Origin of the sequence: Pseudomonas sp. Xaverov 83, from assembly GCF_019352905.1 — a bacterium.
GTDB classification, from domain to species: domain Bacteria; phylum Pseudomonadota; class Gammaproteobacteria; order Pseudomonadales; family Pseudomonadaceae; genus Aquipseudomonas; species Aquipseudomonas yamanorum.
This window is the reverse complement of record NZ_JAAAFU010000029.1, coordinates 57,245-114,055: the sequence shown is the minus strand read 5'-3', so window position 1 is coordinate 114,055 and position 56,811 is coordinate 57,245. Positions and strand designations below refer to the sequence as shown.

Sequence of the window (56,811 nt, the reverse complement as noted above, 5' to 3'; positions counted from 1 at the left end):
CACCTGGCCGAAGTCATTCGCCCGGCGCTGGCCCGTGGCGCGGTGGTGATTTGTGACCGGTTTACCGATTCCACCTATGCCTATCAGGGCGGCGGTCGTGGCTTGTCCCTTGAGCGCATTGCGACGCTGGAAACCTTCGTCCAGGGCGATTTGCGGCCCGACCTGACCCTGGTGTTCGACCTCCCGGTGGAAGTCGGCATGGCCCGCGCCACCGCCCGGGGTCGCCTCGATCGTTTCGAACTGGAAACCCGAGTGTTTTTTGAAGCTGTGCGCAGCGAGTTTCTCAAGCGAGCCGAAGCCGACCCCGCCCGTTATTACCTGCTGGACGCCGCGCAACCGCTGACTCAGGTTCAGCAGTGCATCGACGCCCTGTTGCCGAAGCTTGTGGAGCGTGTCCGTGGCTGAAACCTATCCGTGGCAGGACAGCCTCTGGCAGCAACTGGCTGGCCGTGCCCAGCACGCCCACGCCTACTTGCTCCACGGCCCGGTGGGCATCGGCAAGCGCGCCCTGGCCGAGCGGCTGATGGCCAGCTTGTTGTGCCAGCGGCCCAACGGCCTTGAGGCGTGCGGAGAATGTAAATCCTGCATGCTGCTCAAGGCTGGCAGCCATCCGGATAACTACCTGCTGGAGCCTGAAGAAGCCGATAAGGCGATCAAGGTCGACCAGGTGCGTGATCTGGTCAGCTTCGTGGTGCAGACGGCGCAGATGGGCGGGCGCAAAGTGGTGCTGATCGAGCCAGTGGAATCGATGAACATCAACGCGGCCAACGCCTTGCTCAAGAGCCTGGAAGAACCGTCCGGCGATACCGTGCTACTGCTGGTGAGCCACCAGTCCAGCCGCCTGCTGCCGACCATCCGCAGCCGCTGTGTGCAACAGGCCTGCCCGTTGCCGAGCGAAGCCATGAGCCTGCAATGGCTGGCCCAGGCACTGCCGGAGTGTGGCGAGGCCGAGCGCGTCGAGTTGCTGACCCTGGCGGCCGGCTCGCCCCTGGCGGCGGTCAAACTCCAGGCCCAAGGCGTACGTGAACAGCGTGCGTTGGTGGTGGATGGCGTGAAGAAGTTGCTCAAGCAGGAACTGTCTGCAACGCAACTGGCCGAAAGCGCATGGAAAGACATTCCCTTGCTGCTGTTGTTCGACTGGTTCTGCGACTGGTCGAGCCTGATCCTGCGCTACCAGCTGACCCAGGACGAAAACGGCCTGGGCCTGGCGGACATGCGCAAGGTGGTGCAATACCTCGCGCAGAAGAGTGCCCAGGACAAGGTCTTGAACATTCAGGACTGGATCCTCGCCCAGCGCCAGAAGGTCCTGGGCAAGGCCAACCTCAACCGCGTGCTGTTGCTTGAGGCCTTGCTGGTGCAATGGGTCGGCTTGCTCGGCCGCCGTTAATTTCAGTGGCCGACGGGTGTATCGTTGGCCAGACACTTTCCGTGACTCAAGTTGTAGATCCCTATGCTCGTAGATTCCCATTGCCACCTTGATCGCCTCGACCTGGCCCAGCACGATGGCTCCCTCGACGCAGCTCTCGAAGCCGCGCGCCAGCGCGGGGTAGGGCACTTCCTGTGCATCGGCGTCAGTGCGGAAAACGCCGCCGACGTCAAAGCCCTGGCCGATCGTTATGTCGACGTCGATTGCTCGGTGGGCATTCACCCGCTGGACCTGAAGCCCGGCGAAGCCCCGGCCCTCGACTGGCTGCTCGGCGAACTCAATCACCCACGCGTGGTGGCTATCGGCGAGACCGGCCTGGATTACCACTATGAACCGGAAGCCGCCGAGTTGCAGCAGGCGTCGTTCCGTCTGCACCTGCAAGCCGCTCAGCAGACTGGCAAACCCGTGATCGTCCACACCCGTGGCGCCCGTGCCGACACCCTGACCCTGCTGCGCGAGGCCGCGCTGCCCCAGGCCGGTGTGCTGCATTGCTTCACGGAGGACTGGGACATGGCCAAGGCCGCCCTCGACCTCGGTTTCTACATTTCCTTGTCGGGCATCGTGACCTTCCGCAATGCCGATGCCCTGCGGGATGTCGCGCGTCAGGTCCCGGCAGACCGTCTGCTGGTGGAAACCGATTCGCCGTACCTGGCGCCAATTCCTCATCGCGGCAAGCCCAACCTGCCGGAATACGTACGTGATGTGGCGGATTACCTGGCGATGCTGCGGGGCGAATCCTACGAGCGCTTCGCCGAACAGACCACCGAGAACTTCAAGCGTCTGTTCCCGCTGGCCCACGTCGGCCACTAAATCGCAGGCAAAAAAAACCCGGGTTCTGGGGGGTGAATCCGGGCTAAGACCATTAGGAGTAAAACAAGGGCACGCAGTCCGTCGGTACCCAGGTCGACGCGTCACTTGGGGGAGATGCCACGCCGACATTTCAAGTATTGATCAGTATCCGATTCAGTCCAGCCGCATCTGATCGTTTTTTAAACAGATTTGGAATACGCGCGCTTCGGTTGAGTTCTCATGGGGTGCGATGCACAGGTGGCAATCCCCCGTTTTATTTCTGACTCAAATCGGCTGATTCGTTGGCGCACTGTAAGTTAAGTGCAAAGGTTGTTCATATAGGCGTTGCCCAACGACCGTTCAGTCGGGATAATCCCGCGCACCGGGTAAAACGTTCCGACAAGCACCGCTTGGGGCACGCCACCCTCCCAATATCCATCTCTGCAGACCTTTTTCTTATGCACAAAGAACCCCGCAAGGTCCGTGAGTTTCGCCGCCGCGAGCAGGAAATTCTCGACACCGCACTCAAGCTGTTCCTCGACCAGGGTGAAGACAGCGTCACCGTCGAGATGATTGCGGATGCCGTGGGTATCGGCAAAGGCACCATCTACAAGCACTTCAAGTCCAAGGCCGAGATCTACCTGCGCCTGATGCTCGACTACGAGCGCGACCTGAACGAGCTGCTGCACTCGGCCGATGTCGACAAGGACAAGGAAGCGCTGTCCCGCGCCTACTTTGAGTTCCGCATGCGTGACCCGCAGCGCTACCGCCTGTTTGATCGCCTGGAAGAGAAAGTGGTGAAAGGCCATCAGGTGCCGGAAATGGTCGAGGAGTTGCACAAGATCCGCGCCTCGAACTTCGAGCGCCTGACCCTGCTGATCAAGGGCCGCATCAGCGAAGGCAAGCTCGAAGACGTGCCGCCGTATTTCCACTACTGCGCCGCCTGGGCGTTGGTGCACGGCGCCGTGGCGCTGTACCACTCGCCGTTCTGGAGCAATGTGCTGGAAGATCAGGAAGGTTTTTTCCAATTCCTGATGGACATCGGCGTGCGCATGGGCAACAAGCGCAAGCACAGCACCGATTTGCCGAACGCTGAAACGCCGGCCACTTGAATCATTCGCCAGCGTGATGGCGATATGATTTCCTGCCCAGCGCAGTAACCCAGGAATATACTCAGGCAAGGACCTTGCTAAAACTTGATTTTTCAGTCAGGTTTTGGCGTGCCCGAATTATCCTCTGCCGGAGTGATCCATGATCGTTGATCGTCAAGGCAGGCGATTCCGCAATTTGCGGATCAGCCTGACCTCAGCCTGCAATTACGCCTGTACCTACTGCGTGCCCAACGGTAAGCGGCTGGTGGCTGCGCAGGACGAATTGTCGGCCGAGGCGATGGCTCGCGGCGTTGAGTACCTGATTGAGGCCGCCGGCATCGAGCGCCTGCGCATTACCGGCGGTGAACCGTTGGTCAGCCCCAAGCTGGAGGCCTTCATGGGCGCCGTGGGGCAGATGGGGCTGAGTGATATCAGCCTGACCACCAACGGCCAACTGCTGGCGCGCAAACTGCCGCTGCTGGTGGATGCAGGCATTCGCCGGATCAACGTCTCCCTCGATACCCTGGACGCCGACGCCTTCCGCAGCATCGCTCGCGGTGGCGACCTGGCGACTGTGCTTGATGGCATGGACCAGGCCAGCGCCGCCGGAATCAAGATCAAGGTCAACATGGTGCCGTTGCGCGGCCAGAACCTCGACCAGGTGATGCCGCTGCTCGACTACTGCCTGGAGCGTGGCTACGAGCTGCGCTTTATCGAATTGATGCGCATGGGCCACTTGGCCACCGACTCCAACGCGTTCCTGCAGCAATTCGTCAGCCTCCAGCAACTGCTCAGTCTGATCGGCGAACAGCACGAATACCTGCAAGCCAACGCTCCGGTGGACGCCACTGCCGTGCGTTACGAAGTGCCCGGCAAAGGCTTCTTCGGTGTCATCGCCAATGAAAGCGTGCCGTTCTGCCGGACCTGCTCGCGTTTGCGCCTGTCGTCCACCGGCTGGCTGCATGGCTGCCTGTCGTCGAGCAACCGCCACTACGTCGGCGACCTGCTGGACAAACCCCGCCACCAGGCTCTACCGGCCTTGCAGCGCTTGTTGGTCAAGGCCTTGGGCGACAAGCAGGAGGTGGCATTCTCCGGCGGCGCCACCATCATGAAGATCATCGGCGGCTAGTCCCGCAAGCTGGCGCAAAATCTGCATCTCGTGCCCATTCGCCGGTTTTCCGTCACCGGCCTTTGGAGAATTAGGATGCGTAGTCTGGTTTTGGTGCTGGCGTCACTCGCGCTGGGTGGCTGCATGACCGTCAGTGATATGGCCGAAGGCACGCGCTATCAGATGAGCGACGCCGGGCTGCTGGACCACAGCGATACTCGCCGCGTCAATTCGGTCCGCATACAGCCGGACTCCTTCGTTTTCATCGCCCAGGGCGCCTTCACCCCGCCGGGCAGCGCTTATCCACGGCCTAACGTAGTGGCCGAGGAAGCCTTCAACGGCTTTGTCGAATACTTCCCGATGGTCCGCCGCGCCCGCAAACCCGAAGGCCTGGAACAGGCAATGTCTGAAGCACGCGCGGCCGGCGCGCATTACCTGTTGTACTGCCGCTTTGCCCAGGCGGATGACCGGATCGGCAACGCCGATGAATGGTCTGACCAGGAGGCGGTGGATCGCCTGGGTATCGACACCGGCACCATTCAGGTCATGTTGATTGAGACCAGCACCCAGTATTTGATTGATACTGTGCGGATTCACAGCCGTGGCGGTTTACTGACGTTCCACGACAACAAGCCTGATGATCTGATCGGCAAGCCCCTGGCGCACTACGCGCGCAGCCTGTTGGGCATGAGCGATCAGTAAGACACAAGGAGTACAGCATGAGCGATTCGGCCAAGGCCAATGACCTGTTGGCGCAATTGCCCAAGGGCAAGGGGCCCGCACCGGTGCATCTGTGGAACCCGGATTTTTGCGGCGATATCGACATGCGCATTGCCCGCGATGGCACCTGGTTCTATATGGGCACGCCGATTGGCCGCAAGCCGATGGTCAAGCTGTTCTCCAACATCATCCGCCGCGATGGCGATGATTACTTCCTGATCACCCCGGTGGAAAAGGTCGGGATCAAGGTCGATGACGCGCCCTTCGTCGCCGTGACCCTGGAAGTCGAAGGGCAGGGCGGAAGCCAGGTCCTGCGCTTTACCACCAACGTGGATGAGCAGGTCGAGGCCGGTATCGAGCATCCGCTGCGGGTGGTGATCGACCCGGACACCCAGGAACCCTCGCCATACCTGCGGGTGCGCACCAACCTCGAAGCCTTGGTCCATCGCAATGCGTTCTATCAGTTGGTGGAGTTGGCGGTGACCCGTCCGATCAACGGTAAGAACTGGCTTGGCGTCTGGAGCGGCGGGGTATTTTTCCCTATCGGCCTGGAGCCCTGAGGCTGATTTCTCCCTTCCTCTGAAATAATTCGCTTGCTGTAGCCGGGCGCTTTCGGTTATCAATTTGTACATGATTAGACATGTCCGATTTGATAAGAAAAAACGCGTCGTCGACGAGCTGATCCGCCGTATCGAGGGTGGAGTGATGGCTGACGGTGTCCTGCTGCCAGGCGAGCATCAGTTGGCCGAAGAGTTTTCCGTCAGCCGCGGCACCCTGCGTGAGGCCCTGGCCGAGCTCAAGCGCCGCAGCTACATCGCCACCCAAAGCGGTGTGGGCTCCATCGTCACCTTCGACGGCATGGTGCTCGACCAACGCAGCGGTTGGGCCCAGGCCCTCGCCGACACCGGCGCAGTGGTCACCTCCGAAATCCTGCGCCTGGAAGCAGTCACCCGCCCGGACCTGCTCAGCAGTCACGGCAGTGACCAATTCATCGCCCTCGATCGCCGCCGTCGCGCCGCCGACGGCACGTTCGTGTCCCTGGAGCGCTCGCTGATGCCGGCCTCCGGTGGTCTCGAGAGCCTGCCGCAAGTCGGCCTGATCGATAACTCCCTGACCATCACCCTGGCAGCCTACGGCTACGTCGGCGCCACCGGCAGCCAATGGATCGGTGCCGAGCCGTTGAACGAAGAAGACGCCCAATTGCTGGGGCGGCCGGTGGGCACGGTGTTCCTCAAGGCCCTGCGCACCACGTACGACCGGCAGGACCGGTTCATGGAATCCGTCGAAAGCCTGCTCGACCCTCTGCACTTCCGCCTGCACCTTCAATTTGGAACACCGACATGACCGCCACCACCCGCGCCCTCGGCGCCTTCTACGGCCTGGCCCTGGGCGATGCGTTGGGCATGCCCACCCAGTCCCTGAGCCGCGAGCAGGTCAAGGCGCGTTTCGGCGCGATCACCGCCCTGGAAGATGCCGACGCCGATCAGCCGATCGCACCGAACATGCCCAAGGGGTCGATCACCGATGACACCGAACAGGCGATTCTCGTCGGCCAGTTGCTGGTAGACGGCCAAGGCAAGATCGAACCCACCGAACTGGCCCAGCGCCTGATCGACTGGGAAGCGGTGATGCGCGCCAAGGGGTCCCAGGATTTGCTGGGCCCGTCCACCAAACGGGCGATCGACATGATCCTGGCGGGCCATACCCCGGAAGAATCCGGGCGCTACGGCACTACCAATGGCGCCGCCATGCGCATCACCCCGGTGGGCATCGCGGCGGACGTCAATGACCCTGCGCAGTTTATCCAGGCGGTGATCCAGGCGTGCCAGGTCACACACAACACCAACCTGGGCATCTCCAGCGCCGCAGCCGTGGCCGCGGTAGTTTCCGCCGGGATCAACGGTGTCGACCTGGGCGAAGCGCTGAACATCGGCACCCAGATCGCCCAGCAGGCGGAAAACCATGGCCACTGGATTGCCGGTGGGCGCATCGCCACCCGCATCAGTTGGGCGCGCACCTTGAGCGTCGACAGCGGCGACAAGGCGCTGTTTACCGACCTGCTCTACGAATTGATCGGCACCTCGGTGGCGTCCCAGGAATCGGTGGTGGTGTCGTTTGCCCTCGCACAGCAAGTCGCGGTGGGTGAAGTGAATGCCTTCGAAGCCCTGTGCATGGCCGCCAGCCTTGGCGGCGACACCGACACCATCGCCGCGATTCTCGGCGCAATGCTCGGTGCGTGCCTGGGGATGCAGTGCTGGCCTGAGGCGATGATTGAGCAGGTCAAGCAGGTTAACGGCCTGGACCTGGAGCCCTTGGTCCAAGGCCTCCTCGATCTGCGCTGAGCACCGCAGATCAAAAATGTGGGAGCTGGCTTGCCTGCGATAGCGGTCGATCAGTGAATGCATCATCGGCTGACACTTCGCTATCGCAGGCAAGCCAGCTCCCACATTGATCGCGCCGAGTCAGGACGACCGGAACACAGATTCAACTTGCCAACCTGCCACAACCACAAAAAAACAGGCATCAGGAGCACCCCACCATGAGTACGCCCTCTTCCGGCCAAAGCGCCGGGCAATTGGAAACACGCGGCATCGAGCCGGTCCCGGAAGGCGAGTGCAACGGCCATCCGCTGCAACTGTTCTGGGTCTGGTTTGCGGCCAACATCAGCATCCTCGGCTTGCCCCTGGGCGCGACCCTCGTGGCGTTTCGCGGCCTGGCAATCTGGCAGGCAATCATCGTGGCGATCCTCGGCGCCGCCGGCTCGTTTGCGGTGGTGGGCATCATCTCCATCGCCGGCCGTCGTGGCCGTGCACCGAGCCTGACCCTGTCCCGGGCGATCTTTGGCGTACGCGGCAATATCGGCCCGACGCTGGTGTCGCTGATGTCGCGTCTGGGCTGGGAAACCGTCAACACCACCACGGCGGCATTCGTGCTGCTGTCGTTGTGCTCGATCCTGTTCAACTCGCCGGTTGCCGCCAAAAGCGCGCCGGTACTGACCCTGCTGTTCATTGGCATCTTCGTGCTGTTGACCCTCGCCGTATCGGGCCTGGGCCACGCCACCTTGCTGGTGATCCAGAAGTGGGCCACCTACGTGTTCGGCGCACTGAATATCCTGGTGGGCGGTTTCCTCTGCGCCACCATCGACTGGAGCGCGGTGTTCAACGCCACGCCAGCGCCGTTGAGCGCGATGATCATCGGCGTCGGCACCATGGCGGCCGGTACCGGCATCGGCTGGGCCAACGCCGGTGCCGACATGTCGCGCTACCAGCACCGCAGCGTCAAGGCCGTGCGCCTGGTAGCGTCTGCCGCCTTCGGGGCGGGGATTCCGCTGGTGCTGTTGATCACCCTCGGCGGTTTGCTGTCGGTGGGCAACAACGACCTGGCGTCGGCCACTGACCCGATCATCGCGATCCGCGACATGCTGCCGACCTGGATGGCCGTGCCATACCTGATCACCGCGTTTGGCGGGCTGCTGCTGTCCAACAACCTGTCGGTGTACTCGGCTGGCCTCACCACCTTGACCCTCGGCTTGAAGGTCAAGCGCGTGCACGCGGTGATCGTCGACATCGTCGCGATCTTCGCCGGGTCGATCTACTTCATGCTGATCGCCGACAGTTTCTATGGTCCGTTCATCACCTTCATCTCGTTGCTGGCGGTGCCAATCACCGCCTGGGTCGGGATCTTTGTGGTTGACCTGATCCATCGCCATTACTACAGCCCCAAAGACCTGCTGGACGTGACGCCAAGCAGTGCCTACTGGTATCGCGGCGGGGTTGAATGGCGTGCATTTGGCGCCTGGGCGATTGCGATTGTGCTGGGTTTCAGCTTCACCACCATCGGCACGACGGCCGAGAACATCTGGTTCGCCGGGCCGCTGTCCGATTCGTGGCTGGGCCATAACGGCCTGGGCTGGATCGTCACCTTCCTGGTGGCCGGCGGGATTTATGCGGTACTGGGTGGCGCGGCTGATCGTCGTCCGGCTTTGGTAGAGAGCGCTAATGTCTAGATTGCTGCACAGCGGCCAGGTCATCGTCGACCTGGTCATGTCCCTCGACACATTGCCCGCCACCGGCGGCGATGTATTGGCCAACTCCGCCAGCTTCGAAGCCGGCGGCGGCTTCAACGTGATGGCCGCCGCCCGACGCAACGGGTTACCGGTCGTGTATCTGGGCCGTCACGGCAACGGCCGCTTCGGTGATCTGGCACGTGCGGCAATGCAAGCCGAAGGCATTGAAATGGCCCTGGCCGCCAGCGACGACAAGGACACCGGCCTGTGTGTGTCCCTGACCGAAGCCACTACCGAGCGCACCTTCATCTCCCACATCGGCGCCGAAGGTGACCTGCTGGCGCAAGACCTGGCCAATGCGGTACCACGCGACGACGACTATGTGTACGTCAGCGGCTACAGCCTGCTGCTGGAGGGCAAGGCCCGGGCGTTGCTCGATTGGCTGCTGGCGTTGCCGCGGGAGATCACCGTGGTGTTCGATCCGGGCCCGCTGGTGAAGGCACCGGACTCGGCCTTGATGGTCGCCCTGTTGCCGCGTATCGACATCTGGACCAGCAACGGTCCGGAAGCACTGGCCTTCACCGGCGCCAGCGACCTTGCGGGCGCATTGCTCAAGCTCAACGACCACCTGTCCGCCGACACCTTGCTGGTGGTGCGCGATGGGCCGAATGGCTGTTGGGTCAGCCGTAATGGTCAGGCCGAACATGTGCCGGGATTCAAGGTCAAGGCGGTGGACAGCAACGGTGCCGGCGATGCTCACGCCGGGGTGTTTATCGCCGGCCTGGCCAATGGCCTGGCGCCGGCGGTTGCGGCCCGTCGCGCGAATGCGGCGGCGGCATTGGCCGTCACGCGCTGGGGCCCGGCCACCTCACCGGGCACGGCTGAAGTGGATGCGTTGTTGAGTGCGGGCTGATTCGGCAGAATAGTCGCCATTCAGCACGGAGCAGCGTCATGACCCAGAACATCTACGACACCGAGGTTTTCTTCGAGGGCTACAGCAAAATGGGGCGCTCGGTAGAAGGCCTCGCCGGCGCTCCGGAGTGGCCGGCGTTGCAAGCCATGCTGCCGTCGATGCCGGGGTTGAAAGTGGTGGACCTGGGTTGCGGCTATGGCTGGTTCAGTCGTTGGGCCCAAGAGCAGGGCGCCGAACAGGTGCTGGGGCTGGATGTCTCGCAAAAGATGCTGGCGCGGGCGAAGGAGATGACGTCATCTTCGGCCATCACCTACGCCATCGCCGACCTGGAAAAACTCGACCTTCCGGATGCCGCTTTCGACCTGGCCTACAGCTCATTGGCGTTTCATTACATCGTCGATCTGAAAGGCCTGTTCGCGCGCATCCATCAAGCGTTGGTCCCGGGCGGGCGGTTGGTGTTTTCCATCGAACACCCGATCTTCATGGCGCCTCGGCAACCGGGCTGGCTGATTGATGAGCAAGGGCGCAAGAGCTGGCCGGTGGACAGCTATCAATTGGAAGGGCCACGGGTGACCAACTGGTTGGCGGATGGCGTGATCAAGCAGCATCGCACGGTAGGCACGTTGCTGACGCTGTTGATCCAGGCAGGGTTCACCCTGACCCATGTAGACGAGTGGGGCCCCAGCGAAGCGGACCTGAAGGCCCGCCCCGCACTGGCAGAAGAGCTTGAGCGCCCAATGATGCTACTGGTGGCCGCCCACCGCTGATTCCGTGGCTGCAAACCCGATCAAAAAATGTGGGAGCGGGCTTGCTCGCGAAGGCGGTGGGTCAGCCAATGAATCTGGCACTGATACACCGCCTTCGCGAGCAAGCCCGCTCCCACATTTTGATCCGCTTTAACCGGCCTTTTTCAGCGCCTCAATCAACTCATCTTTACGCATCGTCGAGCGCCCGGGAATGTCCTTGGCGCGCGCTTCCTTCAGCAAGCTTTCCTTGGTCTGTGTACTCAGCGAAACTCGGCTGTTACGCGGATGCCCTTCACGACTGGCCGCAGCCCGCTTGGCCGACTCATGCCGGTCCTGGGACTTCTTCGCCGGGGCCTTGCGCTGGCCTGAACCGCCAGCCTTTTCGCCGCCACCGGACTGCTTGTTGACGGTGGCCCACGCCCGGGCCTCGGCTTCTTCTTTCGACAAGCCCTGGTGCTCATAACTCGCTTCGATATGAGCGGCCTTGCGTTTTTGTTCGGTGGTGTATTTGGCTTTGCTTCCACGAGGCATTGCGATACTCCTCCTGGTTCTGGCCCTTCGCGAAGGGCCAGGCCAGACAAAGTGCGTTACTGGCCCGCTTCGCTTTCCAGCTTGCGAGCCGCTTCCACGCCGGATGCGGTGAGCTTGATCGGCAGGTTCAGCGCATGTTCACCGGCATCGTTGCAAGTCACATGGCCCTCCTTGATCCACCCGCGGTCCTGCAAGGTGGCCAAGGCGCTGGCCACCACTTTTTCACCTCGGTAGTTGTCCAGCACTTCCTTGCCCAACCCACTGGGATGAGCGTGGAGCAGACGGGTGAGGACTTCTTTTTCAAGGTTGTGATCGACGTTCATGCATACCTCTTCACTGGGAAATGGTTGGGTGTTCGTCTTTCTCGCGGATTAAGGCGCTGGCTGTTTTGGCGCACCAGGGATGTTGGAGTCATCGCCTTTATTGATCGAAGGTGAAGTGGCGCCAGGGCCCATTTTGCCGTTAGGCACCGCACCGCTGTTGCGATTGGTGTCGTCGCCCTGGGTGCGTGGGTCTCTGCTGTTGTCGATGATGGCGCCGCCATTGGTGTCCATGCCGGTGCCCATCGAGTCCTTCGACTCTTGAGTGGCCGGGTTGGGCGGGCTGCCGACAGGGTCGGTCGGGCCGGTGCTGGAACCTGTGGAGGCGGCAAAGCTGCTCAGCGAAACCGCAGACAGCAAACCGGTGAGGGCGAGGGCGGCAAATTTGGAAGTCGTCATGATGGTGTCTCCATATGATTAATGTCCTTACCTGATATTGGTCCGCCCCTGTTTGCGATTCGTGCCTCGATACCGACGAACGGTCTTACGTCGCTTGTAAGATTTTGTGTGACGCGATTCGGCGCCAGATCAGCCGCACGACTGTGATCAGCCAATTGAGCAAAGCCACGGTCAGCACACTCATCAACAGGGTCGGCATGCCGTATTCGACGATGACCTTGCCCGCCAGCAGCGGGAAACCGAACACTCCGATAAAGTACGCCAGGCTGAACAACAGCAACGCCTGGGAGGTGGTGCCAGCGGGTGCCTCGTTGGCGGCCAAACCATTGATCACCGAATACGTCAGGCCATAACCGACGCCCAGGGTGACGGCTGCCAGCAGGTAGCTGTAATTGCCGCTGACCCTGAAGCCGAACAGGAAAATCGACACCAGCATCAACCCCGACAGCACACACGCCGCCCAATACGGATCACGCTTGACCACGATGCCGGCGATCAGCAGGCGGCTGGTAATCGCCGCACTCATGAAGCCTAGGAAGAACAGCGAATAGTCCAGCCCGTGCAGCGCCGCGTAGCTGGTCTGGAAACTCGACAACCCGCCAAACACGCAACCGCCGAGGCCCACCATGATGATCGCGAACAGCGCTTTCGATGACAGCACCTGGCGCGTGGCCGACCAGGAAATCTTCGACGCCGGCGCAGCGTGCTGACTGAGGGCGCGACCCAGACGCCAGAAAATCACCACGCCCGTAAGGCTCGCCAGCGCCGCAATAAAAAATGCCGCCGTCAACGAAAAATCCAGCGCACTTGCCGCCCGCCCCAGCAGCGGCCCGGAGCCGATTCCGGTCATCATGCTGCCCGACAGCAAGGCGAAATATTTGGCGCGCTGCGCCGGTTCCACCAGCATCGCCACGATGATCGGCCCCAGCGTATAGAACACGCCCCAGCCCAATCCCAACGACAAGCCAAAGAACATCAAGCCCTCGCCAAATCCCGGTGTCAGCGCAAAGCCCAGGCATGCCACCACCAGCAATACGCCGAGCAGGGCAATCGACCTGGCGGCTCCCAGCAGGTCCGCCAGATGCCCGGAAACCAGCACCGCCACAAAGGTGCTGAGCATTGCCATGGAGATCACGCTGCCGGCGTCGTGTTCGTTGCCGCCGCGTGAATGGATCAGCAGCGACAGCAAGAATGTCGAGCCATAGGACAAGGAAAGCAGGTAGCTGGCGAGGCAGAAAAGAGCGAACAGTTTTCCACCAACCGCAGGTGAGGCGTGCATGGAGAAGCCTTGCGTCTGTTGGATTTATGCCCAACTTTTTACCATGCACGGCGCGCGGGATTGTTCTGTGGTTCGCGGTGCTTGGGTTAGCCCGCAGCGGAGTATGGTGTGCCGATTTCTTCGATGAACAGGTCCATGAATCCCTTCAGCCGCTCATGGCGCGCCAGGGCCATGCGTTGCCCCGTCGGCGTCTGAAATCCGCCCGCCAGATGCAGCAGCTTGGTCTGGAAATGGTCGAGGCAAAAGCGCTTGTCGTCGTACTCACGGCGCTGTGCCGTTGGGTCCGCCGGGTCATACAGCCCGCTGCCCATGCGCCCTGCGATGTAAAACGTGCGGGCCACGCCGATCATGCCCAGGGAATCCAAGCGGTCGGCATCCTGCATAATCTTTGCTTCAAGCGTTACCGGCGTCAGGCCCGCCGAAAAGCTGTGGGTCTCGATGGCATGCGTCACCGCTGTGATCGTCTCGGGCTGCCACGCCAACCCCTGCAAAATCTCCCCGGCCTTGTCCGCCGCCAATGTTGAGGCCTTGGACCGCAACGGCGAATTCTTCTCCACCGCGACGCAGTCATGCAGCAGCACCGCCGCCAGCAGCACCTCCAGATCGCCACCTTCCTCTGCCTGGATCGACCGCACGTTGTGCCACACCCGTTGCAAATGGGACAGGTCATGGGCGCCGTCTTCCGAAGGCTCAAGGGCGTGAGGCAATAACGTCGCGGCGAGGTCGGTCAAGGGCGTGAAGGGCATGGGGATTCTCAAAGGTCGATAGCCTGCAGGTTAGCCGCGAATGAAATTGCACTGCAATCGGTCATTAAAGCGCCTTAGTATGTGTGCTCTCTTTCCCTGACAAGGCCTGCCCATGACCATCGAGATTCGCCCCGCCGTGCCCAGCGATGCTGCGCAGATCCTGACCTTCATCACCGAGCTGGCCGACTACGAAAAAGCCCGGCACGAAGTGATCGCCAGCGTGGTGGACATCGAGCGCAGCCTGTTCAGCGAAGGCGCCACCGCCCACGGCCTGATCTGCCTGCGGGACGGTTTGCCGATCGGCTTTGCGGTGTTCTTTTTCAGTTACTCCACCTGGCTCGGCAGCAACTGCCTGTACCTCGAAGACCTGTACATCAACCCCGAGCAACGCGGCGGCGGGGCGGGCAAGAAGTTGCTGCGCCATCTGGCGAAAATCGCCTGCGACAATGGCTGTGGGCGTTTCGAGTGGAGCGTGCTGGACTGGAACGAGCCGGCCATTGCGTTCTACAAATCCATCGGCGCCCAGCCACAGGAAGAGTGGGTGCGCTACCGCATGGAAGGCGATGCCTTGAGGGATTTCGCCCAAGGTTGAAGGCCCATAAAGAGCCGGCTATCACAGCCGGTTTTTTTATACGTTTGCTCACTATATGGGATGATAATTTATATATTGAGATGTTTTGGTTTCTGGGTTTATAGTCTTGCGCATCAGCACTCACTACCAAAAACAAAACAGGTGAAGCGATGCAGGCACAACCGTTGTCCTTACCTCCGGTGCCCGAGCCGACTTACGGCGAGCGACTGAAGAACAAAGTCGTGGTCATCACCGGTGCTGCCCAAGGCATAGGCGAGGCCATCGTCGCGTGCTTCCAGGCCCAGCAGGCGCGCCTGGTGATCGGTGATATCCAGGGTGAGAAGGTCGAGAAGGTCGCGGCTCACTGGCGAGCGCGCGGCGCCCAGATCTACGCGCAAGCCGTCGACATCACTTCCAAGGATCAATGGCGCGCCCTGGTGGACGTGGCCATCGAACGCTTTGGCCGCGTGGATGTGCTGGTCAACTGCGCCGGCGTCAACGTGTTCCGCGACCCGCTGGAAATGACCGACGAAGACTGGCGCCGCTGTTTCGCCATCGACCTCGACGGCGCCTGGTACGGCTGCCGCACCGTATTGCCGCACATGATCGAGCAGGGCATCGGCAACATCATCAATATCGCCTCCACCCATTCCAGCCACATCATTCCCGGTTGCTTCCCGTACCCGGTGGCCAAGCACGGCCTGCTGGGGCTGACCCGCGCACTGGGCATCGAATACGCACCCAAGGGCATCCGTGTAAATGCCATCGCGCCGGGCTATATCGAAACCCAACTCAACGTCGATTACTGGAACGGCTTTGCCGACCCCCACGCCGAGCGTCAGCGCGCCTTTGACCTGCACCCGCCCAAGCGCATCGGCCAGCCGATTGAAGTGGCGATGACGGCACTGTTTCTTGCGACCGATGAGGCGCCCTTTATCAATGCCACCTGCCTGATGATCGATGGCGGGCGGTCGGTGATGTACCACGATTAACAGGTTTCCAAATAACAAGAAGAGGTGGTTCATGCTCAAGAAGACACTAGGCACCCTTGCACTCACAATGGCACTCAGCGGCCTGGCCTCTGCCGAAGAAGTAAAGATCGGCTTTCTGGTCAAGCAGGCGGAAGAGCCTTGGTTCCAGACCGAATGGGCCTTCGCTGAAAAAGCCGGCAAGGACCATGGTTTCACCGTGATCAAGATCGCCGTGCCCGATGGCGAGAAAACCCTATCCGCCATCGATACCCTCGCTGCCAACGGCGCCAAGGGCTTCGTCATCTGCCCGCCGGACGTGTCCCTCGGCCCGGCGATCATGGCCAAGGCCAAGCTGAATAACCTGAAAGTGCTGGCGGTGGACGACCGCTTCGTCGACGCCAAGGGCAAGCCCATGGAAGACGTGCCTTACGTTGGCCTGGACGCCTACAAGATCGGCCAGAAACAAGGCGAAGCCATGGCCACCGAAGCCAAGCATCGCAACTGGGACTGGAAGGACACCTACGCCGTCATCAATACGTTTGACGAGCTGGAAACCGGCAAGAAACGCACCGACGGTTCGGTAGAAGGCCTCAAGGCCGCCGGCCTGCCGGTTGACCACATTCTGTTCACCGCGCAGAAAACCCTCGATGTGCCGGGCGCCATGGACTCCACCAACTCGGCCCTGGTGAAACTGCCCAGCGGCGCGAAAAACCTGCTGATTGGCGGCATGAACGACAGCACCGTACTGGGCGGCGTACGCGCCACCGAAAGCGCCGGGTTCAAGGCGCCGAATGTGATCGGCGTGGGCATCAACGGCACCGACGCCATCGAAGAACTGAAAAAATCCGACACCGGTTTCTACGGCTCGATGCTGCTCAGCCCCGATGCGTCCGGCTATAAAACCGCTACCGCGATGTTCGAGTGGGTGACCAAAGGCACCGAGCCGGCCAAGTTCACCGCCCTGGATAACGTGACCCTAATCACCCGCGCCAACTTCAAGGAAGAGTTGAGCAAGATCGGTCTGTGGAAATGAACAGCGCCGCTGCAGAGAGCCTGCGCTTCAACGGCATCGGCAAGGAGTTTCCCGGGGTGAAGGCCCTGGCGCAGATCAGCTTTGAAGCGCGGCCCCATTCGGTGCATGCGCTGATGGGCGAAAACGGCGCGGGCAAGTCGACCTTGCTGAAAATCCTCGGCGGTTTTTATCCGCCCAACAGCGGCAGCTTACAGTTGGGCGAACGCAGCGTGAGTTTCAAGTCGGCGGCCGACAGCATCGCCAGCGGCATCGCGGTGATTCACCAGGAGCTGCAACTGGTGCCGGAAATGACCGTCGCCGAGAACCTGCTGCTGGGGCATATGCCGTCGCGCTTTGGCGTGGTCAATCGCGGGGCGATGGTGCGCAAGGCACGGGAACTACTCAAGGGCCTGGCGGATGAAATCGATCCGAACATGCGCCTGGGCAGCCTGTCCCTCGGCCAGCGGCAACTGGTGGAAATCGCCAAGGCCATGTCGCGCAATGCCCATGTAATTGCGTTCGATGAGCCCACCAGCAGCCTCTCGGCCCGTGAGATCGAGCGGCTGATGGTGATCATCGCCCGGCTGCGGGATGAGGGCCGGGTGATCCTTTACGTGTCGCACCGCATGGAAGAAGTGTTCCGGATTTGCGATGCCGTGACGGTGTTCAAGGACGGTCGCTTCGTGCGCACCTTCGAGGACATGGCGCAGTTGAACGTCGACCAGTTGGTCAACTGCATGGTTGGGCGGGATATCCAGGACATCTACGACTACAGGCCGCGTGAGCACTCCGGTGAAGCGCTGCGAGTCGAAGGGTTGCTCGGGCCTGGGTTACAGGAGCCGGTGAGTCTGCAGGTGAACAAGGGCGAGATTCTTGGGCTGTTTGGCCTGGTCGGGGCGGGGCGCACAGAGTTGTTGCGCCTGCTCGCCGGGCTGTCCCGCAGTACCAAGGGTGCACTGTTGTTGCATGGCCAGGCGCAGACGTTCAAGACGCCGCGGGATGCGATTGCGGCGGGCGTGTTGCTCTGCCCCGAGGACCGCAAGAAGGAAGGCATCGTGCCCCGCGCCAGTGTTGCGGAGAACATCAACATCAGTGCGCGCCGCGACCATGCGCGCTTCGGCTGGCTGATCCAGGGCGGTTGGGAACGCACCAACGCCCAGCGGCAGATCAGCGCGTTGAACGTGCGCACGCCGTCTGCCGATCAACCGATTTTGTTCCTGTCGGGGGGCAATCAGCAGAAGGCGATTCTCGGTCGCTGGCTGTCGATGCCGATGAAAGTGTTGCTGCTGGACGAGCCGACGCGCGGCATTGATATCGGTGCCAAGTCGGAGATCTACCAGATCATCCACAACCTGGCGGCCAGTGGCATTGCGGTGATCGTGGTGTCCAGCGACCTGATGGAAGTGATGGGCATCTCCGACCGCATCCTGGTGATGAGCGAAGGCGCCCTGACCGGCGAATTGACCCGCGATCAAGCGGACGAAGCACGGCTGCTGCAACTGGCTCTTCCGCGTACGCGGGACTGAAGAATACGAGGGGTGGGTATGTCACAGGTAAAAACCGCAAGAAGCTTCTGGCCGGGGTTCAACCAGCGCAAGTTTCTTGATGATTGGGTCATGCTGCTGGCGGCCCTGAGCATCTTTGTGCTCAGCGCCATTTTCATCGACAACTTTCTCTCGCCGCTGAACATGCGCGGCCTGGGGCTGGCGATTTCCACCGTGGGCATTGCGGCCTGCACCATGCTGTTTTGCCTGGCGTCGGGGCACTTCGACTTGTCGGTGGGCTCGGTGATCGCCTGTTCGGGCGTGGTGGCGGGGATCGTGATTCGCGACACCGACAGCGTGTTCTTCGGCGTGTCGGCGGCGTTGGCCATGGGCCTGGTGGTGGGGCTGATCAACGGTATCGTGATTGCCAAGCTGCGGATCAACGCATTGATCACGACGCTGGCGACGATGCAGATCGTGCGCGGGCTGGCGTATATCTTTTCCAACGGCAAGGCGGTGGGCGTGATGGACGAAAACTTCTTCGTCTTTGGTAACGGCCAGCTGTTTGGCGTGCCGGTACCGATCATCATCACCGTGCTGTGCTTTGTGTTTTTTGGCTGGCTGCTGAACTACACCACCTACGGGCGCAACACCATGGCCATCGGTGGCAACCAGGAAGCGGCGCTGTTGGCCGGGGTGAATGTTGACCGCACCAAGATCATCATCTTTGCCGTGCACGGCGTGATTGGGGCGTTGGCCGGGGTGATCCTGGCGTCGCGGATGACCTCGGGACAACCGATGATTGGCCAGGGGTTCGAGTTGACGGTGATCTCGGCGTGCGTGCTGGGCGGGGTGTCGCTGAGCGGCGGGATCGGGATGATCCGGCATGTGATTGCCGGGGTGCTGATTCTGGCGATCATCGAGAACGCGATGAACCTGAAGAACATCGACACCTTCTACCAATACGTGATTCGCGGCTCGATCCTGTTGCTGGCGGTGATTATCGACAGGATGAAGCAACGATAAAAAGGGCGCCACAAGACCAATGTGGGAGCGGGCTTGCTCGCGAAAGCGGTGTGTCAGTCAGCCTATGCACTCACTGGAAAACCGCATTCGCGAGCCAGCCCGCTCCCACATGTTGATCTCCTCTGTTTTGCTGGTCCGCATTTGCCATAATGCTCGCCGTTTTCGTACTTCCCAATAGGCCCGATATGCAGGAAAACGCCCACATTCCCGTCAAAGACGCCGCCCCCACCGGCACCCAGACCCTGCTTCGCGGATTGGGCGTGGTGCAGGCAGTGGCCGCCGGCGCGCGGGATCTCAAGGAGATTGCCAAGCGCATCGGCACCACCCGCAGTACCACTCACCGCCTGGCCAGTTGCCTGGTGGAAGAGCGCTACCTGCGCGTGGTGCCGCAAGTCGGCTATCTGCTGGGGCCCAAGTTGATCGAGTTGGGGTTTCAGGCGCGCGAGGAATTGCCGCTGGTAAGCCTGGCGGTTCCCTACCTGGACGAGTTGTCGGCGCTGACTGGCGACACCATCCATCTGGCGATCCGCGAATACGACGACGTGCTGTACCTGCACAAGAACCCTGGTCGCAACGGCCCGGAAATGCGCTCGCGCGTCGGCCATCGCATGCCGCTGGCGCGCACCGGGATCGGCAAGGCGTTGTTGCTGGATGACACGGTGGAAGAGTGGCAGCGCCTGTATCAGGTCAGCCTGCCCACGGGCGGGAAAAACTTGCAGTGGCCGCAGCACCCCGAGCAATCCTGGGCGCAGTTTGAACAGCGCATGCAGGAATACGTGGCGGGCGGTTATGCGTTTGATCTGGAAGACAACGAACCGTCGATCCGTTGTGTCGCGGCACCGGTGCGCGATGCCAGCCGGCGAATCGTCGCCGGCATCAGCATCGCCAGTACCGTGCCCTACATGCCGCTGGAGAAAATGGCCGAGCTGATCCCTGTGATCAAACAGGTCGCAGCGCGGCTGTCAGCGGAGTTGGGTGCGAAGGCCTGATCAGGCCTGATCGTTCCCACGCTCCGCGTGGGAATGCCGCTTCGGACGCTCCGCGTCCAGCAGCACTTGAGCCCTGCGCAACAGTGACGCAGAGCGTCACAGCATGCGTTCCCACGCAGAGCGTGGGAACGATCTCGGTCAGGCCTTGAGGGTCGCCATGTCGATCACGAAGCGGTACTTCACATCACCGGCAATCATGCGGGTGTAGGCTTCGTTGATCTGGCGGATGTCGAGCATTTCGATGTCGCAGGTGATGCCGTGCTCGGCGCAGAAATCCAGGACTTCCTGGGTTTCGGCAATGCCACCGATCAATGAACCGGCCAGTACCTTGCGGCCCAGCACCAGCTTGGCAGCGTTGACGGGCGGGTCGACTGGCTCGATCAGGCCCACCAGGATGTGCACGCCGTCAAAGCGCAGCACGTCGAGGTAGGGATTCAAGTCGTGCTGCACCGGGATGGTGTCCAGCAGGAAATCGAAGTGCCCGGCAGCGGCTTTCATCTGTTCAGCATCGGTGGACACGATCACGTGATCGGCGCCCTGGCGACGGCCTTCTTCAGCCTTGCTCGCGGAGCGGGTGAACAATGTCACTTCCGCGCCCATGGCCTTGGCGAACTTGATGCCCATATGGCCCAACCCGCCCATGCCCAGAACCCCAACCTTGTCGCCAGCCTTCACACCGTAGTGCTTGAGTGGTGAGTAGGTGGTGATGCCGGCGCAGAGGATCGGCGCGGCGCTGGCCAGGTCGAGCTTGGCCGGGATCTTCACCACGAAGTGTTCGCTGACCACGATGCTGTCGGAGTAGCCGCCCATGGTGTTGCTGCCATCGACCCGGTCTGGCGTGGCGTAGGTCATGGTCGGGCCTTCGAGGCAGTATTGCTCGAGGTCGGCGTGGCAGGCGTCGCAGTGACGGCAGGAGTCGACCATGCAGCCAACACCCACCAGGTCGCCGACTTTATGCGCAGTGACGCTGGCGCCGACGGCGGTGACTTTGCCGACGATCTCGTGGCCCGGCATCAGCGGGTACACGGCAATGCCCCATTCGTTGCGTGCCTGGTGAATGTCGGAGTGGCAGACGCCGCAGAAGAGAATTTCGATCGCCACGTCATCAGCGCGCGGGCTACGGCGTTCGAAGGACATGGGGGCGAGGGGAGTGGTGGCCGATTGAGCGGCATAACCGATGGCGGTGTACATGGAGAAACCTCGCAGGTGCAGTGACAGGTGAGGTGGCGCATTCTCCGCGCCGAGGCTTGGGGCGGCCATGGCGATTGCTCCGAGTCTCATGCCTATTCCTCCGGGAGTGCCCCTGGATTGGATCACTGTGGCGCCAGACCTGCGATGATGGTCTCATCCCCTTTTCCGCGAAGTTTTTGCCATGTTGTTGACCCGCCATGTCGACGCCAATGCCGCGTTGGTTGCCCTGATCGAACCACTGACGCCCCGTGATGGCTTCTCCCCCACGAACCTGCCGGGCGTGCAGGTGTTGCGCGCCAGTTGCGATGTGGCGCGGGGCCCGCAGATTTACGAACCGAGCCTGATGATCGTCGCCCAGGGCAGCAAGGTCGCCTACCTGGGCCCGCGTACCCTGGAATACGGCGCCGGGCATTACCTGATCCAGGCGATGCCGGTGCCGTTCGAATGCGAGACCTTTGCCATGCCCAATGCGCCGCTGTTGGGGGTGACGGTGGGCATTGATCGGGTGGTGCTGGGTGAGTTGGTGATGGCGATGGGGATCCAGTCCGGGCCACCGCCGGCGGCGCAGACGTTGGAGTCCATGAGTTCGGTGGTACTGGATGACGCCATGCGTGGCTGTGTCGAACGGCTGTTGCAGTGCCTGCACGATCCGCTGGAGAGTCGGATCATGGGCCCGGCGCGGGTGCGGGAATTATTGTTCACCGCATTGCGCGGGCCACAGGCGGATGTTCTGCGGGCACTGGTGGAGCAGCAAGGGCAGTTTTCCCGGGTGGCGACCTCGTTGAATCACCTGCATGCCCATTACGCGGAGCCGCTGAATATCGAGACGCTGGCGGGTTACGCGCACATGAGTGCGTCGACGTTCCACGAACACTTCAAGCGCTGCACGCTGTTGTCGCCGGTGCAGTACCTCAAGCGTCTGCGGCTGCTCAAGGCGCAGCAGTTGCTGTTGGTGGAGGGGATGGGTGTGGCGCAGGCGGCCCATAGCGTGGGGTACCAGAGCACGTCGCAGTTCAGCCGGGAGTACAAGCGCTACTTCGAGCGCAGCCCTGGGGATGAGCGAGCGGCATAACTCTCCCAGGCACAACGCGGTCAAAAATGTGGGAGCTGGCTTGCCTGCGATAGCGGTGTGTCAGCCACAGATATATTGCTGACCCACTGCTATCGCAGGCAAGCCAGCTCCCACATTTGACCGAGTCGATGGGGCTTTTTCCGGGCCACAAAAAAGGCCCCCATTCGGGGGCCTCGTTTTTCAAGCCAGTGCCTTACATGTTCGGGTAAGTCGGCCCACCCGCACCTTCCGGTGTCACCCAGGTGATGTTCTGCGAAGGGTCCTTGATGTCACAGGTCTTGCAGTGCACGCAGTTCTGGGCGTTGATCTGGAAACGCTTCTCGCCGTCTTCCTTGGTGATCACTTCATACACGCCGGCCGGGCAGTAGCGCTGCGCCGGTTCATCGTAGAGCGGCAGGTTGGTGCCGATCGGGATGCTCGGGTCTTTCAGCTTCAAGTGGCACGGCTGTTCTTCTTCGTGGTTGGTACCGGAGATGAACACCGAGCTCAGCTTGTCGAAGCTCAGCTTGCCGTCGGGTTTGGGGTAATCGATTTTCTTGCTGTCCTTGGCCAGCTTGAGGCAGGCGTAGTCCGGCTTGGTGTCGTGCAGGGTGAACGGCATTTTGCCGCCGAGGATGTTCTGGTCGAACCAGTTGAAGCCGGCACCCAGGATCGGGCCGAACTTGTGCATCGCCGGGCCGAAGTTGCGGCTGGCGAACAGTTCTTCGTAGAGCCAGCTGTTCTTGAAGCTGTCGACGTAAGCGGTCAGTTCGTCGCCGCCTTCGGATTCGGCGAACAGGCGGTCGGCCACGGCGTCAGCCGCGAGCATGCCGGACTTCATGGCGGTGTGGCTGCCTTTGATCTTGGCGAAGTTCAGGGTGCCCAGGTCGCAACCGATCAGCGCGCCACCCTTGAACACCATTTTCGGCAGCGAGTTCAGGCCGCCTTTGCAGATGGCGCGGGCGCCGTAGCTGATGCGCTTGCCGCCTTCCAGGTACTGGGCCAGCACCGGGTGATGCTTGAGGCGCTGGAACTCGTCGAACGGCGACAGGAAGGTGTTGCTGTAGGACAGGTCGACGATCAAGCCCACGACCACCTGGTTGTTTTCCAGATGATAGAGGAACGAACCACCGGTGTTCTCGGCGCTCATGATGTCCAACGGCCAACCGGCGGTGTGGACTACCAGGCCTGGTTGATGCTTGGCCGGGTCGATTTCCCAGATTTCTTTCAGGCCGATGCCGTAGTGCTGGGCGTCAGCATCGCTGTCCAGGTTGAAGCGCTGGATCAGCTGCTTGCCGATGTGGCCACGGCAACCTTCGGCGAACAGCGTGTACTTGCCACGCAGCTCCATGCCCGGGGTGTAGACGCCTTCTTTTGGATGGCCTTCACGGTCGACGCCGAGGTCACCGGTGATGATCCCGCGCACCACGCCGTTTTCGTCGAACAGTGCTTCCTGGGCGGCGAAGCCCGGGTAGACTTCCACGCCCAGGTTCTCGGCCTGCTGGGCGAGCCAGCGGCACAGGTTGCCCAGGGAGATAATGTAATTGCCTTCGTTGTGCATGGTCTTGGGCACAAAGAAGTCAGGCACCTTGGTGGCGGCTTCGCTGGAGCGCAGTACATAGATGTCATCACGCACAACAGGGGTGTTGAGCGGTGCACCGAGTTCTTTCCAGTCCGGGAACAATTCGTTCAGGGCACGGGGTTCAAACACGGCACCGGAGAGGATGTGAGCGCCGACTTCGGAGCCTTTTTCGACCACGCAGACGCTGATTTCCTTACCGGCTTCGGCGGCCTTCTGCTTCAATCGGCAGGCGGCAGACAGGCCTGCCGGGCCAGCGCCGACGATGACCACGTCGAATTCCATGTATTCGCGTTCCACAGGCTATCTCCTACTCAAGGCTCAACGGCTTTTTTTTCTAATGGGTGGAGGTTCGGTAATTCGTCCGGCAATGCCTGCATAAATCTCATGCAAGGGGCAGGGGACGACCCACCTTTCTCTCTAGGTGGCGCATTATATCTACACCACTCTCAGCGTCCAATACAAACGTTTGTTTGAATTGCCCGCGAGCTAGGTAAATCAAAGCAACGCGGCTTATAACTGACCATTTTGCCGTATTGACCGGAATAGGCGTTCCGGTCAATATACGGTCGGTTTTGCGCATCCCGTAGGCAGACTGTGGGTTTCAAGGCCACCTCGAAAGACAGGCTGAAGGCAAATAAGGGTGACGCGCGAGCCACGATGGCGCGCAGTTTACACGCCACGATAATGAATGACCTCTCAGTCACCGCTGACGAACGGTCATCACTCCCGTGAGCAAGGTCCCCCGCCGACGATCGCCGGTGTTTTTGGAGGTGCCCTTGTGTGCCGATGAGCATCAACCGCCAGGTTCGCCTAGGCGACTTTCTTTTCACCGGAGAGTAACGAGGAATCCATGAAGGTTCTTGTAGCTGTCAAACGCGTTGTCGATTACAACGTGAAAGTTCGCGTCAAGGCGGACAATTCCGGCGTCGACCTCGCTAACGTCAAGATGTCGATGAACCCTTTCTGCGAAATCGCCGTGGAAGAAGCCGTACGCCTGAAAGAGAAAGGTGTTGCGACTGAAATCGTCGTCGTTTCCATCGGTCCGACCACTGCTCAAGAGCAGCTGCGTACCGCCCTGGCGCTGGGTGCCGATCGCGCCATCCTCGTCGAATCCGCTGAAGAGCTGACTTCCCTGGCCGTTGCCAAGTTGTTGAAAGCTGTTGTCGACAAGGAACAGCCATCGCTGGTGATCCTCGGCAAACAAGCCATCGACAGCGACAACAACCAGACTGGCCAGATGCTGGCTGCACTGACCGGTTACGGCCAGGGCACCTTCGCCTCGAAAGTCGAAGTGAGCGGCGACAAGGTTGCCGTGACCCGCGAAATCGATGGCGGCGCGCAAACAGTTTCCCTGAAACTGCCAGCCATCGTCACCACCGACCTGCGTTTGAACGAGCCGCGCTACGCGTCCCTGCCAAACATCATGAAAGCCAAGAAGAAGCCTCTCGAAGTGCTGACTCCGGATGCTTTGGGCGTTTCCACCGCCTCCACCAACAAGACCGTAAAAGTCGAAGCGCCGGCTGCACGCAGCGCGGGCATCAAGGTCAAGTCGGTGGCTGAACTGGTCGAGAAACTGAAAAACGAAGCGAAGGTAATCTAACCATGACTATCTTGGTAATCGCAGAACACGACAACAAGGTTGTGGCCCCGGCCACCCTGAACACTGTTGCCGCCGCCGCCAAAATCGGTGGTGATATCCACGTGCTGGTCGCCGGCCAAAACGTTGGTGCCGTGGCTGAAGCCGCTGCAAAAATCGCTGGCGTGAGCAAAGTACTGGTCGCCGACAACGCGGCCTACGCTCACCAGTTGCCGGAAAACGTTGCCCCGCTGGTAGCAGAGCTGGGCGCTGGCTACAGCCACATCCTGGCTGCCGCTACCTCCAACGGCAAAAACATCCTGCCGCGCGTTGCTGCGCAGCTGGACGTTGACCAGATCTCCGAGATCGTTTCGGTTGAAAGCGCCGACACCTTCAAGCGTCCGATCTATGCCGGTAACGCCATCGCTACCGTGCAGTCCACTGCGTCGGTAAAAGTCATCACCGTGCGTGCCACCGGTTTCGACCCGGTTGCTGCTGAAGGTGGTTCGGCTGCGGTTGAAGCTGTGGCTGCTGCTCACGACGCTGGCACTTCCAGCTTCGTAGGCGAAGAGCTGGCCAAGTCCGATCGTCCGGAACTGACCGCTGCCAAGATCGTCGTTTCCGGCGGTCGCGGCATGCAGAACGGCGACAACTTCAAGCACCTGTACGCCCTGGCTGACAAGCTGGGCGCTGCGGTCGGCGCTTCCCGCGCTGCCGTCGACGCAGGTTTTGTACCGAACGACATGCAGGTCGGTCAGACCGGCAAAATCGTTGCGCCACAGCTGTACATCGCCGTCGGTATCTCCGGCGCGATCCAGCATTTGGCCGGTATGAAAGACTCCAAGGTGATCGTTGCGATCAACAAGGACGAAGAAGCGCCGATCTTCCAGGTGGCTGATTACGGCCTGGTGGCAGACTTGTTCGAAGCCGTACCCGAGTTGGAGAAGCTGGTCTAATCCAGTCGCTTCACTTATAAAGAGCCCGGTCTTTTGACCGGGTTTTTTTTTGCCCGGTAATTTTTGAATGGGAGAACCCTGCCATGGAATTGCGTCCCTGGACTGTACTGCTGGCCCTGTCGCTGCTGCCGACGGTGTCGCTGGCGGCTGGCAAATGTGATCGCCTGGTGATCACCGGCAGCCCGGACGCACCGCCTTATCTGTGGCGTGATCCCCGGGACCCCACGCACTTGATCGGCGCCACCGCCGACATGTTGCAGCAAGTGGCCAAGGACCTCGGAGTGAAAATCGACCTGCTGTACGGCGGCAAGCGCTCCGTGGCTCTGGACGAAGTGCGCAGCGGACGCATGGACATCCTTGCCGATGCGCCGTTGACCCTCGACGCTCTGGATGCCCTCGATTACATCCACCCGGCATTGGTGCAAACCGATTACCTGGTCTGGACCCGCAAGGATTCGGCCCTGGCCTACAACCAGCCCAGCGACCTGCATGGCCACAAGGGCGCGGTGTCGGAAAGGGCGCGCCTGAGCCGTGACTTTGAAACCTTCGCCGGTGAGCAACTGACCCTGCAACGCCTGCCCACCTTGACCCCGGCGTTTCAGAAGCTGCTGCTGGGGGAAGTGGACTACGTACTCGCCGGACGTTATTCCGGCATGGCCATGGCCCAGACCCTGGGCATGAGCAACGACCTGGTGGCGCGGGAAATACCCATCGACCAGCCGGGACTCTACCTGGCGATTTCCCACAACTCCGCCTGCAACGATCCGTGGTTGCGCGGACAGCTCGCCAAAAAGATGACAGAATTGCCCGCGTCCGGTCTGGCGGAAACCGCGCTGCAGCGCAATCTCGAGCGCTGGAAAGCGCAGTTGCAGCAACCCGTCGGCACCCCAACAAAGTAGGGATTTTCAGTGACTATTCGACCTCTTTTCGCGGCCCTCGCCGTTGTAGCTCTGGCGGGATGTGCAGCCGATCCTGCGCCGAATGAACAAATGCGCCTGACCCAGCAAGCCCTGGAGCAAGCCAACGCCGTGGGCGCCGTCGCCGATGACTCGCCCGAGCTGAAGCTGGCTGAAGGCAAGTTCACCCAGGCCAAGGCCGACATGGCCGATGAATCCTACAAGGACGCCCGCATGCAGGCTGAAGAAGCCGAGCTGGACGCCCGCCTGGCGGAAGCGCGGGTGCTGACCCGCAAAAGCCAGGAGCAACTGAACGTGCTCAACACCCGTATCACCCGCCTGCGCAAGCAGTTGCAGTTGGGAGACGCCCAATGAGCCCGTTGATTCGTGGGTTGAGCTGTGTGGTGTTGCTGGGCAGTGCCCTCGGTGGTTGTGCGACCCATCCCGACAGTAACCTCGCCTTGCAACAGGCGAGCAGTGACTTTCAGAAGGTCAAGGAAGACTCGAATGTGCTGCGTATCGCGCCCAAAGACGTGATACGTGCGGGTGAGTCCCTGGCCCGGGCCGACCGTTTCTCCAGCTTCTGGGGCAGCGGCGCCGATGTGGCGCATTACGCCTACCTGAGCCAGCGCTACAGCGCGATTGCCCGGGAACACACCGAGCAGGCACTCAATCAGGAGCGTGGGGTCAAGCTGGAGCTGGAACGCCAGCGTCTGCAGCTGGCCCTGCGTGAAGCCAAGCTGGCCAGCGTGCAGCAACAGGGCAAATGGATTGAGGCGCAGATTTCCAGCCTGACCACCGTCCAGCCTGATCGCGGGCTGGTGATGACGCTGGGTGACGTGCTGTTCGACACTGGCGAGGCAGAGCTGCAAAACTCGGCCAACCGCACGGTGCTCAAAGTCGTACAGTTCCTGCAGTTGAACCCCAAGCGCGTGGTGCGTATCGAGGGTTACACCGACAATACCGGTGGCGAGCAGGAAAACCTCAAACTGTCTCGGGACCGCGCCCAAGCGGTGGCCGATGTACTGAGCGACCTGGGTATCGATGAAAAACGCATTCAGGTCGAAGGCTACGGCGATCAGTACCCGGTTGACGTCAACGCTTCGGAGCGTGGCCGGGCGCAGAACCGTCGGGTAGAAATAGTGTTCTCCGACGAGAAAGGCCAACTGGGCGCTGCTCGCTAAACCAGGTACTCAAGCTCAAAGGTGATCCTGTAGGAGCTGTCGAGCCCCAGCGAGGCTGCGATAGTATCGCCTCGGTGGACCTGCGAGACCGCAGCGCCTGCATCGCCGCCTCGCTAAAGCTCAACAGCTCCCAAAAAAGCCCGATCAGTGATCGGACTTTTTTATGCCCGCCATTCAGTTCGCCACCCTTACAGTTTTTTCTATCACTGCCGCCCACGCTCGACTATTGTGGCAACTGTCCCCGTACACTTCTAAACTGTGCCGGTATGTTTCACACAAAAATAAAATACCCGTGAAATCGAGTGCTGCGTCATGACCAATCTGTTGCTTTACCAACGTATCGCCCAGCAACTGGCTGAGGATATCCGCCGCGGTGTCTATCAACCGGGCGAGCGCGTGCCTTCGGTGCGCAAAATGAGCTCCCAGCTCAATGTCAGCCACGCCACCGTGTTGCAGGCCTACGCGAACCTGGAAGACCAGGGGTTGATTCGCGCGCGGCCGCAGTCCGGGTATTACGTGCACCAGACGCCGGCGCTCACCGCGCCTACGCCGGATATTGCCCGGGTCGAGCGTCCAGGGTTGGTCACCCGCAGCAGCATCATTCAACAGGTGTTGGTCGAATCCCGTCGCGAAGGCGTGTTCCCGCTGGGGGCTGCCGTGCCGAGTGTCGACTACTTGCCGGTGCGTGCACTGCACCAGCAACTGGCCAAGGTCACGCGCTTCCAGAGCCCGCGGGCGTTCAGCTACATGTTCAGCCCGGGTTTTGAACCGCTGCGGCGCCAGGTGGCGATCCGTATGCGGGATGCCGGGGTGGTGGTCGATCCGTCCGAAGTGGTGATCACCCACGGGTGTGTCGACGCGTTGCAGATGTCGCTACGGGTCCTGACCCGTCCCGGCGACTTGATCGCCGCCGAATCGCCGACCTATTACGGCTTGCTGCAACTGGCGGATTTGCTCGGCCTGAAGGTCATCGAAATTCCCAGCGACCCGGCCACCGGCATGAGCCTGGAGGCCCTGCAACTGGCGGCCAACCAATGGTCGATCAAGGCCCTGGTGCTGACCACGCGCCTGAGCAATCCCCTGGGCGGCACCATGCCCGAAGAGCGGCAGAAACAGTTGCTGCGCTTGGCGTCGGATTTCGATATCCAGGTCGTCGAGGACGATATCTACGGCGAACTGATGTTCGAACTGGGTCGCACCAAGGCGCTCAAAGCCTACGACCGCCTGGACCGTGTCATCTATTGCTCCAGTTTTTCCAAGACCTTGTCACCGGGCATCCGCATCGGCTGGATGATCGCCGGCAAGTACCAGCAGGAAATCCAGCGCCTGCAAATGTTCAGCACCCATTCGGCCTGCAGCGTGACCCAGATGGGCACGGCGGCGTACCTGGAAAACGGCGGTTACGACCGGCACTTGCGCTATATCCGCCAGGAGTATCGCAAGAACCTCAGCGCGTTCCAGCTGGCAGTGCAACAGTATTTCCCCGAAGGCACCCAGATGACCCGGCCGACCGGCGGTTTTATCCTGTGGGTCAGTTTGCCGGGACGGGTCAATACCCAGGAACTGCACGTGCGTGCCTTGCAGCAAGGCATCAGCATTGCACCGGGGCTGATCTTCAGTAATACAGAACAGTTCAACCACTGTATTCGCCTGAACTGCGGCACGCCGTGGAACCGCGAGGCGGAGCGCGCGCTGATGACCCTCGGCATGCTGGCGAGCCAGTTGTGCCAAGAGACTGCGGCCGGTTTCTGAGGCATGGAAAGGGGACACGTAGGGTAGCTGGCTAATTACCATGCTTGTCATACCGCCCTCAACAAGCGAGCATATGGCCTTCTGCCGTTAATGCTGCTGGCGATATGACTTATACCTTTCCTGCTGCGCTGCTGTTCTGCGTGTTAAGCCTGTGTAACGCTGGCGCCGTCCTGGCGGCTCCCGCCGGTGAAACAGCCCCTGCTGCCATCACCCAGCAGAAAGCACCGGCGAAGAAAGCCGCTGCGGTAAAGAAGACACCGGTGGCGAAGAAAGCACCCGTCAAGAAAGCAGCACCGGCTAAAAAGCGTGCGCCTATTGCCAGCAAGTCCAAATCAGCCCACGAAGTGGCCAAGACTCAATTGCCGCCTGCGGAACTGGATTTGAGCCTGCCGTCGAACATGGTTCGCCACCTGCAACCTCTCGGCACCATGCCGCAGCCGAAGAATGTGCCGCTGCTGCCGCCGATGTTTGCCGAGAAACCCACCGATAACAGCGCGTTCCAGATCAACGGGCGCCTGCTCAGCAATGAAATGCAGCTGCAACTGCGCAACGAAGAACGCCGCGAGGTAGAAGGCGCGGCGCTGGATTTCCAGTTCAAGCAATAAACCCGACGACTGAAAGTGACGCGCCCCCCTGACCTTCTGTCGCAGACTGGCCAGTCACTTTTGTTTTCGGTGAAAAACCCCTATTAGGCCAATTTAAAACGTCTGTTTAAGCGCGTAGTCTTACGTGGCCATCAACACTGAGTTGTCGAGGATCTGTTCGTCATGAAATGCCGTGAAGGCTGTGGCGCTTGCTGCATTGCCCCATCCATCAGTTCTCCGTTGCCGGGGATGCCTGCCGGCAAACCGGCGGGCGAACGCTGCCTGCATCTTTCGGTCGAACAACTGTGCCAGTTGTTTGGCCAGCCAGAGCGGCCGGCGGTGTGCAGCTCGTTCCAGCCGGATATCGAAGTGTGTGGCAACAGCCAGGCAGAAGCGATCAAGTTGATCGGCTGGTGGGAACAGATGACCGCGGCTTAGTGGGCTGTTCAAAGTACTGAACTTCAACAATAAGGAATAAGACCATGGGTTCACTGAAACGAATTGCTGTGTTGTGCGGTTTTACCGTGATGTTTGCTGCCGCAGCGCACGCTGAAGACTGGCAGACTGCCAAGGATGAAGACGGCATCAAAGTGTCGTTGAGTGAAATTGCCGGCTCCAAATACAAGGCTTATCGCGGTGTGACCACCATCAAGGCACCGCTGGCCAAGATCCAGGCGTTGCAGGAAGACGTGGCCGGGGCCTGTTCCTGGATCCACGAATGCAAATCGCAAAAACTGCTTAAGCAAGAAGGTGACAAGAGCTGGACCTACACCCAGTTCAAGGCCCCGTTCCCGGTCACCGACCGTGACTCGATCCTGGAAATCACCACCACCAAGGCCGCCGACGGCAGCGTGACCCGCAAGCTGTTGGAAGTGCCGACCTACCAGCCCGAAGTCAAAGGCTATGTGCGCGTAGCCCAGGTTGACGGTTACTGGAAGCTGGTGCCTAAAGGCGACAACCTGACCGAAGTGACCTATCAGGTGCACACCGAGCCAGGTGGCAGCGTGCCGTCGTGGTTGGCCAACAAGTTTGTGGTGGACGCACCGTTCAACACCTTGAAAGCCCTGAAAGAACACGCTGAAAAGTAACTGCAGTTGATCAGGTGCCTCCTGCCTTGAGTGGAACGATTTCCAAGCCCTCAAGGTCCAGATAGATGTAAGCCCACCCATGGGTTTTATCGAGGAGGCTCTGATGCCAAAGTGGAACGTTTCCTTCACTGATGATCATGGTGAGTCGGTAGTCGAGCAATTCGAATGCGAGCAAAAACCGACCCTTGAAGAGGCTGCGCGCCTGGTTCGCGCTCGCGTGTCTCCGGTGCTGAAGGAATTGGATCTCAACGATCTCGAGGGGCGTGTTGCCGAGCCCACGGTGAAGATCCTGAAAGATCAAAACAGCATTAAAGACCTCAAGGTCGACCCCGCCGCCTGAACATTCCCTGTACACCCTTAAACAGACTCTGGTGGAGCTGAAAGCTTCGCGCTACTCTGCAATGGAGATCAGCGAATGAATCGCTAAGGTCTGGTCTTGTCAGCTACATGCTTGTCTCCCAGCGGCGACTTCATTGCCGTAACACCCGCGCCCTTGCAGCGCGGGCCTTGGGAAGCACGGAAAGTCTATCCATCGGTGTGAGGAGGACGTTTCATGAGCACAGCCTATCAAGAAGACATCAGCACCAACGTGTTGCGCCGCATGAAAGAGGGCGGCTTTGACTTCTCACGTTTCCACCCCATTGAGTTCTACGCCATTTTCCCGGATGAGGAACGTGCGCGCCGGGCTGCGGGTCGGTTTCGTGGGGAATCCCTGAATGCCCAGGTCAGCGCGCGGGATGACGGCGCCTGGTACCTGGAACTGAGCAAAATCATGTTCGCCACCTACGACGGCATAGGAGACTTCGAGCAGGACTTTGAGGCAGTGGTCGAGCCTTTGGGCGGGATCATTGAGGGATGGGGCGTGAAACAGGAGGTGCGTGGGTTACCCATGTAGCGGCATGAGCAACAACACAGCGTATCGGCTGACCTTTGGGTCGGCCGTTTTTGTTTCTGGCTTGGGAAAAATCCGGCGCAAAAAAAACCACCCGAGCAGGGTGGTCAAAGGGAAGATCGGAGCGAAGGGGAACCGATCGGTACATGCCGTATCACGTTACCCATCAAGCAAAGGTTCAGGCTGTAGGACATGTCCTGTTCAGCCGATGGAGGTGATTATCCGCAGGGTTTGCCGCGCGGTGAAATCAACTCTGACTATGCTGGTGATAGTCATGGCCTGCATTGCAATGAGGCGCCGCCCATGACAGCGGGCATTTGCTGCACCGGGACGGTGCGGTGAGACCTGCGCCTATCTCCAACTGATTGAAACTTAAGTGTTTATGCCGCTGGCACGGGCCTTGCGATGGTTCTGGCGTCCGGGTGACAAGGAGTACGGCATGATCCGCACTTATTACGATGAGATGTACGACGGGGCAGGGCAGGTGCGCCCCCATTACCGCGAGTTCGCCCGCTGGTTGGCCGAGACGCCTGCCGAACTGCTGGCTCAGCGCCGCCGTGAAGCCGATTTACTGTTTCACCGGGCCGGTATCACCTTCACGCTGTATGGCGATGAGCAAGGCACCGAGCGCCTGATTCCCTTCGACACGATTCCCCGCAGCATCCCGGCCAGTGAGTGGCGGATCGTCGAGCGCGGCTGCATCCAGCGGGTCAAGGCGTTGAACATGTTTCTCGCCGACCTGTACCACGAACAACGGATCATCAAGGCCGGGATCATCCCTGCCGAGCAAGTGCTGGCCAACGAGCAATACCAGTTGGCGATGCAGGGCCTGGACCTGCACCGCGATATCTATTCCCACATCTCCGGCGTCGACCTCGTACGCGATGGCGACGGTACTTACTATGTCCTCGAAGACAACCTGCGCACCCCCAGCGGTGTCAGCTATATGCTCGAAGACCGCAAGATGATGATGCGTCTGTTCCCCGAACTGTTCGCCGCCCAGCGCATCGCGCCCATCGATCATTACCCCAATCTGTTGCTCGACACCCTGAAAAGCTCCAGCCCGCTGGATAACCCCAGCGTGGTGGTACTCACCCCGGGGCGTTTCAACAGTGCGTTCTTCGAACATGCGTTCCTGGCCCGTGAAATGGGCGTGGAATTGGTGGAAGGTGCCGACCTGTTTGTTCGCGATGACCGCGTGTTCATGCGCACCACTGACGGCCCCAAGGCGGTGGATGTGATCTACCGCCGCCTCGACGACGCGTTCCTCGACCCGCTGGCCTTCAACCCGGACTCCATGCTCGGCGTGCCAGGCCTGCTGGCGGCGTACCGCTCGGGCAATGTGGTGCTGGCGAATGCCATCGGCACCGGGGTGGCGGATGACAAGTCGGTGTACCCCTTCGTCACCGAGATGATCCGTTTTTACCTGGATGAAGAACCGATCCTGAAGAATGTTCCGACGTTCCAGTGCCGTAATCCCAGTGAACTGTCCCACGTGCTGGCCAACCTTCCGGAGCTGGTGGTGAAGGAAACCCAGGGCTCCGGTGGCTACGGCATGTTGGTCGGCCCGGCCGCCTCGGCGGCGGAAATCGAAGCCTTCCGCGCACGCATCAAGGCCAAGCCCCACGCCTATATCGCGCAGCCAACCCTGTGCCTGTCGACGTGCCCGACCTTCGTCGAAAACGGCATCGCCCCACGCCACATCGACCTGCGTCCGTTCGTGCTGCAAGGCAAGGAAACCCGTGTGGTGCCCGGCGGCCTGACCCGCGTGGCGCTGCGGGAAGGTTCGCTGGTGGTCAACTCGTCCCAGGGCGGCGGCACCAAAGACACCTGGGTGGTCGAGGATTGAAATATGTTGAGTAGAACTGCCTCGGATTTGTATTGGATGTCGCGTTATCTGGAGCGTGCGGAAAACCTCGCACGGATGCTCGACGTCAGTTATTCGCTGTCGCTGATGCCCCAGGACGGGCGCGGCGATGGCTTGCATGAACTGGCGATGCCGCTGCTGATCACCGGCACCCTCGATGATTACCGCGAGCGTCACGGGGAGCTGCACGCCGAGCGCTTGCTGCACTTCTTCGCCCTGGATGCGGCCAACCCCGCCAGCATCTACAGCTGCCTCGGTGCGGCCCGGGCCAGTGCCCACGCCGTACGTGGGCGAATCACCGCCGACATGTGGGAAAACATCAACGCCACCTGGCTGGAAATTCGCGACATCGCCCAGCAGGGCCTAAGCCGTTATGGCATGAGCCGGTTCTGCGAGTGGGTCAAGGAACGCTCCCACCTGTTCCGTGGCGCCACCTACGGCACCATCATGCGTAACGACGCTTTTCGTTTTATCCGCCTCGGCACCTTTATCGAACGCGCTGACAACACCCTGCGCCTGCTGGATGCCCGCTATGAAATGGCCGGTGACCAGGCCGAAGCGGTCACCGATGGCACCGCCCACGCCTACTATCAGTGGAGTGCGCTATTAAGGGCCTTGTCCTCTTTCGAGGCCTACACCGAGATCTACCGCGACGCCCCAGGCGCCCGGCAAGTCGCCGAACTGTTGCTGCTCCGCGCCGACGTCCCGCGTTCGCTGCGGGCGTGCAGTGAGGAGATTGATCAGATCCTTGGCAGCCTGCCCGGCATCAACGGTCGCCCGGCCCAGCGCCTGGCGGCTGAAATGGATGCACGGCTGCGCTTTACCGCGATCGACGAAATTCTCGAGGAAGGCCTGCACGCTTGGCTGACCGACTTCATCCCGCTCGTGCGCGAGCTGGGCGATGCTATTTACAGTTCCTACCTGGAGGCGGCATGAGACTTTCCATCAGCCACGAAACCACCTACCACTACGAAGACCAGGTGCGTGCCAGCATCCAGTACCTGCGTCTCACGCCCCACGACAGCGAGCGTCAGCACGTCCTGAGCTGGCAACTGGACCTGCCCCGGCCGGTGCGGGCGCAACTGGACCCGTTCGGTAACATCCTGCACGTGCTGACCCTGGATGAGCCCCACGAAGCCATCATCATCGGCGCCCGTGGCCAGGTGGATATCGATGAATTGCGCGAGGCGGAACATGAAAGCCAGTCGGCATTTCCGTTCCTGCGCTGCACCCGCTTGACCGAGCCGGACGATGCCCTGCGCAGCTTTGCCGAAAAGCATTGCCACCAGCGCCGCGACCGCAGTGCGTTGATTGATCTGATGCATGCGCTGAACCAGTACATGACCTACTCGCCCGGCTCTACCGAAGTCGACACCTGTGCGGCCAAGGCGTTTGCCGGGCGTGCCGGGGTGTGCCAGGACCACACCCACGCCTTCCTCGCCTGTGCCCGTAGCCTGGGTATTCCGGCGCGGTACGTGTCGGGGTATTTATACAGCGAAGACTGCGAGCACCTGGCCAGCCACGCCTGGGCCGAAGCCTGGCTGGATGACGCCTGGTACAGCTTTGACGTGACCAATCAACTGGCCCGGCCGGAGCGGCATCTGAAGCTGGCGGTGGGCCTGGATTACCTGGACGCCTGCCCGGTGCGGGGCATGCGCCGTGGGGGAGGGCATGAGCAGATGCATGCCAAGGTATTTGTGGCACCGACACCGGTGATTTCGGTGCAGCAGCAGTAGGATTCCGGGAAAGAGAGGGAGCTGTGTAGCAGGAAAGCTCTCTGTGCCAGCAAAGCTTTTTGTGGCGAGGGAGCAAGCTCCCTCGCCACAGATTTACCCGAGCCTTAAGGCTGCTTTCTGCCTGCCATATGCTTCAAGTACCCCACCAGCAAATCCAGGTCCGCATCCGGCAGCACGCTGGTGGCAAACGCCGGCATCTTCGCCTGTGGCCAATGCCGCATGCTTTGCGGGTCGCGGATGTAGCGCTTGAGGAAATCCCCGGTGAAATATTCAGTGGGGTTGTAGGGAATATTCAAGTCCGGCCCCACCTGCGCATCGCCAGCCCCGTTGAGGCGATGACACGCCAGGCAGTTCTTTTGGAACAGCGCGAAGCCTTGATTCACCGGATCATTCGCCGCCAGTTTCGGGTCCGGTAACAACGCCGGAAAGCGCTCCGCCACCGTCTTCAACTGCTTGATGCCGGAGATCTGAAACGGCCATTGCTCAGGGCTGATAGACCCGGCCTGCGGGTCCGTCCAAACCAGATAAAACGGCCCGGCACTGGGTTTGCCGTCCGCCAGCGGCGGCCATGGGTGCGCCGGGTCTTCTACCGCCAACCAGGCCCGCGCGCCGCTTTTTGATAGCAGCGGTGCCGCCGTCAGTTCTGCGGCAAAGCCGTCAAGCGCCACCGCCTGCAGATGATTTTCCGGCGTGATGCCCGGCAACAGCGCTGCCAACGGTACCGCGCGATACGTCATGTTGCGCTTGTAGGAAACGTCATCAACGATCTGCACCGTCTGTGCATCCGAGCGCTTGAGCAGCTCGGCGGTTTCCCAGGTTTTACGGGTGTGATCCAACTCGATGGTCAGCTGTGCGGCAGACGCCGGCAAGGCGAGCAGCAAGCTCAGGAGGACGATGATCTGTTTCAAGGAAGGGCCCGTGTTTGAGTGGCGATGCGGGTTCACGATACCGCAAAACTACCTGAAACCGGCACGCAAAACGGCAGCCCCTGACGGGATCGCTATACGCAATATCCCGAAAGGTGCTGCCAAAGGCTGCGATCCTGGCGCTGTGTTTGCGCAGAATGGGGGCGTTAGACGTCACCCAATAACCTTGGTTAGATTGGGCAAGATCAGAATCAGTGTGGTGGCGAAAAGAATAAGTCCCGCCTGACGTACTTTCGAATGCTTGAACATGGCTGACTGCCTTTTGTTGTTATTCCTGAGCGTCAAATGCGTGCCGGTCGATTCAACTATGACGGTGCTACATGACTCTTTTCTTACAGTTCTTACAGGTGCCCCAGCAAAACCCGGCGGCAACCTTTTACTTCTCCTACAGATTCAACCTTAGAGCCCTCGTTCTATATGGCTTAGATCCATTTCATCTCTTTACCTGAAGAAAACTTATTAAAAAGGCATGAGGCCAATTGCCAGCCAGACGCCAGCCCTAGGGCTAGACAGCTAAAACGATTAATCAGCCAAATCCCGTAGCCTCCTACCGTTCGTCTGAGCGTGTGCGTCAAGGTCAATGAGCGGTTCGGTCATTGAATCCGGCGCCCCGGCGCCTAAGGTAAGGGCACGATCCGTAGCCCAGTGATTCGAGGACGTCATGACCCAAGCTTTGATCTTTGATGCGATACGCACGCCCCGTGGCAAAGGCAAGGCGGATGGCGCCTTGCACAGCGTCAAGCCGGTAAACCTGGTGGCCGGGTTGCTGACCGCGCTGCAACAGCGCACCGATCTCGATACCCGGCAAGTGGATGACATCGTCCTGGGATGCGTCACGCCGGTGGGGGACCAGGGCGCCGACATCGCAAAGACCGCCGCGTTGGTGGCGAACTGGGACGTCAGCGTCGCCGGTGTGCAGATCAACCGTTTTTGCGCCTCGGGCCTGGAAGCCGTGAACCTCGGCGCGATGAAAGTGCGCTCCGGCTTCGAAGACCTGGTGGTGGTGGGCGGCGTCGAGTCCATGTCCCGCGTGCCCATGGGCAGCGACGGCGGCGCCTGGGTACTCGACCCGCAAACCAATATGCACAGCCACTTCACCCCGCAGGGCATCGGTGCCGACCTGATTGCCACGCTGGAAGGCTTTACCCGCCAGGACGTCGATGCCTTTGCCTTGCACTCACAGCAGAAAGCAGCGCGGGCCAGATCAGACGGTTCCTTCAACAAGTCGCTGATCGCTGTGCAGGACCAGAATGGCATCGTGCTGCTGGGTCAGGACGAGTTCATCCGGGCCGACTCCACCCTCGAAGGCCTGGGCAAGCTCAAGCCCAGCTTCGAAATGATGGGCCAGATGGGCTTTGATGCCACGGCCTTGCGGGTCTACAGCCACGTCGAGCGTATTAACCACGTGCACACACCGGGCAACAGTTCCGGGATCGTCGACGGCGCGGCGTTGATGCTGATCGGCTCTGAAGCCAAAGGCCGCGAACTCGGCCTGCAACCCCGGGCGCGCATCGTCGCTACGGCGGTCACCAGCACTGACCCCACCATCATGCTCACCGGCCCCGCACCGGCCACCCGCAAGGCCCTGGCCAAGGCTGGCCTGCGGGTTGAAGACATCGACCTGTTCGAGGTCAACGAAGCGTTTGCGTCGGTGGTGCTCAAGTTCATCAAGGACATGGGCATCGACGCCGCCCGGGTCAACGTCAACGGCGGCTCCATCGCCATGGGCCACCCGCTGGGCGCTACCGGCTGCGCGATTCTCGGCACCTTGCTCGACGAACTGGAGGTGCGCCAGCAGCGGTATGGCCTGGCCACCCTGTGTGTCGGCGGCGGCATGGGTATCGCCACCATCATCGAACGCCTCTGAGCCTAAGGAATCAGTCATGACCGATGCCATTCGTTACGAAAAAGGCCAGGACCAGATCGTGGTGCTGACCATCGACATGCCCGGCCAGAGCGCCAACACCATGAACGGGGTGTACCGCGAGGCCATGGCGGCCACCGTCGCCCGCCTGGACGCCGAAAAGGATTCGATAGCGGGCGTGATCATCACCTCGGCGAAAAAGACCTTCTTTGCCGGCGGTGACCTCAATGAACTGATCAAGGTCGACCAGCCCCACGCCAAGGACTTCTACGACAGCGTGCTAGTGCTGAAGGCGCAACTGCGCACCCTGGAAACCCTGGACAAACCGGTGGTGGCCGCCATCAACGGCGCGGCGCTGGGCGGTGGCTGGGAGATTTGCCTGGCGTGCCAACACCGCGTGGCGCTGGACCACAAGTCGGTACAGGTTGGCTTGCCGGAAGTCACCCTTGGCCTGCTGCCGGGTGGCGGCGGTGTGGTGCGCATGGTGCGGATGCTGGGCCTGGAAAAGGCCTTGCCCTACTTGCTGGAAGGCAAAAAGATTACGCCGCAACAGGCGCTGCAAGCTGGATTGATTGACGAGCTGGCGGCAGATCGTGACGAGCTGCTGGCCAAGTCGCGGGCATGGATTCTCGCCAATCCCGAGGCGAAACAGCGTTGGGACATCAAGGGTTATCAGATCCCTGGCGGCACGCCTTCCAATCCTAAGGTCGCGCAAATGCTCGCCATTGCGCCATCGATCCTGCGCGCCAAAACCAACGGCTGCTTCCCGGCCCCGGAGAAAATCCTCTGCGCTGCCGTGGAAGGCGCCCAAGTGGATTTCGACACCGCGCACCTGATCGAGACCCGCTACTTCACTGAGCTGGTTACGGGGCAAGTGGCAAAAAACATGATTGGCACCTTTTGGTTCCAGCTCAATGAAATCAACGCCGGTAGCTCGCGACCCCAGGGTTTTGCGCCGTATGTGACACGCAGGGTCGGCGTGCTTGGCGCCGGGATGATGGGGGCGGGCATTGCTTATGTCAGCGCCTCGGCGGGCGTTGAGGTGGTGCTGAAGGACGTCAACCTGGCGGCGGCGGAGAAGGGCAAGGCCCACTCGGCAGCGTTGCTCGACAAGAAGGTCGGCCGTGGGCAATTGACCACTGAGCAGCGGGAAACCATCCTCGCGCGGATTATTCCTACCGAATCCGATGCCGACCTCGCCGGCTGCGACCTGATCATCGAAGCCGTCTTCGAAGACCGGGAACTCAAGGCCAAGGTCTCGGCCGCTGCGCAGAGCGTGGTGGGGGCCGACGCAGTCATCGCCTCCAACACCTCCACCTTGCCCATCAGCGGCTTGGCCACGGCGGTGCCCGACCAGGGCAAGTTTATCGGCCTGCACTTCTTCAGCCCGGTGGACAAAATGCCCCTGGTGGAAATCATCAAGGGTACCCACACCAGCGACGAAACCCTGGCCCGAGGTTTCGATTTCGTCCTGCAAATCAAGAAAACCCCGATCGTGGTCAACGACAGCCGCGGCTTCTTCACCTCACGGGTGTTCGGCACCTTCACCAACGAAGGCATCGCCATGCTCGGCGAAGGGGTCGCCGCGCCGATGATCGAGACCGAGGCACGCAAGGCCGGCATGCCTGTGGGACCGCTGGCAGTCTCTGACGAAGTTTCCCTCAGCCTGATGAGCCATATCCGCCAGCAGACGGCCAAGGACCTACAGGCCGAGGGCAAGCCGTTACCCCAGCATCCGGCATTTGCCGTGATCGACCTGTTGCTCAACGAATACCAACGCCCGGGCAAGGCCGCTGGGGGCGGCTTCTACGATTACCCGGCGGGCGGGCAGAAACACCTGTGGCCGGAGCTGAAAAACCGCTTTGAAAAGCCTGAGCAACGGATCTCCGCCCAGGACGTACGCGACCGTTTGCTGTTCATCCAGGCCATTGAAACCGTGCGCTGTGTGGAGGAGGGCGTGCTGATGTCGACGGCCGATGCCAACGTCGGCTCGATCTTCGGTATCGGTTTTGCCGCCTGGAGTGGCGGGGCGCTGCAATTCATCAACCAGTACGGCCTGAACGACTTCATCGCCCGTGCCCGTTACCTGGCCGAGCAATACGGTGAGCGCTTCACGCCACCGGCGCTGCTGTTGGAGAAAGCCGCAAGGGGTGAAGCGTTCCGGTGATCAAAATGTGGGAGCGGGCTTGCCTTGGAAGGGTATTTCAAGGCAGGCTCTGGGGTGTTCATTATTCCCATCGCCGTGTCAGGTATTTTTTATGTCGTTACGCGTGTGCATCCTGGAAACCGATATCCTGCGTCCTGGACTGATCGATCAGTACCAAGGGTACGGGCAGATGTTCAAGCGCCTGTTTTCCAAACAGCCGATTGCCGCCGAATTCGTCATCTATAACGTGGTGCAGGGCGAATACCCGGCGGATGAAGAAGTGTTCGACGCGTACCTCGTGACGGGCAGCAAAGCTGACTCTTTCGGCACCGATCCCTGGATCCAGACCCTCAAGACCTACCTGCTGGACCGCCATGCCCGCGGCGACAAACTGATCGGCATCTGCTTCGGCCACCAGTTGCTGGCGCTGCTGTTGGGCGGCAAGACCGAGCGGGCGACCAAGGGTTGGGGCATGGGCATCCATGACTACAAACTGAACGCCAAGGCACCGTGGATGAGCCCGGTGGTGGAAGAATTGACGCTGTTGATCAGCCACCAGGACCAGGTCACCACCTTGCCGGAAAACGCCACAGTGATCGCTTCCAGCGAATTCTGCCCGTTTGCGGCGTACCACATCGAAGACCAGGTGCTGTGCTTCCAGGGCCACCCGGAATTTATCCACGACTATTCCCGCGAGCTGCTGGAGATTCTTCAGACAACCCTGGGAGAAAAGGTCTACACCAATGGTGTGGCCAGCTTGGAACGAGACCACCACGGTGTGACCGTGGCGGAATGGATGATGCGGTTTGTGGCGCACAAACCCGAAGCAGGCGCTGCCTGAAACCGTCCAGGGCAAGAAGTACGGTCTTCAAGGCAAAGCAGATTAATGTGGGAGCTGGCTTGCCTGCGATAGCATCACCTTGGTGTCACTGACAAACCGAGGTGCCTGCATCGCAGGCAAGCCAGCTCCCACACTTTTGATCTTCAGCAAATTGAGCTGGGTTTGTTACAGCCAGCCTGAACGCTTGAAACTGGCCCACAAACTCGTACACCCCACCGCAATAAACCCCAGCACCGCAAAATAGCCGTAGTGCCATTGCAGCTCCGGCATGTTCTGGAAGTTCATCCCGTAGATCCCGGCCACCGCCGTCGGGAATGCCAGAATCGCTGCCCACGCGGCAAACTTGCGTTGCACCACGCTCTGGCGCGACGCTTCCAGCAACACCCCAATCTCGATGGTCTGGCTGGCGATATCCCGCAGGGTGGTCAGGTCTTCCATCTGCCGCGTGACGTGAATCTGCACATCGCGAAAGTACGGGCGCATGTTCTTGTCGATAAACGGGAAGCTCAGTTTCTGCAACTCCTGACTGATCTCCACCATCGGCGCCACGTAGCGCTTCAGCCGCAGCACATCGCGGCGCAGGCCGTGGAGCTTCTGGATATCCGCTTCACTCAGGGAGTTGCACAACACGTTGCGTTCCAGCTCATCGATCTCGGCATGAATCGCCTCGCTCACCGGCTGGTAGTTCTCGGTAACAAAGTCCAGCAGCGCATAGAGTACGAAATCTTCCCCATGCTCCAGTAACAGTGGCCGCGCCTCACAACGCTGGCGCACGTAGCCGTAGGACGCCGAGTGGCCGTTGCGGGCGGTAATGATGTAGCCGCTGCCGGCAAAGATATGGGTTTCGATAAACTCCAGCTTGCCGTTATCGCGTACCGGCGAATAGGTCACGATAAACAGCGCGTCGCCGAAGGTTTCAAGCTTGGGGCGGCTATGTTTTTCCAGGGCGTCTTCGATGGCCAGTTCGTGCAGGTTGAACTGGCGTTGCAGGTTGGCCAGTTCCAGGGCGCTGGGCTCTTCCAGGCCGATCCACACAAAGTGGTCGGGCTTGGCGGCCCAGGCGGCGCCTTCGTCGAGGGTGATATCGGTGACTTTCTTTCCGGCGCTATAGACGGCGGCCGCAACAACTCTACCCATAGTGCTGATCGCTTCTTCTTGAATGGCAGATGACAACTGTCAGGCAGCTTAGCTGCCCTGCCCAATCAGAGTCAGCAAATTCGGCGGGGTTCACCAGTGATTGCAGGCGCAGTTTGCAGCTCGCGATCCATCGCCTCGATGCAATCGCGCATTTGCTCACGGCAGGTCTGCATTAACAGCGGCATGTCATCCATCGTCAGCCCCGCCGTAGGGATCGGCGGCAGCGAACGAATCAGAATATCGCCACTGTTCCAGCGGTTGAGCTTCATCTGTTTCACGTAAGTGCTGACACACACCTGCACAATCGGCACGCCTGCGGCGATCGCCATCTGGAACGCGCCTTTCTTGAACGGCAGCAGGGTTTCGCCGAAGTTGCGCGTGCCCTCCGGGAACACCCAGATCGAGGTGTCTGCATGCTGCAAGGTGTGTGTGGTGGTCAGCATCGAGCGCCGCGCCTTGTGGGCGTTGCCCCGGTCAATCAACACATTGCCCGCCAGCCAGAACAGTTGCCCAAACAACGGCACCCACTTCAGGCTCTTCTTGCCGATACACACCGTGCGGTAGGGCACCACGGTGCCAAACACAAACAGGTCATAGTTGGACTGATGGTTGGCGATGATCACGCAACTGCTGGGCTTGTTGCGCAGCGAGTCGACCTCAGCCTTCACCCGCAGGCGCAACAGCCACATCGCCGGCACGGCATACAGGCGTGCGCAGTAACGGCTGTTGTCCGGATTGAACGGCCGACAGATTCCGAGCACCACGCCCAGTACGCCCGCAATCATAAAATGCAGGCCCATCAACAACATGCGTAACAAAAAAAGCATCGACACAGCCCATCGGGACAAAAGGTGGCGCAGTGTACGGATGTGCACTGTATTCGGCAATTGCCCCTATAGAGTCGGAAGATAGGCGATGTTTAAGCGCATGTTTCAACGTGCCGTGACAGACACCGCCTAGAGCGGTTGTAGGCAATCCGGAATTCTTTGTAAGAAAAAGCCCGACTCAAGGTCGGGCTTCGATTCAGCAGGCGTAGGTTTGATTAACCCAAGTGCCCCTGATCCTGAATGATCGCGTCATCCAGCGCTTCCAGCAGCGCCTTACGCACCTTCAGCTTGGTGTGCTTGTGGGCGTTCATATTGATCTTCTTCAGTTGGCGAGCTGCTTCCAGCGCCGCGGCCTGCAATTCTTCCGGCGCGACCACCTTATCCAGAAACCCGGCGCTCAACGCGTCCTGCGGGTTAAACATCTCGGCATTGATCACCGAGCGGTGGAAGGCCGACTTACGCAGACGATCCCGCGCCAGCTCGATCCCAGCGTGGTGCATGGTCATGCCGATCATCACTTCATTCAGGCCAATGCTGAAAGGCCCGTCCACGCCGATCCGGTAATCCGCCGACAGCAACAGGAACGCGCCCTTGGCCACCGCGTGCCCAGGGCAAGCAACGATCACCGGGAACGGGTGCGACAACAGGCGGCGGGCGAGGGTGGAGCCCGACGTCACCAGGCTCACCGCTTCTTTAGGGCCGGCGGTCATCACCTTCAAATCATAGCCACCGGACAAAATCCCCGGCGTGCCCGTGATGATCACCACCGCCCGATCTTTCTCGGCCTGATCCAGCGCTTCATTAAACGCACTGACCACTGCCGGCGAAATGGCATTCACCTTGCCGTTGCTCAGGGTCAGGGTCGCGATACCGTCTTCGAGGTGGTAGGCAATCAACTCACTCATGACGCGATTCCTTGTAATGCTTGTAATAGAAGGACAGACGGCAGACGTTACCCACCGCGCCCGCCCCGGTAAAGCGCCATGACTGACTACCCAGTCAGACTTTTCCCCCATGCCCGCCCGCAGGCGGCCTTCGGCAAGGCGCAGCAGCTACTATAGACAAGCGCCGCGAGTGCCCGAGAATGGCAGAATCGCCTTGGTGTGCATGGCGCCACAGAGGGCTGGAACGGCATAACCGCCTAAGCGCATGAAAATTCTGAAAAAAACCTTTGCCATCGGAAAAGCTTTCGACTACATTAGCGCGCCTCGACAGACTGAATCAGTTTGACGAGATACGGTGAAGTGTCCGAGTGGCTTAAGGAGCACGCCTGGAAAGTGTGTATACAAGAAATTGTATCGAGAGTTCGAATCTCTCCTTCACCGCCAAATTTATACCTGAAGGCCCCGTTTAACGGGGCTTTTTTGTGCCTGACCGTTTTTGTTCCCCCATCTGTTCCCCCATTCGGATTTTGGAAAGTTAGCCTCGCCGCCAGGTGACTCTCGATGGGGCGCTTTCTCGTATTAGCGATCAACGCTGGCGTCTGTGCCCAGCTCGTTGAGCTAATCTCTAATGATTTCAGCCCAATGAACATGCGATAAGTGTTCACTGTCGAGTGAATCTAGACTGCGTTGCCCGTTAGATTTTCCCATGGTGTCTCGTCGCAATGACTGAAAGCGCTGCACTTGTTGTGCTGGTGCGCATTGGCGTAGCTACCACTGAATGGGTCTCGGCTAGGTCGGAGCTCTTTCCATGCTGCGAGAGAGTTGTTCATCGAGGAGGCTCATCAGGCTTTTATCCGTCAGCTTTTTTAATGTTTCCGTGTAAAGCTCGGCGCTTACGCTTTTTTGCTCCTCCGAGAGGCTGTCGATTGATAGGTTTGCTGCCCCCATCATGACGGTGCGTTGAGTGAGTTCTTTGATGCATTCCTGGAGTGCTGAATACAGGGAGCCTAGCTTCTTTTTTAGTTGCTGCTCCTTGTCTGTGGCCCTCTTGGCGGCATTTTTGGCAACCTTTTTCTGTTGGGTTGCCTGCTCGTACTCATCAGAGAGTAGGCTCTCAAGAAAATTGGTAATGCTGCTTTTGTTCTGCTTCGCCAGCTTGTTCAGTTTTTGCTTCGCCTGTTCTGAGAGCACGAAACTGCAGGCTTTTTTCTTTGCGTTCTTGTCCGCTTTTCTTCGCTGAGCCTGGGTCCAGGCCAGCTTCATTGTCAGTAAGAGCGCAGAGTCTTTTGTCCTTTCTTGACTTAGCCAGGCATCGAAATTGGTGGCTGAGATGGGCGCGCCTTCGTGCGTCTCTCCCTTGGTACGAAGGTGCTTCGTAGCCCATTTCAACTGATCTATCTCCTTCATATTGAGCCAGTCACTGCCTGCCATCGTGCTCTCCATAGTATTTTTACCTAGATTTATCTCACTGTACCTTGGCTGAGATACTAAGTGTAATACTCAATAATTACTTAGTAATCGGTGTTTACTAATACAGGGTGTATTTTCTGTGCCAAAATAAAGATGTGGCTTAACAGAATTAGGAAATTAATGTGAGCGAGATGCTGCTTTCAGTGCTGCTCAGTAAGGCGAAAGGGATCAGCCCTGAAGCGAAATATGTATTGGTACGCTTGGTTGAGTGCGGTTTGGTTGCAGGGCCCATTTGCTCGGGTGTTAAAGAGCTAGCAGGGCGATTTGGGATTTCAGATAGCCAGATGGGCGCAGCACTGAATTCGTTGACCGCTGCTAAGGTCCTGATTCGTCGGGACTTGGTGAGCGGGCAAGGGCGCCCCAAAAGGCAATATGAGTTGGCGCCAGGCGACGTTGAGCAGGTTGGTCTGAATGACGTGTCTAAGGTGGTCCATGCAAGAGTAATCCATCACCTTTTAAAGCATGAGAGCAAGGCGCTTCAGTTGTCAGATGTTGCCATGCAGCAAAAGGGGCCGCTCGAAGGCGTCCCCCTTGCTCATGTCCGAGCAAGCAGGAAGCAGGGCCGACTGAGTGTCGTAAATCGTTTGCTGCTTGCAGTGCTGTTATGCCGCGCTGATCGATTTGGTGTTGTGCGGGATTTAGGTCGTGCAGAGCTCTCGCGGTTAACTGGGCTAAGTCAGGAGCGTCTGAAGAACCGGATTCGGACCTTGCTCGATAGTGGTTTGATCCGGGCATACACACCGGGTGCAACAGGATCAGTCATCTTCAAAAAGACCAAAAGCGTTTACTACCTCAACCTGCACCATCCAGAGTTGAGCTGCGGGCAGAGCTTACCGATGTTGTTGGTGTCGGTTACTCAAAACCTGACAAGCGCCAACGAGCGTGATGTAGTGGATGGCATGCTCTGGTCACCGCAGGGGGAGAGAGAGCAGTGTTCCATCGGTGTTCGTAGGTTTTTTAAGAATAGACACGAACAAGAGTTGGCCTGTTTTCTGAGAGGGCGTCTTGATTGGTATGCGGGATACCTGCTTTCTCATCATTGGGGTTTGCTTGGTGACGGTGAGGCAGAGCTTGATCAGTTGATCAAACTCGATTTGCTTGACGCTTCCGATAAAGAAACGTGTCAACCGCTTGTCACCTACTTAATTGAGCGTGTCGAATACATGGCGAGCCGCGCCAGTGCCGGTTGGTTTGATGGGAAATTAACACTGATCCCCGGTGTTGATTTCAAAACTCTGGATTACGTACTTCTCCCCATGCAGAAGACGGCTGGGCTCTATCCTTCACGGGCAATGCTAGCGCTCTCCAAGACGGGGGGCACATGTTCGAAGGCGTTACATATTGTGGGGTTTCAGGATGATGAAGAGGGGAAAGTACAGTGCGTTGCTGACTCGGAGACGCTCTCCAGAGAAAAGCAGTATCTGTATAGCTTGCTGACTCCTGCCTAGCGGTGAGTCGTGAGGTGTAGGGGTAAGTGGCTCTAGCGAAGCGGTAGTAGAGGGAGGATCGTAGTTTTTTACCCGTCCTGCCAATCCTCTGAACGAACAGAGGAGTCCCGTTCATGAGGATCATTCGCCTGAAAGACGTCATCGACTCGACTGGTCTGGGTCGCTCTACCATCTATAAGTACATCGCCGAAGGAGCCTTCCCCAAGCCGGTTTCACTGGGAGAGCGCAGCGTTGGTTGGGTGGAGGAGGAGGTACACGAGTGGATTTTGGCCCGGATCGAAGAGCGCGACACGGCCGAATAATTTGTTGCGTGAGGGGTGTGGACTAACCGGCATAAGCGCCATGGTCGGATCAACTCCGACCATGGCGCTTATGCCGGGGGCTGTGTGGTGGTAGTGCTCGCCTGCAGCGACTTGTGGCCATGTCGTAGCTGGGATGATCCGGCTGCTAGCTCGAGCCGCGACAGATTGGAGGAGGGGCGTGCACAGGAGGTGCTTTTTTTCCAGAGTGAAGAATTATCAAAAACTCAAAGCCTCGTTGAGATTTCAGCGATATGCCTTCACAGCTCTAGGAGGTGACTTTCTCGGTGCGGGTAATATGCTTTATAGACCCGTACAGATACCCGTCCGCTAGGTGCATCCCTCGTAGGCGAATGCATCTGGGGCAGGAAGGAGGCAGGGTTAAAAACTACTCAGTGTGCAGAGGTTATGACCTCCACTCCAAGAGTAGTAATCATGCTTCGTCATCCCGATAACCGAAACCTTCACCTCCATTACGACGACACCTTCGAAGGGCTGCCAGTGATGGTGGAGAAAGGCCCATTCATCCGCGAGTACCTGGCTGATTTAAAGCGAACCATGGATTTGACCTTTGACCAATACTCAAGGGTGCTCGCATTCAGGGTGGACCTACGGCTTCCCTGTGACATTGAACTGGACGATTACATAGATTCCAACGAGGTCATTAGTAGGTTTTTTGCCTCATTCAAATCAAAGGTGAAGCATCACCGCGAAATGGCTTCACGGCGGTACCAGCACGCTCATAGCTGCAAAGTTCGGTATGTGTGGGCACGAGAGCAAGGGTGGCGTGGAAGACCGCACTACCATCTGCTGATTTTGCTAAACCGAGACGCCTTTTACACCGTAGGCAAAATCGCCTCAGACCGAACCAACATGTTCAGTCGCTTAAACGAGGCGTGGGCGAGCGCGCTGGGGATCCCCGCCGATCTAGTTGTAGGACTGGTAGAAATTCCAGATAACGCGACCTACCGAGTAGCCAGAGGAAAATCTGCGAGAGGATTTGGTGACGATGAGCTTGGTTCGCTTTTCAGAAGGGCTAGCTATATCTGCAAATCGGCTACCAAGGTCTACGGAGGCAGTCAGCATGGGTTCGGTTGCAGTAGGGGGTGACGCTTTGGGTTCTCGACGCCTACGTAGAGCTGTCTGAATGGCTGTTAACAACAGCCAATCGACTGCTTTTCTCCCGCCCCACAGCATTTAGTTACCTGCCCACACCTTGCTTGGTAAACTCCCGGAATTTGGCGTGAACAAGACGCCGCCGCAGTCAAAAGGAATTTCCATGTCCGCCCTTGCCAGCCTGCTCGATAGTTATCGCAATGCTTCTGTAACAGAGCGCGAGAAAGGCACCTATTTCGAAGAGTTGATCTGCACTTACCTGCGCAACGAAGCCAAATATCGTGATTTGTACGAGCAGGTTTGGACTTATTCGGATTGGGCAAAGGAGCACGGTGGGGACGGCCGTGACACAGGTATTGACCTGGTTGCCAGAACTCAGGGGACCAAAGAGTTTCACGCCATCCAATGCAAGCTGTACGCAACGAACTACCGCGTGCAGAAAGGCGATCTAGACAGTTTTTTCACCGCATCCGGCCAGAAACCATTCACTCACAGCATCATCGTGACTACCACGAACAATTGGTCTGAGCATGCAGACAATGCTTTGTTAAATCGTCATCAGACAATTAACAAAATTGACCTGCAAGCCTTGGAAGACAGTCAAATCGATTGGGCGAAATACAAACCAAATCAGGTAGCGGTTCTCAAGGCCAAGAAGTCCCTTCGCGATCATCAAAAGCGTGCTCTGTCATCTGTTGCCATCGGCTTACAAGACGCAGACCGGGGCAAGCTGATCATGGCGTGCGGCACCGGTAAAACCTTTACCAGTCTCAAAATCGCCGAGCAATTAGCTGGCGCGGGCAAGCGCGTACTGTTTCTGGTACCTAGCCTGTCCCTTCTGTCGCAAACCTTGACTGAGTGGACGCAGGAAAGTGAAGTACCTCTCCACAGTTTTGCTGTGTGCTCTGACAGCGACGTAGGTAAGAAGCGCAAAAAAGACGATGACGTCGTACAAACTTTTGCTCACGAGCTACGCTACCCGGCCACTACAAATCCAGCGCGTCTAGCGGCAGAGATGCTCAAGCGTCACGACGATCAGCACATGAGCGTTGTGTTCAGCACCTATCACTCCATTGCCGTCATTAGCGACGCACAGCACCAGTATGGTCTGGCAGATTTCGATCTGATCGTCTGCGACGAAGCCCACCGGACCACCGGCGCCACCTTCGATGATGACGAGAGCGCATTCGTTAAAGTCCACAACGCTGACTTCATACGCAGTGCCAAGCGCCTTTACATGACCGCCACGCCTCGTATCTATGGCGAGTTGGCGAAGGCCAGCGCTGAAAAAGATAACGTAGCTCTGTGCTCCATGGACGACGTAAGCCTGTACGGAAAAGAGTTGTTCGTCATCACCTTCAGCGAGGCGGTTAAGGCGGAGCTGTTGGTAGATTACAAGGTGCTGGTGCTGGCCATGGATGAAAAGCACATCAGCAGCCGCCTGCAAAAACTGCTGGCCGATGATGACAACCAAATCAAGCTGGAAGACGCAGCCAAAATAGTTGGCTGCTGGAAGGCTCTGAGCAAACAAGACACCCGCGAAGATCTTGTCGATGATGGCGACCCAATGCGCCGTGCCGTGGCCTTCTGCCAGGTGATCGAGTACCAAAAATTCGCCAAGACGCACAAGGTCAGCTCCAAAAATATCGCCAACATGTTTAAGCAGGTGGTTGAAGAGTACAAAGCCAGCAACCCGGACAACGATGACGTCGCCGCAACTCTTATCTGCGAAGCCTCCCATGTGGACGGAGGTATGACTGCGGGGCAGAAGGAAGACGAGCTCAATTGGCTGAAGGCTGAGGTGCCCGATAACACCTGTCGCATTCTCAGCAATGTGCGCTGCCTCTCTGAAGGCGTAGACGTGCCAGCGCTAGACGCAGTACTGTTCCTCACGCCGCGCAATTCACAAGTGGACGTTGTGCAATCGGTTGGCCGTGTTATGCGTAAAGCAGAAGGCAAGAAGCGTGGCTATGTGATTCTGCCGGTAGTCATTCCCTTCGGTGTGGCACCTGAGGAAGCGCTCAACGACAACAAGACTTACAAGGTCGTCTGGCAAGTGCTGCAAGCCTTGCGCTCACACGACGACCGCTTTGACGCCATGATCAACAAAGTCGACCTGATTGGCGGTGATCCATCCAAAATGGAAGTCATTGCGGTTACAGAGAAACTCAACAAAAAAATAGACCGAGGTAACTCCGGTCAAGACAGCGGCAAGAATACCTACGGTATTGGCGAGTCGCGTGGAAAATATGACCATGGACCGAAGCCTGAACAATTCGGGTTGGAGTTTGAGATTGGTGAAATCGAGCGCGCCATCTACGCCAAGGTGGTGCAGAAGTGCGGCAATCGCAGCCACTGGGAGGATTGGGCCAATGACATTGCCAAGATTGCACGCACCCACATTGTGCGCATCACTAGCATCATCGAAGACGAAGCCAACGTCCGAGAGCGCGAAGCGTTCTTTAGTTTTGCCGGTGAACTGCGCGACGACTTGAACGACAGCATTGGGGACACCGAAGTAATTGAGATGCTCGCCCAGCACCTGATCACGAAGCCGGTGTTTGACGCGCTGTTCGAAGATTACAGTTTTGCCAGCAACAACCCTATGTCCTGCGCCATGCAAAACGTCCTAAACGTGCTGCAAGAGCACCGCCTTGATAAAGAAGCTGACACCCTCCAGCGCTTCTACGACAGTGTGAAAATGCGGGCCGATGGCATCAATAACGCCGAAGGTAAACAGAAAATTATTGTTGAGCTCTACGACAAGTTTTTCCGTAACGCCTTCCCGCGTATGACCGAGCGGTTGGGTATCGTTTATACCCCGGTGGAAGTGGTTGACTTCATCATTCACAGCGTAAACGACATCCTCAAAAGTGAGTTCAGCCAAACCCTCGGCAGTGACGGTGTGCACATCATCGATCCTTTCACCGGTACCGGCACTTTTGTTACCCGGCTGCTGCAAAGTGGTTTGATCAGCAAAGAGCAGCTACAGAACAAATACCAAGGCCAAATACACGCTAACGAAATCGTGCTGCTGGCCTATTACATTGCTGCAATCAATATTGAGGCTGTTTACCACAGCATTGTCGGTGGTGATTACCAGCCGTTTGAAGGTATTTGCTTAACCGATACCTTCCAGCTGTATGAGAAAGACGACTTAGTCAGTGAGCTGTTGGTGGACAACAGCGCACGCCGCACCCGTCAGAAAGCGCTGGATATTCGAGTCATCATTGGCAATCCGCCGTATTCTGCGGGTCAAAACAGTGCTAACGACAATAACGCCAACGTGGCTTATCCTCTCCTAGATAGCCGTATTCGTGACACATATGCAGAGCGCTCCACATCTACGCTCAAAAAAGCTTTATACGACAGTTATATTCGCGCCATTCGCTGGGCGTCAGACCGTATCGGCGATAGTGGCGTTATTGGCTTTGTGACCAACGGGAATTTTTTAGAAACAGGTGCTTTCAGCGGCTTGCGCCAATGTTTAGCGGAAGAGTTTAGTAGTGTATATGTATTTCATTTGCGAGGGAATCAGCGCACGTCGGGTGAGCTATCCCGCAAAGAAGGCGGCAAGATATTTGGAAGTGGCAGTCGTTCGCCAATCGCCATCTCGCTACTGGTTAAGAATCCTGTCGCACAAAAACATGGGCAAATTCACTGGCATGACATTGGCGACTACTTGAGCCAATCGGAAAAGCTGGAGAGGATTTCAAACTTCAAAAGCATTGCAGGCATCACTGATGCTAATGCCTGGAAACTAATTACTCCCGACGAGCATGGTGATTGGGTTAATCTTCGTGATGATGGTTTTGCTCAGTTCATAGTCATGGGTAATAAGAAAGATGAATCGTCTAAGGTGATTTTCGAAAACTACTCCAGCGGAATAAAAACTAACCGAGACGCTTGGGTTTACAATAGTTCGCGGGGGAAACTGGAGCGCACCGTAGGAAGCATGATTGAATTCTACAACGGCGAAGTCGAGCGGTATTCGGTGTTGTGCTCTGATCTGAACAAATCTGAGTGGCCTGATATAGATACATTTATCGATTTTGATTCGACAAAAATGAGCTGGACGCGGGAAGTTAAGCAAGATCTTAGTAGGCATACGAAGAGAAAATTCATTGCTAGCGGAATTGTGCAGTCTCTTTATCGGCCATTTACAAAAACCTGGATTTACTTCAATCAGCATTTTAATAATTGCGTTTACCAAATGCCGCGTATTTTTCCTGATGCAATGGCGGAAAATAAGGTTATCTGCATTAACTCTGTTGGCGCTCAAAAGGATTTTTCAGCAATAATTAGCAACCATTTGCCAGACTTGCATGTAGTCCAAACAGGTCAATGCTTCCCGCTCTACCTTTATGACAGCCCTGAAGACCAAACAAAGGCCAACAAGGCTGCGCCGGGTCTGTTTGACGTGCCGGCAAAACCACGAATCAGTTCACGTCGCGATGCGATCACCGACGAGGGCTTGGCACACTTTAGTATTGCCTATCCAGGTGAAGACATCAGTAAGGAAGACCTGTTCTATTACGTCTATGGCCTACTGCATTCGTCGGAGTATCGCGACAAGTATGCTGACAATCTTGGCAAAGAGTTGCCGCGCATACCTGCGGTAAAGGCTGCTGCGGACTTCTGGGCCTTCTCCAAGGCCGGACGGGCACTGGCCGATCTGCACGTTGACTATGAGACCGTGGCCATGTACCCAGCCAACGTGCAAAACAGCGCCAGCAGCGATAGCGACTACCGCGTGACTAAAATGAAGTACGGTAGAAAAGGTAAGGACAAAGACCTCACTACTTTACATTACAATGCCAAAATCACCGTAACCGGCATCCCGCTGCAAGCCTACGACTACATCGTTAACGGCAAGCCTGCGCTTGATTGGGTTGTCGAGCGGCAGTGCGTCAATACCCACAAGGATAGCGGTATTACTAACGACGCCAATGACTGGGCAGTCGAGACCATGAACAATCCTAGATACCCATTGGAACTGTTTTTGCGTGTGGTTACTGTGAGTGTGGAAACCATGAAAATTGTAGAGGCCTTGCCCCCCCTAGATATTTAAATATATCCGCTTCTTAAGTGGCTCGTTTTCCAGCTAGAGGAAGCGAGCTAGTGGATCTGGCGTTATTCAGAATGGCGCTTACAGAACATGGTTTACGGCGTTAATATGTCATGGAGGAAAAGATGTCTCAGTCAGTTGAGAGAACGATCCAAGTATTGGAAGAGCTAAGCCGCTGTGAACCGCGAAAAATACAGCGAACGGATTTAGAGAGAAAGGCGCAATGGGTAGCAAACTGGTGTCTTGTCTGTTCTTTCGTTTTTCTTGTTATTAGCGGAGGGTTTGTCTTTTTTTATGATGTTAGACCGCCTTCTTTATATGCGCAGGTATTTGTATTGCTGATGAGCTCTATCTCAATGCTGTTGGCTATTATCACCTTAATTGCGCCAATGGTAGCCTCTCTGTTACTTTCTTTGCGGTGGAAAAAATTAGCATTCGAAGGATTGTGTGATGATATTCGTCATGAGCAGGCGATGGCTGATCGCTTAGCTAGTTATGAGGCTGCCGCTCTCAAAGATGCGCATTTTTGGTTGAGTCGAAAAGTTCGGCGTATAAGTGAGCGGACAGCGCGTTTTTTTGGCGAGAAGACTGCCGCAATAGGTCTATTGGCTACTGTGTATTCATTTACTGCTGAGTTCGGTGGTTTCGAATGGGTTTCCCGAACTATGAGTGCGGGTCTTCAGGCTGGTAACATAGGCAATACTATATTGTTAGGTGTAGGTGCGTTCTTGTTTGGCATGTCTATTGGATCTATCCTGATGGGGTATGTTGCCTCCCGTTATCGGTATCAGATTGAAATAATTGAGTTGGTTGATAGGTAGCGTTGAGGGAAGCTGCTTTGTCAGCTTGTAATGCCGTGCCTGTCGTTTAGTGATTTTGAGCGTTTTATATTTTGCGCGCATGAGCCTTCCACCCTCTAAATGAGGGTGGAAGGCTCATGCGTATGCTAAGTGCTATTTCTTATAATTTATAATCAGCGTTTTTGGGTATATTTTTGCTATTTCATAATCAGGATTATAGGTTGCGAGATTGTGAGCTGCAATCGTTAAGCCAGCTGCAACTCCACCCACTATGGTGAATGCGCTGATTCCTAGGGCAGTTATGCGTCCAGCGGTATACACTCGGCATGTGAATCCTTGGGACTCAATTAGCTTCTCTATAGTTTCTACTGTGTCGCTAAAGAACTCTGAGTCAATTTCTTTTATGGTGAAAGACTTCTTTTCTGAGACCATTGAGGAAATGTCCTCATTAGACATTTCGCTGGCTGAATAAACACTGATGTCCATATTGTTTCCAGTTGCTAGTGATATTTACGGGATTTAAAATAAATCTTTGTTCAGGCCCAAGAGCATCATGTTCTTGTCATAGCAAAGTGGTACTGAGTCGCAGTTTCCACCTTGTTTCTTTACATCCTTTTTATCCACCAACGGAAGATATTTAGGTAAATCCTGATCTTCTATATCTTGCCCATTGATCGAACAGTTAAAAACCGCTGTTGCCATGCATACAACGTCAAGTTTGCTTACGTCTACCGGGCTTGACGATGGTTTTTTCGTTGCTTGTGGTTCGTAACGATTTCCACCGTAGCCAGGACCGGTACCTTCCTTGTAAGCCACGACCGCTCCCGCCGTATCTGTGCCCAGATACCATCCGGTTGTGATCCCGTAGATCCCTTCAGGAGCATTGCCCATGAATTCACCACGGTGCGCGCAGGTCCCTGCGCTGTCGCAGTTGACGATTCGCCTTCCATCAACACGTTGCAAAGTTTTGTTGCCGTTTTGATCGACGTAGGCCCTATTTACTGAAGACGGAGAGTTGGGGATAGAGCAGTCGATGTGCTTGATCGCAAGGATGGGCATGGGGGTGGGGGTCGTATCGCATACACGTACGTTCGGGTCGGCGGCAGCTGTCAGGGACACACCTGCCTGTAAAGCGGCAAAAAGCATTGTATTGATCAGCGAGATTTTGACTTTCATCTGAGCGCTCGGTTTTGTCGGTGGTTGGATTGAGTTCGTATGATATTCGAATACTACCAAAACGGTAGTATTTGGAAAAAGCTGCGCATGCACGATGCCCCTTTGGAAATTGGGTGTGTGCATGTCAGTACTGGCAAAGCGGATAAAGCAGGCGCGTATTAGGGCGGGGTTGTCGCAAGAACGACTAGGACTTGATGCCGGCCTAGACGAGATGTCTGCAAGCACCCGTATGAACCGATACGAGTTGGGGAAGCGGGTTCCTGCCCCGGATTTGGTCGAGCGGCTGAGCGAGGTGCTCAGTGTGCCTGCGGCGTATTTTTACGCGGT

At 58.5% G+C, this 56,811-nt stretch carries 56 protein-coding genes and 1 tRNA gene (2 of these 57 only partly in view); 43 read left to right on the top strand and 14 right to left on the bottom strand.

Annotated features, from left to right (window positions below; all coding sequences use genetic code 11):
* The 12 genes from tmk to K0H47_RS11775 form a co-directional block, all read left to right on the top strand.
* Positions 1-405 carry the 3' portion of a dTMP kinase gene (tmk, locus tag K0H47_RS11830; protein WP_177025747.1) on the top strand. Its footprint begins 228 nt before the window's first position, so the window shows 405 of its 633 coding nt (coding positions 229-633); its start codon lies off the left edge, out of view; it ends in the stop codon at positions 403-405.
* Positions 398-1,387, top strand: a complete 990-nt coding sequence (locus K0H47_RS11825) for a DNA polymerase III subunit delta' (RefSeq protein WP_093207318.1) — start codon at positions 398-400, stop codon at positions 1,385-1,387. The genes tmk and K0H47_RS11825 overlap by 8 nt, the downstream gene beginning before the upstream one ends.
* Before the next feature lie 63 nt (positions 1,388-1,450).
* A complete protein-coding gene (locus K0H47_RS11820) occupies positions 1,451-2,236 on the top strand; it encodes a TatD family hydrolase (RefSeq protein WP_219272720.1) in 786 nt (261 codons plus the stop codon).
* Positions 2,237-2,673: 437 nt separating this feature from the next.
* Positions 2,674-3,327 carry a TetR/AcrR family transcriptional regulator gene (locus tag K0H47_RS11815; protein WP_004371278.1) on the top strand — a complete coding sequence of 218 codons (654 nt, stop codon included), beginning with the start codon at positions 2,674-2,676 and terminating at the stop codon, positions 3,325-3,327.
* A gap of 139 nt (positions 3,328-3,466) precedes the next feature.
* Entirely contained in the window at positions 3,467-4,435 is a 969-nt protein-coding gene (locus tag K0H47_RS11810) for a GTP 3',8-cyclase MoaA (protein WP_017475804.1), read from the top strand.
* A gap of 75 nt (positions 4,436-4,510) precedes the next feature.
* Positions 4,511-5,116 carry a DUF4823 domain-containing protein gene (locus tag K0H47_RS11805; protein WP_063027950.1) on the top strand — a complete coding sequence of 202 codons (606 nt, stop codon included), beginning with the start codon at positions 4,511-4,513 and terminating at the stop codon, positions 5,114-5,116.
* Between the two features lie 17 nt (positions 5,117-5,133).
* On the top strand, positions 5,134-5,694 hold the full coding sequence (locus K0H47_RS11800) for a DUF1285 domain-containing protein (protein WP_177025748.1): 561 nt from the start codon (positions 5,134-5,136) through the stop codon (positions 5,692-5,694).
* 70 nt (positions 5,695-5,764) lie between these two features.
* Positions 5,765-6,478, top strand: coding sequence for a GntR family transcriptional regulator (locus K0H47_RS11795; RefSeq protein ID WP_076015082.1), 714 nt, complete (start codon positions 5,765-5,767; stop codon positions 6,476-6,478).
* Entirely contained in the window at positions 6,475-7,476 is a 1,002-nt protein-coding gene (locus K0H47_RS11790; RefSeq protein WP_177025749.1) for an ADP-ribosylglycohydrolase family protein, read from the top strand. The genes K0H47_RS11795 and K0H47_RS11790 overlap by 4 nt, the downstream gene beginning before the upstream one ends.
* A 197-nt stretch (positions 7,477-7,673) precedes the next feature.
* Positions 7,674-9,140, top strand: a complete 1,467-nt coding sequence (locus K0H47_RS11785) for a cytosine permease (RefSeq protein WP_219272719.1) — start codon at positions 7,674-7,676, stop codon at positions 9,138-9,140.
* Positions 9,133-10,053, top strand: coding sequence for a PfkB family carbohydrate kinase (locus tag K0H47_RS11780; protein ID WP_177071195.1), 921 nt, complete (start codon positions 9,133-9,135; stop codon positions 10,051-10,053). Before K0H47_RS11785 ends, K0H47_RS11780 begins: the two co-directional genes overlap by 8 nt.
* Before the next feature lie 38 nt (positions 10,054-10,091).
* Positions 10,092-10,820 (top strand): class I SAM-dependent methyltransferase, encoded by a 729-nt coding sequence (locus tag K0H47_RS11775; protein WP_063027962.1) that lies wholly within the window; start codon positions 10,092-10,094, stop codon positions 10,818-10,820.
* A 129-nt stretch (positions 10,821-10,949) separates the two neighbouring features.
* On the opposite strand, the gene K0H47_RS11770 is transcribed toward K0H47_RS11775, so the two are convergent.
* The 5 genes from K0H47_RS11770 to K0H47_RS11750 form a co-directional block, all read right to left on the bottom strand.
* Positions 10,950-11,330: a Rho termination factor N-terminal domain-containing protein gene (locus K0H47_RS11770; protein ID WP_219272716.1), complete on the bottom strand. Its 381-nt coding sequence runs from the start codon at positions 11,328-11,330 to the stop codon at positions 10,950-10,952.
* A gap of 56 nt (positions 11,331-11,386) precedes the next feature.
* Complete coding sequence (locus tag K0H47_RS11765) at positions 11,387-11,653, bottom strand: hypothetical protein (protein WP_017475797.1); 267 nt, start codon at positions 11,651-11,653, stop codon at positions 11,387-11,389.
* A gap of 48 nt (positions 11,654-11,701) precedes the next feature.
* Complete coding sequence (locus K0H47_RS11760; RefSeq protein WP_063027966.1) at positions 11,702-12,049, bottom strand: hypothetical protein; 348 nt, start codon at positions 12,047-12,049, stop codon at positions 11,702-11,704.
* Between the two features lie 85 nt (positions 12,050-12,134).
* A complete protein-coding gene (locus tag K0H47_RS11755; RefSeq protein WP_219272713.1) occupies positions 12,135-13,328 on the bottom strand; it encodes an MFS transporter in 1,194 nt (397 codons plus the stop codon).
* Positions 13,329-13,414: 86 nt separating this feature from the next.
* Positions 13,415-14,074, bottom strand: coding sequence for an HD domain-containing protein (locus K0H47_RS11750; RefSeq protein WP_063027970.1), 660 nt, complete (start codon positions 14,072-14,074; stop codon positions 13,415-13,417).
* 112 nt (positions 14,075-14,186) lie between these two features.
* On the opposite strand from K0H47_RS11750, the gene K0H47_RS11745 reads away from it, so the two are divergent.
* The 6 genes from K0H47_RS11745 to K0H47_RS11720 all read left to right on the top strand — a co-directional run bounded on the left by K0H47_RS11745 (position 14,187) and on the right by K0H47_RS11720 (position 20,127).
* Entirely contained in the window at positions 14,187-14,666 is a 480-nt protein-coding gene (locus tag K0H47_RS11745) for a GNAT family N-acetyltransferase (RefSeq protein ID WP_004371239.1), read from the top strand.
* A gap of 149 nt (positions 14,667-14,815) precedes the next feature.
* On the top strand, positions 14,816-15,637 hold the full coding sequence (locus K0H47_RS11740; RefSeq protein ID WP_063027974.1) for an SDR family oxidoreductase: 822 nt from the start codon (positions 14,816-14,818) through the stop codon (positions 15,635-15,637).
* Positions 15,638-15,668: 31 nt separating this feature from the next.
* The gene (locus K0H47_RS11735) at positions 15,669-16,649 is read left to right on the top strand and encodes a substrate-binding domain-containing protein (protein WP_063027976.1); all 981 of its coding nucleotides are present in this window, start codon (positions 15,669-15,671) and stop codon (positions 16,647-16,649) included.
* Entirely contained in the window at positions 16,646-18,154 is a 1,509-nt protein-coding gene (gene araG, locus K0H47_RS11730) for an L-arabinose ABC transporter ATP-binding protein AraG (RefSeq protein ID WP_063027978.1), read from the top strand. The genes K0H47_RS11735 and araG overlap by 4 nt, the downstream gene beginning before the upstream one ends.
* A gap of 18 nt (positions 18,155-18,172) precedes the next feature.
* Entirely contained in the window at positions 18,173-19,138 is a 966-nt protein-coding gene (gene araH / locus K0H47_RS11725) for an L-arabinose ABC transporter permease AraH (protein ID WP_026077769.1), read from the top strand.
* Positions 19,139-19,323: 185 nt separating this feature from the next.
* Positions 19,324-20,127 (top strand): IclR family transcriptional regulator, encoded by an 804-nt coding sequence (locus K0H47_RS11720; protein WP_063027980.1) that lies wholly within the window; start codon positions 19,324-19,326, stop codon positions 20,125-20,127.
* A 138-nt stretch (positions 20,128-20,265) separates the two neighbouring features.
* Here the strand turns inward: K0H47_RS11720 and K0H47_RS11715 are convergent, their stop codons facing one another.
* Entirely contained in the window at positions 20,266-21,318 is a 1,053-nt protein-coding gene (locus K0H47_RS11715) for an NAD(P)-dependent alcohol dehydrogenase (protein ID WP_219272827.1), read from the bottom strand.
* 181 nt (positions 21,319-21,499) lie between these two features.
* Here K0H47_RS11715 and K0H47_RS11710 point away from each other — a divergent pair, with 181 nt between their 5' ends.
* Complete coding sequence (locus K0H47_RS11710; protein WP_004371227.1) at positions 21,500-22,390, top strand: AraC family transcriptional regulator; 891 nt, start codon at positions 21,500-21,502, stop codon at positions 22,388-22,390.
* 193 nt (positions 22,391-22,583) lie between these two features.
* On the opposite strand, the gene K0H47_RS11705 is transcribed toward K0H47_RS11710, so the two are convergent.
* The gene (locus tag K0H47_RS11705) at positions 22,584-24,248 is read right to left on the bottom strand and encodes an electron transfer flavoprotein-ubiquinone oxidoreductase (RefSeq protein ID WP_063027982.1); all 1,665 of its coding nucleotides are present in this window, start codon (positions 24,246-24,248) and stop codon (positions 22,584-22,586) included.
* A gap of 553 nt (positions 24,249-24,801) precedes the next feature.
* Here K0H47_RS11705 and K0H47_RS11700 point away from each other — a divergent pair.
* The 14 genes from K0H47_RS11700 to K0H47_RS11635 all read left to right on the top strand — a co-directional run bounded on the left by K0H47_RS11700 (position 24,802) and on the right by K0H47_RS11635 (position 36,482).
* A complete protein-coding gene (locus K0H47_RS11700) occupies positions 24,802-25,551 on the top strand; it encodes an electron transfer flavoprotein subunit beta/FixA family protein (RefSeq protein ID WP_004371224.1) in 750 nt (249 codons plus the stop codon).
* Between the two features lie 2 nt (positions 25,552-25,553).
* Positions 25,554-26,483, top strand: a complete 930-nt coding sequence (locus K0H47_RS11695) for an electron transfer flavoprotein subunit alpha/FixB family protein (protein WP_004371223.1) — start codon at positions 25,554-25,556, stop codon at positions 26,481-26,483.
* 83 nt (positions 26,484-26,566) lie between these two features.
* The gene (locus tag K0H47_RS11690) at positions 26,567-27,382 is read left to right on the top strand and encodes an ABC transporter substrate-binding protein (protein WP_218263323.1); all 816 of its coding nucleotides are present in this window, start codon (positions 26,567-26,569) and stop codon (positions 27,380-27,382) included.
* A gap of 9 nt (positions 27,383-27,391) precedes the next feature.
* Positions 27,392-27,754 carry a DUF4398 domain-containing protein gene (locus tag K0H47_RS11685; protein ID WP_076015098.1) on the top strand — a complete coding sequence of 121 codons (363 nt, stop codon included), beginning with the start codon at positions 27,392-27,394 and terminating at the stop codon, positions 27,752-27,754.
* Complete coding sequence (locus K0H47_RS11680; RefSeq protein WP_093207362.1) at positions 27,751-28,563, top strand: OmpA family protein; 813 nt, start codon at positions 27,751-27,753, stop codon at positions 28,561-28,563. Before K0H47_RS11685 ends, K0H47_RS11680 begins: the two co-directional genes overlap by 4 nt.
* Before the next feature lie 312 nt (positions 28,564-28,875).
* Positions 28,876-30,315, top strand: coding sequence for a PLP-dependent aminotransferase family protein (locus tag K0H47_RS11675; RefSeq protein WP_008434911.1), 1,440 nt, complete (start codon positions 28,876-28,878; stop codon positions 30,313-30,315).
* A gap of 104 nt (positions 30,316-30,419) precedes the next feature.
* Positions 30,420-30,920, top strand: a complete 501-nt coding sequence (locus tag K0H47_RS11670; protein ID WP_219272710.1) for a translation initiation factor 2 — start codon at positions 30,420-30,422, stop codon at positions 30,918-30,920.
* Between the two features lie 162 nt (positions 30,921-31,082).
* Positions 31,083-31,337, top strand: coding sequence for a YkgJ family cysteine cluster protein (locus K0H47_RS11665; protein WP_026077765.1), 255 nt, complete (start codon positions 31,083-31,085; stop codon positions 31,335-31,337).
* Between the two features lie 44 nt (positions 31,338-31,381).
* Complete coding sequence (locus tag K0H47_RS11660; protein WP_063027992.1) at positions 31,382-31,987, top strand: START domain-containing protein; 606 nt, start codon at positions 31,382-31,384, stop codon at positions 31,985-31,987.
* A 79-nt stretch (positions 31,988-32,066) separates the two neighbouring features.
* Positions 32,067-32,327, top strand: a complete 261-nt coding sequence (locus tag K0H47_RS11655; protein ID WP_017475778.1) for a hypothetical protein — start codon at positions 32,067-32,069, stop codon at positions 32,325-32,327.
* A 213-nt stretch (positions 32,328-32,540) separates the two neighbouring features.
* Positions 32,541-32,882, top strand: coding sequence for a ribonuclease E inhibitor RraB (locus K0H47_RS11650; RefSeq protein ID WP_003193463.1), 342 nt, complete (start codon positions 32,541-32,543; stop codon positions 32,880-32,882).
* A gap of 436 nt (positions 32,883-33,318) precedes the next feature.
* Positions 33,319-34,728: a circularly permuted type 2 ATP-grasp protein gene (locus tag K0H47_RS11645; RefSeq protein WP_017475776.1), complete on the top strand. Its 1,410-nt coding sequence runs from the start codon at positions 33,319-33,321 to the stop codon at positions 34,726-34,728.
* Positions 34,729-34,731: 3 nt separating this feature from the next.
* A complete protein-coding gene (locus K0H47_RS11640; protein WP_063027996.1) occupies positions 34,732-35,682 on the top strand; it encodes an alpha-E domain-containing protein in 951 nt (316 codons plus the stop codon).
* Entirely contained in the window at positions 35,679-36,482 is an 804-nt protein-coding gene (locus tag K0H47_RS11635; protein ID WP_010165966.1) for a transglutaminase family protein, read from the top strand. The genes K0H47_RS11640 and K0H47_RS11635 overlap by 4 nt, the downstream gene beginning before the upstream one ends.
* A gap of 104 nt (positions 36,483-36,586) precedes the next feature.
* Here the strand turns inward: K0H47_RS11635 and K0H47_RS11630 are convergent, their stop codons facing one another.
* Entirely contained in the window at positions 36,587-37,390 is an 804-nt protein-coding gene (locus tag K0H47_RS11630; protein WP_219272708.1) for a cytochrome c, read from the bottom strand.
* 679 nt (positions 37,391-38,069) lie between these two features.
* On the opposite strand from K0H47_RS11630, the gene K0H47_RS11625 reads away from it, so the two are divergent.
* The 3 genes from K0H47_RS11625 to K0H47_RS11615 all read left to right on the top strand — a co-directional run bounded on the left by K0H47_RS11625 (position 38,070) and on the right by K0H47_RS11615 (position 42,259).
* Positions 38,070-39,275 (top strand): acetyl-CoA C-acetyltransferase, encoded by a 1,206-nt coding sequence (locus K0H47_RS11625; protein ID WP_219272706.1) that lies wholly within the window; start codon positions 38,070-38,072, stop codon positions 39,273-39,275.
* A 16-nt stretch (positions 39,276-39,291) separates the two neighbouring features.
* On the top strand, positions 39,292-41,439 hold the full coding sequence (locus tag K0H47_RS11620; RefSeq protein ID WP_219272703.1) for a 3-hydroxyacyl-CoA dehydrogenase NAD-binding domain-containing protein: 2,148 nt from the start codon (positions 39,292-39,294) through the stop codon (positions 41,437-41,439).
* A 91-nt stretch (positions 41,440-41,530) separates the two neighbouring features.
* Positions 41,531-42,259: an amidotransferase gene (locus K0H47_RS11615; RefSeq protein ID WP_169385989.1), complete on the top strand. Its 729-nt coding sequence runs from the start codon at positions 41,531-41,533 to the stop codon at positions 42,257-42,259.
* Positions 42,260-42,424: 165 nt separating this feature from the next.
* Here K0H47_RS11615 and K0H47_RS11610 read toward each other — a convergent pair whose 3' ends face one another.
* From K0H47_RS11610 to K0H47_RS11600, 3 genes are all read right to left on the bottom strand, one after another.
* A complete protein-coding gene (locus tag K0H47_RS11610) occupies positions 42,425-43,396 on the bottom strand; it encodes a magnesium and cobalt transport protein CorA (RefSeq protein WP_219272701.1) in 972 nt (323 codons plus the stop codon).
* A gap of 71 nt (positions 43,397-43,467) precedes the next feature.
* Positions 43,468-44,223 (bottom strand): 1-acyl-sn-glycerol-3-phosphate acyltransferase, encoded by a 756-nt coding sequence (locus K0H47_RS11605; RefSeq protein ID WP_177071203.1) that lies wholly within the window; start codon positions 44,221-44,223, stop codon positions 43,468-43,470.
* Positions 44,224-44,438: 215 nt separating this feature from the next.
* Entirely contained in the window at positions 44,439-45,128 is a 690-nt protein-coding gene (locus K0H47_RS11600; protein ID WP_076015114.1) for a crotonase/enoyl-CoA hydratase family protein, read from the bottom strand.
* A 333-nt stretch (positions 45,129-45,461) separates the two neighbouring features.
* On the opposite strand from K0H47_RS11600, the gene K0H47_RS11595 reads away from it, so the two are divergent.
* Positions 45,462-45,551: transfer RNA gene (locus tag K0H47_RS11595), tRNA-Ser, on the top strand.
* A 345-nt stretch (positions 45,552-45,896) separates the two neighbouring features.
* Here K0H47_RS11595 and K0H47_RS11590 read toward each other — a convergent pair.
* Positions 45,897-46,538 (bottom strand): hypothetical protein, encoded by a 642-nt coding sequence (locus K0H47_RS11590; RefSeq protein WP_219272699.1) that lies wholly within the window; start codon positions 46,536-46,538, stop codon positions 45,897-45,899.
* 161 nt (positions 46,539-46,699) lie between these two features.
* Between K0H47_RS11590 and K0H47_RS11585 the strand changes: the two genes are divergently transcribed.
* The 5 genes from K0H47_RS11585 (at position 46,700) to K0H47_RS11565 (ending at position 55,329) form a co-directional block, all read left to right on the top strand.
* On the top strand, positions 46,700-48,025 hold the full coding sequence (locus K0H47_RS11585) for an Lrp/AsnC family transcriptional regulator (RefSeq protein WP_219272697.1): 1,326 nt from the start codon (positions 46,700-46,702) through the stop codon (positions 48,023-48,025).
* A 113-nt stretch (positions 48,026-48,138) separates the two neighbouring features.
* Entirely contained in the window at positions 48,139-48,327 is a 189-nt protein-coding gene (locus tag K0H47_RS11580; RefSeq protein WP_133836645.1) for an AlpA family transcriptional regulator, read from the top strand.
* 405 nt (positions 48,328-48,732) lie between these two features.
* Complete coding sequence (locus K0H47_RS11575; RefSeq protein ID WP_307877325.1) at positions 48,733-49,434, top strand: inovirus Gp2 family protein; 702 nt, start codon at positions 48,733-48,735, stop codon at positions 49,432-49,434.
* 169 nt (positions 49,435-49,603) lie between these two features.
* The gene (locus K0H47_RS11570) at positions 49,604-54,511 is read left to right on the top strand and encodes a type ISP restriction/modification enzyme (protein WP_219272825.1); all 4,908 of its coding nucleotides are present in this window, start codon (positions 49,604-49,606) and stop codon (positions 54,509-54,511) included.
* Between the two features lie 122 nt (positions 54,512-54,633).
* Positions 54,634-55,329: a hypothetical protein gene (locus K0H47_RS11565; RefSeq protein WP_219272692.1), complete on the top strand. Its 696-nt coding sequence runs from the start codon at positions 54,634-54,636 to the stop codon at positions 55,327-55,329.
* A gap of 132 nt (positions 55,330-55,461) precedes the next feature.
* Here K0H47_RS11565 and K0H47_RS11560 read toward each other — a convergent pair whose 3' ends face one another.
* Complete coding sequence (locus K0H47_RS11560) at positions 55,462-55,794, bottom strand: hypothetical protein (RefSeq protein ID WP_219272690.1); 333 nt, start codon at positions 55,792-55,794, stop codon at positions 55,462-55,464.
* A gap of 33 nt (positions 55,795-55,827) precedes the next feature.
* Positions 55,828-56,484, bottom strand: coding sequence for a hypothetical protein (locus K0H47_RS11555; protein WP_152745717.1), 657 nt, complete (start codon positions 56,482-56,484; stop codon positions 55,828-55,830).
* 121 nt (positions 56,485-56,605) lie between these two features.
* Between K0H47_RS11555 and K0H47_RS11550 the strand changes: the two genes are divergently transcribed.
* Positions 56,606-56,811, top strand: partial view of a helix-turn-helix domain-containing protein gene (locus tag K0H47_RS11550; protein ID WP_124415349.1) — the 5' portion only. The gene runs 103 nt beyond the window's last position; 206 of the gene's 309 nt are visible here — the first part of the coding sequence; its start codon is at positions 56,606-56,608; its stop codon lies beyond the right edge, outside the window.

Bases quoted from the DNA above. Each gene is read 5' to 3' on its own strand.
- K0H47_RS11555 (WP_152745717.1), bottom strand. From the start codon at position 56,484: ATGAAAGTCAAAATCTCGCTGATCAATACAATGCTTTTTGCCGCTTTA.
- K0H47_RS11735 (WP_063027976.1), top strand. From the start codon at position 15,669: ATGCTCAAGAAGACACTAGGCACCCTTGCACTCACAATGGCACTCAGC.
- K0H47_RS11805 (WP_063027950.1), top strand. From the start codon at position 4,511: ATGCGTAGTCTGGTTTTGGTGCTGGCGTCACTCGCGCTGGGTGGCTGC.
- K0H47_RS11745 (WP_004371239.1), top strand. From the start codon at position 14,187: ATGACCATCGAGATTCGCCCCGCCGTGCCCAGCGATGCTGCGCAGATC.
- K0H47_RS11690 (WP_218263323.1), top strand. From the start codon at position 26,567: ATGGAATTGCGTCCCTGGACTGTACTGCTGGCCCTGTCGCTGCTGCCG.
- K0H47_RS11760 (WP_063027966.1), bottom strand. From the start codon at position 12,049: ATGACGACTTCCAAATTTGCCGCCCTCGCCCTCACCGGTTTGCTGTCT.
- K0H47_RS11810 (WP_017475804.1), top strand. From the start codon at position 3,467: ATGATCGTTGATCGTCAAGGCAGGCGATTCCGCAATTTGCGGATCAGC.
- K0H47_RS11580 (WP_133836645.1), top strand. From the start codon at position 48,139: ATGAGGATCATTCGCCTGAAAGACGTCATCGACTCGACTGGTCTGGGT.
- K0H47_RS11715 (WP_219272827.1), bottom strand. From the start codon at position 21,318: ATGTACACCGCCATCGGTTATGCCGCTCAATCGGCCACCACTCCCCTC.
- K0H47_RS11795 (WP_076015082.1), top strand. From the start codon at position 5,765: ATGATTAGACATGTCCGATTTGATAAGAAAAAACGCGTCGTCGACGAG.
- K0H47_RS11615 (WP_169385989.1), top strand. From the start codon at position 41,531: ATGTCGTTACGCGTGTGCATCCTGGAAACCGATATCCTGCGTCCTGGA.
- K0H47_RS11645 (WP_017475776.1), top strand. From the start codon at position 33,319: ATGATCCGCACTTATTACGATGAGATGTACGACGGGGCAGGGCAGGTG.
- K0H47_RS11680 (WP_093207362.1), top strand. From the start codon at position 27,751: ATGAGCCCGTTGATTCGTGGGTTGAGCTGTGTGGTGTTGCTGGGCAGT.
- K0H47_RS11740 (WP_063027974.1), top strand. From the start codon at position 14,816: ATGCAGGCACAACCGTTGTCCTTACCTCCGGTGCCCGAGCCGACTTAC.
- K0H47_RS11570 (WP_219272825.1), top strand. From the start codon at position 49,604: ATGTCCGCCCTTGCCAGCCTGCTCGATAGTTATCGCAATGCTTCTGTA.
- K0H47_RS11800 (WP_177025748.1), top strand. From the start codon at position 5,134: ATGAGCGATTCGGCCAAGGCCAATGACCTGTTGGCGCAATTGCCCAAG.
- K0H47_RS11710 (WP_004371227.1), top strand. From the start codon at position 21,500: ATGTTGTTGACCCGCCATGTCGACGCCAATGCCGCGTTGGTTGCCCTG.
- K0H47_RS11660 (WP_063027992.1), top strand. From the start codon at position 31,382: ATGGGTTCACTGAAACGAATTGCTGTGTTGTGCGGTTTTACCGTGATG.
- K0H47_RS11600 (WP_076015114.1), bottom strand. From the start codon at position 45,128: ATGAGTGAGTTGATTGCCTACCACCTCGAAGACGGTATCGCGACCCTG.
- K0H47_RS11605 (WP_177071203.1), bottom strand. From the start codon at position 44,223: ATGCTTTTTTTGTTACGCATGTTGTTGATGGGCCTGCATTTTATGATT.
- K0H47_RS11640 (WP_063027996.1), top strand. From the start codon at position 34,732: ATGTTGAGTAGAACTGCCTCGGATTTGTATTGGATGTCGCGTTATCTG.
- K0H47_RS11625 (WP_219272706.1), top strand. From the start codon at position 38,070: ATGACCCAAGCTTTGATCTTTGATGCGATACGCACGCCCCGTGGCAAA.
- K0H47_RS11655 (WP_017475778.1), top strand. From the start codon at position 32,067: ATGGGTTTTATCGAGGAGGCTCTGATGCCAAAGTGGAACGTTTCCTTC.
- K0H47_RS11635 (WP_010165966.1), top strand. From the start codon at position 35,679: ATGAGACTTTCCATCAGCCACGAAACCACCTACCACTACGAAGACCAG.
- K0H47_RS11575 (WP_307877325.1), top strand. From the start codon at position 48,733: ATGACCTCCACTCCAAGAGTAGTAATCATGCTTCGTCATCCCGATAAC.
- araG (WP_063027978.1), top strand. From the start codon at position 16,646: ATGAACAGCGCCGCTGCAGAGAGCCTGCGCTTCAACGGCATCGGCAAG.
- K0H47_RS11790 (WP_177025749.1), top strand. From the start codon at position 6,475: ATGACCGCCACCACCCGCGCCCTCGGCGCCTTCTACGGCCTGGCCCTG.
- K0H47_RS11765 (WP_017475797.1), bottom strand. From the start codon at position 11,653: ATGAACGTCGATCACAACCTTGAAAAAGAAGTCCTCACCCGTCTGCTC.
- K0H47_RS11785 (WP_219272719.1), top strand. From the start codon at position 7,674: ATGAGTACGCCCTCTTCCGGCCAAAGCGCCGGGCAATTGGAAACACGC.
- K0H47_RS11590 (WP_219272699.1), bottom strand. From the start codon at position 46,538: ATGGCAGGCAGTGACTGGCTCAATATGAAGGAGATAGATCAGTTGAAA.
- K0H47_RS11610 (WP_219272701.1), bottom strand. From the start codon at position 43,396: ATGGGTAGAGTTGTTGCGGCCGCCGTCTATAGCGCCGGAAAGAAAGTC.
- K0H47_RS11700 (WP_004371224.1), top strand. From the start codon at position 24,802: ATGAAGGTTCTTGTAGCTGTCAAACGCGTTGTCGATTACAACGTGAAA.
- K0H47_RS11820 (WP_219272720.1), top strand. From the start codon at position 1,451: ATGCTCGTAGATTCCCATTGCCACCTTGATCGCCTCGACCTGGCCCAG.
- K0H47_RS11650 (WP_003193463.1), top strand. From the start codon at position 32,541: ATGAGCACAGCCTATCAAGAAGACATCAGCACCAACGTGTTGCGCCGC.
- K0H47_RS11560 (WP_219272690.1), bottom strand. From the start codon at position 55,794: ATGGACATCAGTGTTTATTCAGCCAGCGAAATGTCTAATGAGGACATT.
- K0H47_RS11695 (WP_004371223.1), top strand. From the start codon at position 25,554: ATGACTATCTTGGTAATCGCAGAACACGACAACAAGGTTGTGGCCCCG.
- K0H47_RS11670 (WP_219272710.1), top strand. From the start codon at position 30,420: ATGACTTATACCTTTCCTGCTGCGCTGCTGTTCTGCGTGTTAAGCCTG.
- K0H47_RS11665 (WP_026077765.1), top strand. From the start codon at position 31,083: ATGAAATGCCGTGAAGGCTGTGGCGCTTGCTGCATTGCCCCATCCATC.
- araH (WP_026077769.1), top strand. From the start codon at position 18,173: ATGTCACAGGTAAAAACCGCAAGAAGCTTCTGGCCGGGGTTCAACCAG.
- K0H47_RS11750 (WP_063027970.1), bottom strand. From the start codon at position 14,074: ATGCCCTTCACGCCCTTGACCGACCTCGCCGCGACGTTATTGCCTCAC.
- K0H47_RS11720 (WP_063027980.1), top strand. From the start codon at position 19,324: ATGCAGGAAAACGCCCACATTCCCGTCAAAGACGCCGCCCCCACCGGC.
- K0H47_RS11565 (WP_219272692.1), top strand. From the start codon at position 54,634: ATGTCTCAGTCAGTTGAGAGAACGATCCAAGTATTGGAAGAGCTAAGC.
- K0H47_RS11770 (WP_219272716.1), bottom strand. From the start codon at position 11,330: ATGCCTCGTGGAAGCAAAGCCAAATACACCACCGAACAAAAACGCAAG.
- K0H47_RS11755 (WP_219272713.1), bottom strand. From the start codon at position 13,328: ATGCACGCCTCACCTGCGGTTGGTGGAAAACTGTTCGCTCTTTTCTGC.
- K0H47_RS11815 (WP_004371278.1), top strand. From the start codon at position 2,674: ATGCACAAAGAACCCCGCAAGGTCCGTGAGTTTCGCCGCCGCGAGCAG.
- K0H47_RS11620 (WP_219272703.1), top strand. From the start codon at position 39,292: ATGACCGATGCCATTCGTTACGAAAAAGGCCAGGACCAGATCGTGGTG.
- K0H47_RS11675 (WP_008434911.1), top strand. From the start codon at position 28,876: ATGACCAATCTGTTGCTTTACCAACGTATCGCCCAGCAACTGGCTGAG.
- K0H47_RS11775 (WP_063027962.1), top strand. From the start codon at position 10,092: ATGACCCAGAACATCTACGACACCGAGGTTTTCTTCGAGGGCTACAGC.
- K0H47_RS11780 (WP_177071195.1), top strand. From the start codon at position 9,133: ATGTCTAGATTGCTGCACAGCGGCCAGGTCATCGTCGACCTGGTCATG.